The following is a 54,357-nucleotide window of genomic DNA, read 5'->3' as shown; positions in this document are numbered from 1 at the left end:
CCGCAATCGCGATTCGAGCCTTCTTCATCGCCTCGTGCGCGATGACGAGTTGATCGTTAATCTGGATAGCCTGCTCCCGCTCCATCTACCCCTCACGACGTTCTTGCGGCTTCATCCCTTCGCGTAGATATCCTTATACTTATCGCGCAAAATATTCTTCTGCACCTTGCCCATTGCGTTGCGCGGCAATTCGTCGACGACGAAGACGCGCTTCGGCATCTTGAACTTCGCCAGCCGCCCGTCGAGCGCCTTCAGCACCGAGGCCTCGCTGACATCGGCGCCCTTGCTGCAGACCAAAACGGCGGTGACGCCTTCGCCGAAATCGGCATGCGGCACGCCGATCACGGCTGACTCGATCACGCCGGGCATGGCGTCGATCTCGCTCTCGATCTCCTTCGGGTAGACATTGAAGCCGCCCGAGATCACGAGATCCTTGCCGCGGCCGAGGATGTGGACATAGCCCTTGTCGTCGATCTTGCCGAGATCGCCGGTGATGAAGAAGCCGTCGCCACGGAATTCGGCCTTGGTCTTCTCCGGCATGCGCCAGTAGCCCTGGAACACGTTCGGGCCCTTCACCTCGATCATGCCGATGGTCTCGCGCGCGAGCTCCTTGCCGCTCTCGGGATCGGTGACCCGCACCGAGACGCCGGGCAGCGCGAAGCCGACCGCGCCGGGCACACGGTCGCCGTCATAGGGGTTGCTCGTGTTCATGTTGGTCTCGGTCATGCCGTAGCGCTCGAGCACGGCATGCCCAGTGCGTGCCGACCATTCGCGATGGGTGTCGGCGAGCAGCGGCGCCGAGCCTGAGATGAACAGCCGCATGTGCCTGGTGGCGTCCTTGTTCAGGCCGGGATTCTGCAGCAGGCGGGTATAGAAGGTCGGCACGCCCATCATCACGGTGGCGCGGGCCATCAGCTTGATGATCACATCCGGATCGAACTTCGGCAGGAAGATCATCGAGGCGCGCGCGAACAGCGTCACGTTGCTGGCCACGAACAGGCCGTGGGTGTGATAGATCGGCAGCGCGTGGATCAGCACGTCCTTGTCGGTGAAGCGCCAGTAGTCGACCAGCGAGTACGAGTTCGAGGCCAGATTGTCGTGCGACAGCATCGCGCCCTTGGAGCGGCCGGTGGTGCCCGACGTGTAGAGGATCGCGGCGAGATCGTTATTACCGCGCGGCACCGTGGCGAATTCCGTCGCCGCCTTGTCGGCGGCCTCGGTCAGCGAACCCTTGCCGCTGGCACCGAGCGTCTCGACCTTGGCGCCCACCTTGGCTGCGATCGCCTTGATGCCGTCCTGCTTGGAAGGATCGCAGACCACCAGCGCCGGCTCGGCATCGGTGATGAAGTATTCGAGCTCGTTCAGCGTATAGGCGGTGTTCAGCGGCAGATAGACGCCGCCGGCGCGCACGGTGGCGAGATACAGCACCAGGGCCGAAACCGACTTCTCGGTCTGCGCCGCGACGCGGTCGCCCGGCTTGACGCCGCGCTCAACCAGCACGTTCGCCATCTGGCCTGCGCGCGCGATCAGATCGCCATAGGAGATGCGGCTGCCGTCGAGCTGCTCGATCGCGAGCCGGCCGGGGTCGTCGAGGCCGTCGAACAGGCGGGAAAACAGATTGGCGTTGGTGGTCGTGTTCATGCAAAGATTCCCCGAGGGGCAAGGGCCGGAAGATTTCGGCTGGATTAGCAAAAACGCCCTTCGGAAAGCAACGGAGACAGTTTGCATGACAAACAATGGGAAACGCGTGGCCTGGGTCACCGGCGGCGGCACCGGAATCGGCGAATCCGGGGCGGAATTCCTGGCTGCGGACGGCTGGACGGTGGTGGTCTCCGGCCGCCGCAGGGAAGAGCTCGACCGCGTGGTGGCCGGCATCACGAAAAACGGCGGCAAGGCCGAGGCGATCCCGCTTGATGTCAGCAACAAGGCCGACGTCAACAAGGCCGCCGAGGCGATCGTCGCCAAGCACGGCCGCATCGACCTCCTGGTCAACAGCGCCGGCATCAACGTGCCGAAGCGCAGCTGGGCCGACATGGAACTGGAAGGTTGGGACAAACTGGTCGAGATCAACCTCAACGGCGTGCTCTACTGCATGCGCGCGGTGCTGCCGACGATGCGCAAGCAGAAGGACGGCTGCATCATCAATGTCGCCTCCTGGGCCGGCCGCCACGTCTCGAAGATGCCGGGCCCGGCCTACACCACGACCAAGCACGCGGTGCTGGCGCTGACCCATTCCTTCAACATGGACGAATGCGTCAACGGCCTGCGCGCTTGCTGCCTGTCGCCGGGCGAGGTTGCGACCCCGATCCTGAAGCAGCGGCCGGTGGTGCCGAGCGAAGCCGAGCAGGCCAAGATGCTGCAGCCGGAGGATTGCGGCCGCACTATCGCCTTCGTCGCCAGCATGCCGGCACGGGTCTGCATGAATGAGATCCTGATCAGCCCGACCCACAACCGCGGATTTATTCAGACGCCGGCGAACCGGGATTAGAGTAGCTCTCACAACGGTCGTCCCGGCGAAAGCCGGGACCCATAACCACAGGGTCGGATTGTTGGGCGCGCTGTGGCTCCAGCGACGCCCGATAACGGCCATTCGTGGTTATGGGTCCCGGCTCGCGCTTCGCTTGGCCGGGACGACGGCGTGGATGGTTGTGCGATCTACGTCACTCGATGATCTCGTTCAATTCCTTGCCGGTATGCTCCGGCACGAACAGGAACACGCCGATCGCCATCGCGATCATCAGCACGGGGATGCAGAGGAACGACAGTGCGAACGAGCCGGTATGCTGCTGGAGCGCGATCGAGACGAAGGGGAACAGCACGAAGCCGACGAAATAGGCGATCGCCCAGACCACGCCGTTGGCGGCGCCGCGGATCCGGGTCGGGAAGATCTCCGCGGTCAGCGTCGTGCTCGGGCCCCAGAAGCCGAGGAAGCCGAGACACCAGGCGAGCCCGAACGCCCACAGCAGCACGCGGTCCTCGGAATAGACCCAGAGCGTCATGAAGATCGCGCCCTCGATCAGGGTGATGATGAAGGTGCGGCGGCGGCCGATCTTGTCGATCAGCCAGCCGACCAGACACAAGCCAAGGAAACCGCACAGCCCGTAGAACACGTAGAACAGGCTGTATTCGGCGGTCGACCAGTGCTTCTCGGTCGACAGGTATAGCGGCATCCAGGCGCCGACCGTGCCGTAGATGCAGGTCGAGGCGCAGGCGACGAACAGCGCGACAAGCGTGGCGGGCAGCACGTCGGGCATGAACACCTGGCGGATGCCGACCGACTTGGCCTTGCCGAACCAGGCGCTGTCCTCGGCGCTGACCGTGCCGCCGCGCGCCAGCGTCTCCGAGATGCGCCGCTTGCGGTCCTGCGCGCGCACCCAATAGGGCGATTCCGGGCAGGTGGAGCGGATATAGATCGCGAGCAGCGCGATCACGCCGGGCACCATCACGGCGATGCGCCAGCCGAAATTGGCGGCCACGAGCCCGGTGATCGCACCGGCGAGCGTGGCGCCGAGGCACCAGGCCGAGCGGGTGATGCTGATGACGCGGCCGCGGAGCCGGGCCGGCCAGGTCTCCGCCACCAGCATCGAGCCGAGCGACCATTCGCCGTTCAGTGCGAAGAACAACAGCGAGCGCGCGATCACGAACACCGCGAAGGTCGGCGACATCGCCGCGACCGGCATCAGGAGCGAGAACAGCGCGATATTGACGGCGAGCAGCGTGCGGCGACCGTAGCGGTCGGCGAGCCATGGCCAGAAGTAAAGCCCCGCGATGCCGATCAACAGCGCGATCTGCATGCCGGAGCGGTACTCCGGCAGGCTCAGCGAAAATTCCTTGATCACCATCGGCGAGATCAGCGCGAAGATCACGCCGTCCATGCCGTCGAAGCCCCAGCCGAGCGCGTTGGCGGTGGCGATGTGCCAATGCGTTTTCGTGATCTCGGTTGTGTCCGCAACCGCGCGGTAGTTGGCGTATTGCAGGTGCTTCTGCTCGAGCGGACCGATGTCGATGCTTGCATCGCTCACCGCAGGTGCGGCGTGGCCGTCAGCCGTGATGCTGCTCATGATGCCTCCCCGTGGCCGCTTTCTGCGAAGCCGTGCCGCAACCTCAAGCTGAACCAATCAGCTAGTGGCGGCAAGCAAATTGCTCGCGGCAGCGCACGCGTCCATTCCGCTGAATGGAATGCCTGGCGGGCTGCGCGAGGCGTCGCGCGTACGCAGCGCGCGCCGGCCGGTTTCAACAATCACAAAGAATTATTTCCGGAAACCGTCCGGAAAACCTGCCGTAGCTCGGCCAACGACGACGCATTCATCAATCAGCACGCGCCGTTGTTGCCCCTTCAACGCCGGCGAAGCCTCGCCGGTCGGCCTACTCATCGGGAGACGAAACCATGTCGAAGCGTATTGCCTATCTCACCGCCGCCGCCTTCAGCGCGCTCGCAATCACGGCCACTGTCGTGGCGCCGGTCCGCGCCGAGGAAAAGACCGTGATGGTCGGTGGCGCCGCGATGTTCCCGTCGAAGAACATCGTGCAGAACGCCGTCAATTCGAAGGATCACACCACGCTCGTCGCCGCGGTGAAGGCCGCGGGCCTGGTCAGCACGCTGGAAAGCAAGGGCCCGTTCACCGTGTTCGCGCCGACCAATGCCGCGTTCGGCAAGCTGCCGACCGGAACCGTCGACAACCTGGTCAAGCCCGAGAACAAGGCGACGCTGACCAAGATCCTCACCTACCATGTGGTGCCGGGCAAGCTCGAGGCCTCCGACCTCACCGACGGCAAGAAGCTGAAGACCGCCGAGGGCGAGGAACTGACCGTGAAGAAGCAGGACGGCAAGGTCTGGATCGTCGACGCCAAGGGCGGCAGCTCGATGGTGACGATCTCGAACGTCAACCAGTCGAACGGCGTCATCCATGTGGTCGACACCGTGCTGATGCCGGCGACGTAACACCTGGCGGCCTGATTTAGTCCCTCAAAGGACCGGCGACATAGCGAGCCGGCGCCTCGCCCCGGCTCGCATTTTTGTGACTATATCAAGTGGCGTATATCAAACTGATGGTGCGCGACCCCGTAACGGAACGCCGGTTCCGGGCGTATAATCCGGTAACGACCACGAGCAGAGACATCCCATGACGAGCCTTGCCGTCAGCGACCACCAGGCAGAGACCGCGGCGCCCGCGAAGGCGATCCAGCCGGTCTGGGTGCGCATGGTGCACTGGATCAACGCCTTCGCGATGATCCTGATGATCATGTCCGGCTGGCAGATCTACAACGCCTCGCCGCTGTTTGGCTTCACCTTCTCGCGGAGCATCACGCTCGGCGGCTGGCTCGGGGGTGCGCTGCTCTGGCACTTCGCGGCGATGTGGCTGTTGATGGTCAACGGCCTGGTCTATCTGGCGCTGGGTTTTGCCACCGGCCGCTTTCGCAAGAAGCTGCTGCCGATCACCCCTGGCGGCGTGATTGCCGACACCAAGGCGGCGCTGACCTTCAAGCTGTCGCATGACGATCTCAGCAAATACAATTCCGTGCAGAAATTGCTCTATGCCGGCATCATCATCGTCGGCGTCGTCATCGTGCTGTCCGGCCTGTCGATGTGGAAGCCGGTGCAGTTGCACTGGCTGGTGTCGCTGTTCGGCGGCTACGATTTCGCCCGCTATATTCACTTCACCTGCATGGCGCTGATCGTCGCCTTCCTGGTGATCCATGTCGCGCTCGCGCTGCTGGTGCCGAAGAGCCTGCGCGCCATGATCATCGGACGCTAGGGAGGTAGTCATGGGTCGTCTCCGCAAGCTCCTGATCCCCGGTGTCGACAAGAAGCTGCTCGTGCGCGATGCGGTGAAGACGATGCCGGAGCTGACGCGCCGCCGCTTCATCACGGCGGGCACCAGCCTCGGCGCGCTGACGCTGCTCACCGGCTGCGACGTGGTCGATTCGTCGTCGGCCGAGGAAATGCTGAAGCAGGTCTCGAAGTTCAACGACGCGGTGCAGGCCTGGATGTTCAATCCGGATGCGCTGGCGCCGACCTTTCCCGAGAGCATGATCACCAAGCCGTTCCCGTTCAACGCCTATTACGATCTCGACGACGCACCTGAGATTGCGGCAGCGGACTGGAAGCTCGAGGTGCGCGGGCTGGTCGACAACAAGAAGTCGTGGACGCTCGACGAATTGTACAAGCTGCCGCAGGTCAAGCAGGTGACGCGGCATATCTGCGTCGAGGGCTGGAGCGCGATCGGCAGCTGGACCGGCACGCCCTTGCGCGATTTCCTCAAGCTGGTCGGCGCCGACACCCGCGCCAAATATGTCTGGTTCCAGTGCGCCGACAAGGACGGCTACAACTCGCCGCTCGACATGCGCTCGGCGCTGCACCCGCAGACCCAGATGACGTTCAAATTCGCCGACGAGGTCCTGCCGCGCGCCTACGGCTTTCCGATGAAAATCCGGGTCCCGACCAAGCTCGGCTTCAAGAACCCGAAATACGTGCTCTCGATGGAAGTCACCAACGACTACAAGGGCGGCTACTGGGAAGACCAAGGCTACAATTCGTTCAGCGGGAGCTGACGCGAAGCGTCATTCCGGGATGGTCCGAAGGACCAGACCCGGAATCTCGAGATTCCGGGTTCGATGCTATTGCATCGCCCCGGAATGACTCAGGGAGTCACCTTCCTTTGAAACGCCGACAGCAGCGCGCCGAGCGCGAGCATCGCGGCCGAGACGTTCAACGCGAATGACAGGCTGCCGACCGCGTCGGTGATGGCGCCGACCACGATCGGTCCGAGCGTCTGGCCGATGCCGAAGGCGATGGTCATCGCCGCGATCGCGGTCGGCCAGGACTGCGGCGGGTAGTTGAAGCGCACGAAGGCGGTGGTCGAGCCAACCACGGCGAAGAAGGCGACGCCGAACACCAGCGCCGAGATCGCAAGCAGCAGCGGCGAATGCCCGAAGATCGGCAGGCTGGCGCCGAGCGCGTTGACGCCGAGGATGATGGTGGTGGCGAGCCCGCCGCGGTCGAGCGCCAGCACCCGCCCCCAGACCCAGGGCGTGACGAATGCGCTGACGCCGATCAGGCTCCAGAACGCGCTCTGTGCAGCCGCGCCGCCGCCGCCGTCGCGGACATAGGCGATCATGAAGGTCATGTAGGCGATGTAGCCGGCACCGAACAGGAAATAGGCGGCGAGGTAGATCAGGACCGGCATCACGGCGAATTGGGTCCGCACGATGCCGCCGGCGGCGGCGTTGGCGTGGAGCGGCGCCAGCATCAGCGGCACGGTCATGATCGCGGAAAGCAGCGTCATCGCCCACCACACGATCCACCACGAGCCGGCGCCAAAACCCTGCAGCACGAAGGGCGCGATCAATCCGGATGCGAGGATGCCGACGCCCGGCCCGGCATAGAACAGGCTGAGCAGGAAGTTCGCGCGTTCCGGTCGCGATTGCGCGATCGTCGCCGCGAGCGCGCCGCCGCCGACGAAGCCGATCGCGGCGGCGAAGCCCACCAGCAGGCGGGCAAAACTCAGCACCACGAAATTGCCCGAGAGGGCGCAAAGCGCCAGCGACAGCGCGCAGGCCAGCGTCGACCAGCGTACCGATGCGGCAAGCCCGAAGCGTTCAATCAGACGCGAGGCGAGCAGCGCGCCGGCCAGATAGCCGGCGGCATTGATCGTGTTCATGAAGCCGGCGGCCGAATAGGACCAGGCCAGCGAGTCGCGCATGTCGGGCAGCACCAGCGAATAGGCAAACCGGCCGATGCCGAGACCGACCGTCGGTGCGAGCGACAGAATAAGGATCAGCCGCGCGGGATGCGGGTAGGACGGGGCGGGGGCTCTCACAATTCACTCCGGCAATGCCCGCATTGTGACAGGCCGCGGCGGCGCTGCCCAGCGCCGATGCCCGCAACACTGTCTTGCGTATCAGGCAATCAGGCGATCAGGACCAGCGCGACGCCGATCACGGTCAGCAGGGTGCCGCCGACGATCCGCGCGGTGATCTCGACATGCTTGAGCATCATCGCGCTCATCACCACGGTGACCAGCGGATAGATCGCGGCAAGCGGCGCCACCAGCGTGATCGGGCCGTTGCGGACCGCGGCGAACAGGCTGAGCGCGCTGAGCCCATTGCTGATCCCGGTCAGCGCGAACCAGAATCGGCCCTCGCGCGGCGCCTGCACCATGAAGCTGCCCTTGCGGACCCGTTGCACGGTCAGCACCACCAGCGAGGACATGACATAGCCGACCAGGCAGGCCCATAGCGGGCTCGGCCAGATCGCAAGGCCGAGCTTGGCGATCGGCGGCACGATGCCGCGCACCAGCGCGCTCGCGAGCGGCAGCAGCAGGGCCCAGCTGCGCCAATGGCCGAGGTCGCGCGGCCTCGTCACGGTGATGATGGCGGCGCCCGCGACCGCGACGACGAGGCCGATGAGCTGCTGCGGCAGCAAGGGCTCGTGCAGCAGCACCACGGCGGCGGTGACCGCAAACAGCGGCGCCAGATTGCCCAAGGTCGAGGTGATGACCGGTCCCAGCGCCCGGTTCGACGCAAAGGTCAGGAGCGTCAGCGAGGCCGGGAAGAACAGCCCGATCGCCATGAAGATCGGCAGGGCGCGCCAGACCACCGGCTCGCCGTGCAGGATCAGCGGCGACAGCACCAGGAACAACAGGGTGAAAGAGGGCACGCTGATCGCGGCGCCCGACAGCGGCTCGACGGTGCGCAGGCCGAGCTGCGCCAGCACCACCCCGGCGCCGAGGAAAATCGCCGAGGCGAAGGCGTAGACGATGGCTGCGGTCATGAGGTCCGTCTTGTTGGCTTCTTGTTAGCTTCTTGGGGCGCGGGTTGCTCGTTGGGGCCATTCTGGGCCGATCCGGGGTGCCTTGCCAATCCGGCTCCGGCGTTTTAGCACTCCGGCCGGATTTCCCCCGCTCGTCATGCCCGGGCTCGACCCGGGCATCCATCCATCTTCAGAGAGGCCTTTCGAAGCGGGATGGATTGCCGGGTCATCTGTGCGAGGACGCGCTTCGCGCTTTTGCCCGGCAACGACAACAACGATTAGCTCGAGGTAACATCATGGCGACCCATAAACTGCTGCTTCTCCCCGGCGACGGCATCGGCCCCGAAGTGATGGCCGAGGTGCAACGCGTGATCGACTGGCTGAATGCGCAGGGCATTGCGAAGTTCGAGACCGAGCAGGGCCTGGTCGGTGGCTCCGCCTATGACGCCCACAAGGTGTCGATCTCCGAAGGCGACATGGCCAAGGCGACGGCGGCGGACGCCGTGATCTTCGGCGCGGTCGGCGGCCCGAAATGGGACAGCGTGCCCTATGAGGTCCGTCCCGAGGCCGGCCTGCTGCGGCTGCGCAAGGATCTCGGCCTGTTCGCCAATTTGCGCCCGGCGGTGTGCTACCCGGCGCTCGCCGAGGCCTCGAGCCTGAAGCGCGACGTGGTCGAGGGTCTCGACATCATGATCGTGCGCGAGCTCACCGGTGGCGTCTATTTCGGCGAACCGAAGACCATCACCGATCTCGGCAACGGCCAGAAGCGCGCGGTCGACACCCAGGTCTACGACACCTACGAGATCGAGCGCATCGGCCGCGTCGCCTTCGACCTGGCGCGCAAGCGCAAGAACAAGGTGACGTCGATGGAGAAGCGCAACGTCATGAAGTCGGGCGTGCTCTGGAACGAGGTCATGACCCAGGTCCATGCGCGCGAATACAAGGACGTCACGCTCGAGCACCAGCTCGCTGATTCCGGCGGCATGAACCTCGTCAAGGCGCCGAAGCAGTTCGACGTCATCGTGACAGACAATCTGTTCGGCGACATGCTGTCCGACATCGCGGCGATGCTGACCGGCTCGCTCGGCATGCTGCCGTCGGCCTCGCTCGGCGAAGTCGACTCGAAGACGAAGAAGCGGCGCTCGCTGTTCGAGCCGGTGCACGGCTCGGCGCCCGATATCGCAGGCCGAGGCCTCGCCAACCCGATCGCGATGATCTCGTCGTTCGGCATGGCGCTGCGCTATTCCTTCGACATGGGCGAGCTCGCCGACAAGGTCGATGCCGCGATCGCGGCCGTGCTCGCCAGCGGCCTGCGCACCGCCGACATCAAGTCGGAAGGCACCACGCCGGCCAGCACGAGCCAGATGGGCGAGGCGATCCTGAAGGAATTGCAGAAGCTGCACGCGTGATGGCGCGCGGCTGACACAAACACGATGTCGTCCCGGCGAAGGCCGGGACCCATACGCCGCGGCTTCTCAATCTGAAGCGACTGGCAGACGAGCGTCATAACCAACAGCAGTGGTTATGGGTCCCGGCCTTCGCCGGGACGACGCAGGACGTTGAACATCAGTAAGCTGGGCAAAGCGAAAGCGCGCCCACCCTACACTTTGATCCAAATAAAAATGCCCGGCCGGAGCCGGGCATTTTCGTGTCGGTGCTCGCCGAAATTCTCAGTACAGCGGGAAATTCCGCGGATAGCCGCCGAGATCGGCCGGCGTGCTGAGCGGCTGGCGATCGATCGGGCGATTGTTGTTCTCGCGTGCGAACGTGGGGTAGCCGATCTCCGGCGGATACGCGTAATCGTTAAACTTGCGATCGCCCGGCAGCACTTCGGTGCCGGCGTCGAGCCACGAGCGCGTGGTGACGTAAACGCGGGTGCGCGGACCCTGCTGATAGACGCGGTTCGGACCCTGCGCGCCGTAATAGCGGCGGCCGTCGCGGTCATACTGCTCCTGCTGCTTGCGCTTGGCCGGGCTCTGCGCGCTGGCCGCGGTCATGCCGAACGCAGTTGCGGTGACGGCAGCCGCGGCAAGCAACACCACGAGCTTGTTCGCGGCAGGGAATTTCAAGGTCATCGCATCCTCGTCATTACGGCCCCATCGGGGCTGGCGCGTCCGCCAAAATCACTCGGAACACATTGTAGCCATGGTGGGGAGGCCGTCACTAGGTCAATTGCGCCACACCGGCCGAGATAATGCGTGTCCAAGCGCAAAAGTTTCATGAAAACCAGTGCCTTGCCACGGTCTCGCCATCAAAGGGCGCCGCGCAGGCGCGGGTTCTCGCTGCCCATGACCCAGTCGGCCGACAGGGCCGGCGCGCCGGAGGTAACGTAGTCGGTGCGCTTGAGCTCGGCATGCGCGAACAGGGCGGCGAGCCGCGGATCGTTGCCCGCGGCCAGCAGGGTCAGGCGGTTCAGCATGCAGACGATCGCGGCGCGCCGGGCCGGCAGGCTGGTGCCCTGGCAGGTCCAGCCGGAGATCCGGAGGTCAGGCGCGTCGGCCTGCTTGAGGAAGCCGAGGCAGGCGCGGTCGCCGTCCTGCCGCGCCGGGCGCAGCAAGGTGACGTTGCCGAACTTGCTGTCGACGATGCCGGCCGCCTCGAGCTCGCGGACGCCGCTCGGGTCGAGCCGCCCGGCAATCTCGGTGACCGCAGGGCCCATGGCCTCGCCGCTGGGGCGGTAGATTTCCAGCTCGGCGACCGGTGCACCGTTGGCATCGGCCCAGCGGAAGACGTCCTTGCGGCCGCCTTCGGGGTGCCGGAAGATCTCATAAGTCTCTGTTTTGTCTCGCAGATCGAGCCGGCTCACGGCAAACGCCGGCGCCGTGCGGCCGGCCGGGCTCCAGCTCGCGGCGGCAGGTGCCGCCATCGCCGTTGCGTCGGGTAGCTGCTTCCATAGATAGTTGCCGAGGACGACGAACAGCGCGAGCACGGCGACATAGGCGAACAGCCGGGAGAGCGTGGCGTACACCTCGTCGACGAAGCTCGTCAGCGCTGACGGATTTCTCGTATGATGGGGCGCGGCCGGACCGGCCCGAAATAAACGCATCAAAACGCTCAAAAGCTACGCAACGTTGTCTTGACGGGGTTTCTCGCATAGAAGCGCTGCCTCTTCCCTTTCCGCAGCTGGCGGGGGAACGGGCATTTTTCGTCGGAGAGTGAACGATGGGTTACAAAGTCGCAGTGGTCGGAGCGACCGGCAATGTCGGGCGCGAAATGCTCAACATTCTCGACGAGCGCAAATTCCCCGCCGACGAGGTCGTCGTGCTGGCCTCGCGCCGCAGCGTCGGCATCGAGGTCTCCTATGGCGACCGCACGCTGAAGGTGAAGGCGCTCGAGCACTATGACTTCTCCGACATCGACATCTGCCTGATGTCGGCCGGCGGCTCGGTCTCCAAGGAATGGTCGCCCAAGATCGGCGCGGCCGGTGCGGTCGTGATCGACAATTCCTCGGCCTGGCGGATGGACCCTGACGTGCCGCTGATCGTGCCGGAGGTGAACGCGGATGCGGTCGCCGGCTTCACCAAGAAGAACATCATCGCCAACCCGAACTGCTCGACGGCGCAGCTCGTGGTCGCGCTGAAGCCACTGCACGACAAGGCGACGATCACGCGCGTCGTGGTCTCGACCTATCAATCGGTGTCGGGCGCCGGCAAGGACGCGATGGACGAATTGTTCTCGCAGACCAAGGCCGTCTACACCAATGACGAGCTAGTCAATAAGAAGTTTCCGAAGCGCATCGCCTTCAACATCATTCCGCAGATCGACGTCTTCATGGAAGACGGCTTCACCAAGGAAGAGTGGAAGATGATGGTGGAGACCAAGAAGATCCTCGATCCCAAGATCAAGCTGACCGCGACCTGCGTGCGCGTGCCGGTCTTCGTCAGTCACTCCGAAGCCGTGAACGTCGAGTTCGCCAACCCGATCACGGCGGACGAGGCGCGCAACATCCTGCGCAATGCGCCGGGCTGCCTCGTGATCGACAAGCACGAGCCGGGCGGCTACGTCACGCCCTATGAGGCCGCCGGCGAGGACGCCACCTATATCAGCCGCATCCGCGAGGATGCGACGGTGGAGAACGGCCTGTCGTTCTGGTGCGTGTCGGACAATCTGCGCAAGGGCGCGGCGCTGAACGCCGTGCAGATCGCCGAGGTCCTGATCAACCGCAAGCTGATCACCGCGAAGCAGAAAGCGGCCTAGCAGCGGAAATCGGGAAGCGCGTGCCATGGCGGAAGCGGAAGAACCGGCGACCTACCGGCCCAATCCGACGCTGAAGCGCGTCGAAAGAAGCTTCGAAAGCCTGCTCTTCAACAGCCGCTGGCTGATGGCGCCATTCTATTTCGGCCTCGTCATCAGCCTCGCGGCATTGCTGCTCAAGTTCTGCATGGAGCTGTGGCACTTCATCCTGCATGTGCCGCAGGCCAAGGAATCCGACATCATCCTTGGCGTGCTTGCCCTGATCGACATCTCGCTGACCGGCAATCTGATCCTGATCGTGGTGTTTTCCGGTTACGAGAATTTCGTCTCGAAGATCGATCCGGAAGGGCACCCGGATTGGCCGGACTGGATGACCAAGGTCGATTTCGGCGGCCTGAAGCAAAAGCTGCTGGCGTCGATCGTCGCGATCTCGGCCATTCAGGTGCTGAAGGCGTTCATGAACATCGATACCATCTTCGATCCCAGCAAGCTCGCCTGGCTCGTCGGCGTGCACCTGGTGTTCGTGGTCTCGGCCTTCATGCTCGCGATCTCCGACCGCTGGGGCAGCGGCCATCACGGCGGGGAGTAGCCTCTATCCGCCTGATTTCAGCTCGTCGCGGACGCTGATGAATTCCTTCGCGACCCGGTCGAGCACGAACAGCGAGCCTTCGGCGACGCCGAAATAGGCGCCGTGCAGCTGCATCTCGCCGCTCTCCACGCGCTCGCGCACGAACGGGAAGGTCATCAGGTTCTCCAGCGAGCGGAACACCGCGGCCTTCTCGATGCGGACGACGAAGTCCTGCATCGTCTCATGCTCGCGTTGTTCGACGACCTCGCCGGGCTTGATGAACATCTGCATCCATTTGCCGATGAAGTCGCCCGGCGTGAGCGGCTTGATCTTGTCGACGAAGGCGCGGATGCCGCCGCACTGGGCGTGGCCCAACACCACGATATTCTTCACCTTCAAAACGGTCACGGCATATTCCAGCGCGGCCGAGACGCCGTGGGCGTTGCTGTCGGGCTGATAGACCGGAACCAAATTGGCGATGTTGCGGACCACGAACAATTCGCCGGGACCGGCGTCGAAGATCACCTCCGGCGAGACGCGGGAGTCGCAGCAGCCGATCACCATGGTCTCGGGAAACTGGCCGCGCTCCGACAGGTCGCGGTAGCGCGACTGTTCGGTCGGCAGCCGCTGGGTCGCGAATGTCCGGTAGCCGTCGATCAACTGCTTCGGAAAGAATTTCATGGCCTCTGGCTAACCACATGCGGGTAACGGGAACAAGACTTTCGGCGTGTGGCCTGAGATGATACGGCAGCGTTGAAGAATGGTTCCGCCCGATGCCCAAACAATGGACACCGGCGGAGCCCAAGCCCCCAGGAGAGTGTCGATGACCCGTCCGCGCCGCAGCCTGTTGTTCATGCCGGGATCGAATGCACGGGCGCTGGAAAAGGCCCGGACGCTGGCGGCGGACGGCATCATCCTCGACCTGGAGGATTCCGTGGCTCCCGACGCCAAGGCCACGGCCCGGGAGCAGATCGCCAAGGCGGTCGCGGCCAGGGGCTTTGGCAAGCGCGAGGTCCTGATACGCATCAACGCGCTCGACACGCCCTGGTGGGTCGACGACATCGGCATGGCCGGCAAGGCGCAGCCGGACGGGATCCTGGTTCCCAAGATTTCGACCGTCGGCGATCTCAACGCCGTGGCCGATCGCCTCAGCGACATCAATGCGCCTGCCTCGATCCGGGTCTGGGCGATGATCGAGACCGCGCGCGCGGTGCTCGACGCCGACAAGCTGGCCGCGGCATCGAAGGATTCCGAAACCCGGCTCGCCGGCTTCGTGTTCGGGCCGAACGACATTGCGCGGGAGACCCGGATCCGGATGAAGCCGGGCCGCGCGGCGATGATCCCGATGATCACGCATTGCATCCTGGCGACCCGCGCGCACGGGCTCGAGATCCTCGACGGGCCCTACAGCGACATCAGCAATGTCGACGGCTTCGCCGAGGAATGCGCGCAGGGCCGCGATCTCGGCTTCGACGGCAAGACGCTGATCCATCCGAGCCACATCGATGCCTGCAACGCGATCTTCACGCCGCCGGAGGCCGAGGTGGCCGAGGCGCGCAAGATCATTGCCGCCTTCGAGAAGCCGGAGAACGCCTCGCGCGGCGCGATCCAGCTCGACGGCCGCATGGTCGAGCGCCTGCACGCCGAAATGGCCAAGCGCACCATCGCGATCGCCGATGCAATCGCCGCGATGGGGCATTAGCCCCCCTGTGGGAGAAGGTGGCGCGAAGCGCCGGATGAGGGGTTGTCTCCGCTAGCGAGATTTATCCGTGCGGAGAGAAACCCCTCACCCGCACTCGCTTCGCGAGCGCATCCTCTCCCACAAGGGGAGGGGGTAAGACCGCGCCTGTATCAGCTGCCAAACCTCTCCGACGCCCATGATATGCCATAGCCGCGGGGCGGTCACATAATTTCTGAATAATAGAAGAGTACCGCTGATTTGCCCGACGAGTCAAGCTGCCATGTCGAGCGCCGGCAGCCGCCGGCTACTTTGCATGGGGTTGTTTTCGATATTTTGGCGGTGCGCCCCTCCAGGGGAGGGTGATTATCGCGCTCCAAACCTCTCCGCCGCCCACGCGTAGAGGCTGCCGGGGATCGGCGCCTCCTTGCCGCGCCCCTTCGGCGAGATGTGCAGGCCGATGATCCCGGGATCGTTCAGGTACTTCGAAAAATCCGACGGTTCGAAGAACAGTCTCGGCTCGGCGTGCACGGCGTAGAATGATCGCTTCGGCAGCGCGTGCTGCAATTCGCCTGCGCGGCGCGCCAGCGCGGTGAGCGCCGCCGGGCCGTAGATCGCGACGCGGATGTCGGCGAGGCGGTTGGATTTGCCGCGCAGCCGGCGCATCGCAAAGGTCAGGCGGTGGCGCAGCGCCAGCCAGTCCGGGATCAACTCGTCCTGCTGCATCAGCGCCTCGAAGGCGCGCACGATCGGATCGTCGGGCGGCAGATACAGCACGGAGTTGCCGAGCTGCCGCGGCCGCTCCCAGGCAAAATAGGGCTTTGCCGGATCGAGCTCGACGCCCTTCAGCAGCAGCACGTCGGCGTCGAGCCAGAGGCCGGCGCGCTGCGCCATCAGCCGCATGCGGAAGAAGTCGCTGAACTGCAGCATGGTCCAGTCGCGCCACGAGCCGTCGGGCTCCGCCGGGCGCAGCTTCTCCGCGAACGAATGCGGCAGCACGGCCTCGGCTTCGGCATTGCCGATACCGTCCGGCAGGCCGGGAATCGGATCAAAGCTGTAGACGGTGACCTTGTGCCCCGCCGCCACCTGCGAGCGCAGGCAGGTCTGGCGCAGCGCGTCCATCGAGCCGTGCCAGAAGGTGACGATGTCAGGCAGCATGCGCGTCAGCTATCAGCGGGTTTGCGGCGAGCGAATTCGGCAAAGAAAAGCCCCGGCGCCTGACGGCACCGGGGCACGATGATGCGCTGAGCCTCAAGCCCAGGCGCGTTCCTTGAGCTTGGTCTCGTAGCTGTCGATCGACGCCTTCTTCTCCATCGTCAGGCCGATGTCGTCGAGGCCGTTGATCAGGCAGTGCTTGCGGAACGGGTCGATCTCGAACTTGACCTTGCCGCCGTCGGGACCGCGGATCTCCTGGTTGGGGAGGTCGATGGTCAGCGTCGCGTTGGCGCCGCGCTCGGCGTCGTCGAACAGCTTGTCGAGGTCCTCCTGCGACACGCGGATCGGCAGGATGCCGTTCTTGAAGCAGTTGTTGTAGAAGATGTCGCCGAACGAGGTCGAGATCACGCAGCGGATGCCGAAATCGAGCAGCGCCCAGGGTGCGTGCTCGCGGCTCGAGCCGCAGCCGAAATTGTCGCCGGCGACCAGCACCTTCGCGTTGCGATAGGCGGGCTGGTTGAGGACGAAATCCGGGTTCTCGCTGCCGTCATCCTTGTAGCGCTGCTCGGAGAAAAGCCCCTTGCCAAGGCCGGTGCGCTTGATGGTCTTGAGGTACTGCTTCGGAATGATCATGTCGGTGTCGACATTGATGATCTTCAGCGGCGCCGCGACGCCTTCCAGCGTGGTGAACTTGTCCATCGGTGCTCTTCCCGGGCAAAAAATAGCGGATATCGGCCGGATGTTTATCGCGAATGTGACAGCGGTAAAAGGGCCATTTCTGCAGGGCTAGCCCGCATCGGCCTCAATCGCCTCCATATCGGCGTCGGAGAGGCCGAAATGGTGCCCGATCTCATGGATCAGCACGTGGCGGACGATGTGGCCCAGGGTCTCGTCGTGCTCGGCCCAGTAATCCAGGATCGGCCGGCGGTACAGCCAGACCAGGTTGGGCAGCCGGGCCACGTCGCTATGGCTCTGCTGCGGCAGGCCGATGCCCTGAAACAGGCCGAGCAAGTCGAACTCGCTCTCGGCCTGCATCTCGTCGAGCACCTCGTCGGTCGGGAAATCGTCGACGCGGATGATCAGGCCCTCGCAGAGGGCCCGGAACGTCTTGGGCAGGCGCTCGAAAACCTCGTGCGCCATGGCCTCCATCTCGGCGAGCGAGGGGGCTTTTTCTGTGGTCCACATGACACTCCTTTAGCGCGAGTGCTGTCGGCGGCGCCAGCGCAGTTGACCTTGGCGGCGCAATGGGAGACCGTGCCGCCAACGAATGGGGCTCAAGAATCGAGCTTGGGTGGGCGTAATGAAACGGATCGTGGCGGCAGCGTCGTTGGCTGTAGCAGTCGGGCTCTCGCTCCCGGCGACGGAGGCGCAGGCACAGAGCGCGGCAGCTGAGGCGCGCGTCGGCGAGGCGGCACCGGTCGTGCGCGAGCGTGTCGTCGAGCGCCGCCGGCTGAAGCGTGTGCCGATCTACCGGTCCCGGCCCGATCATTGGGAACCCGATGTCATCCCGCGCTACAACCCCGGTCCGAACGCCGTGCGCGACTGCACCGCGACTTATGTGCAGGAGCACCGGCCGAGCGGTACCGTGATCACGCCGCGCATGAACTGCTTCTGGCGGCCGGGCTAGTTGCGCGCGTATGTCGGCGCGTCGCGCCGATCATCGCAACAGCCGCGATCACTCCCATCGATCCATGGACCGCGACCGCCATCACCAATTGCGTGAGATGGCTTGCAGTGCCCATGGCGCCGCCCGGTCCTTGCGAGGCGAGCGCGACATCGATTGAAATGATGGAACCGCCGAGCGCCAACCATTTGCGCGGGCCTTGTTGTGCCATTGGCGATGTCCTGCGAGAGGCACCTCACAACATGCGACCATAGTCTATGCCGGATTTACGCATCGACACGAAAAATCCTGCGGCTGTGTCGGAACCTGAAGCGCGCTCGCAGCATTCATGATCGTGGCGCAGTTATTCACTTCCCATTCACGTCGTCCGCATTCTGCTTGCGATCTGCGTCGCGGCAACGGGGGTCGATTCGAAAGCTCAGGCGTTTTCCAGCGGAGCCTGTCCCGCACGTGAAGCGGGATGGACGTCGGCTCGCGTGAGGAAAACGCGTCAAAGCAAGAACTGATCGTCCGTTGCAAGACGTGACTTAAAGGGATCAAGGAGACAATTCATGAAGGCGATGAAGGTTCTGGGACTGGCGGCCGTCGGTGCCGTGTTGGTGTTGGCGGCGCCGGCCGAGCGTGCAAGCGCGATGTCGCTCGCCACGCCGGGCACAGCCGCAACGGTTCAGGACAATGCGAACCAGACGACCACGCAGGTACGCTGGGGCGGGCGCGGCTGGCATCGTGGCTGGCATCGCGGACATCACCGCGGCTGGGGGCATCGTCGCCACTGGCGCCGTTAATCGCGCGGCGTATCAGCGCAGATGAGACACAGGCCCGTGAGCAGCGGGCCTGTTGTCGTTCTCAGCCATCAAACCGGCAGATTTGCCCACGCGAGATGATATCAATCGCAATCTGCAGGAGTTGATCATGATGAGATGGATCGGTGTTGCGGCTGTCGCTTGTGCATTCGCGTTGACAGCGCCGGCATCGGCAACCGCCGCGGCATCAGCCAAGCCGCAGGCCGCGGCACCGCAGCGGCAAGCAGGCAAGGCAACGGATATCAGCGCGCAGCGCCATCATCACCATTACCATCGTCGCCACTATCACTACGGCTACCGTCCTTATTACCGGCCGTACTACCGGCCCTATTCCCATTATCGGCCGTACGGCTCCTATTATTACGGCCGGCCCTATTACTATCGGCCGTACCCATATGCCACGCCGGCGCCATTCACCTTCGGCTTCGGGTTCGGCCCGTTCTGGTGATGCGCGTCGTCGCGCTGGGCGCGATCAGCGCTGCAACGAGAGAGCAGCTCCGATCGGAGCTGCCCCGCCCGCCTCAGGGCGCGAAGCCCTTCGCCAGCAGCACAACGCCCTGCGCACCCGCCTTGCGATCCTTCGAGATCTCGACATATTCGGGCGACTCCGACCAGGCGCGGAATGCGGCTTCGTCAGGGAACGACATCAGCACCAGCTTGTCGCGATCCCAGCTGCCCTCGAGCACCGCGGGCTGTTCGTCGGCCGACAGCAGGCGTCCGTCGAATTTCCTGAACACGTCGAAGAAGCGCGCCTGATACCGATCATAGGCGGCGCGATCGGTCATCTTGAGTTGCACGATCACATAGACAGTCACTGACGTTTCTCCCGGACGTTTCGTCGCAGCGTTTTGCGCGTTCATGGCGCATTCAGTCAGCGGTTTCTAGCGTCATGCCGGGAGCGACTGCAATGAACGCAATGAAGCCGGCTGCCATGCAGCGTGGTGCGCATTGCCGTTGTGGGAGGTTCAGAGATGAGGGAGAGCTATTTGCGGCGCGGATTGGTGCGCCGTCTCGGCGTTGCGGCGGCCGTGGTCCTCGCATTGTCGGTCGCCTCGCAGCAGCGCGCCGAAGCGCTGTCGCTGGCGAGCCCGGGCGCAGCGCCCGCAGCAAAATCTGCGGCCGATGCCATGACGACCCAGATCCGGCATGGCGGTGGCGGCGGCCGCGTCGGCGGAGGTTTTCATGGCGGCGGCTTCCGTAGTGGTGGATTCCACGGCGGCGGGTTCCGCGGCTTCCATGGTGGCGGCTTTCGCGCCGCACCGGCGTTCCGTGGCGGCTATCGCCATGGCGGCTTCCATCGCCATTATGGCGGTTATCACCGCTTCTATGGCGGCGGTTACCGCTACGGCTATCGGCCCTATTATCGCCGGCACTTCCATCACCGGCGCTTCTTCTACGGATCGTCCTACTATTACCCGGCCTACTATCATCACCGCCGTTGCCGGGTGGTCTGGACCTATTACGGACCGCGCCGGATCTGCCGGCCGTGGTGGCACCACCGCCACTACTGGCGGCCGTACCGGGTCTATTGGTAAAGTCTGAAATGACAGCGGGCGCCTCACGGCGCCCGTCTTGTTGGGTCACTCTCTTTGCGCGCCAGAGCCTGTTCGAGCGAAGTGGACGCCGGTTGGCGTGAAGAAACCGCGTCAAGAGAGATGCGTTAATCCCAGTTCTTCAGCTTCCAGGACTTTATCTTCCACGGCGTCAGGTTTTCCATCCGCCATTGCGTCCAGCGCTCCGGCGGCCAATGGCTGAGGCGCGAGGTTTCCTTCACCTCGGGAAGCGGATCGATGATGCGCGCTACTGCACGACGGCGCTTCTGGCGCGTCGCGTCGCTGATCATGTCGACGAATTCGGGTTTATCGGCCACGGCACGCGCTCCTTGCGAAGGCTCGTTTTCGCAAGGAGGCAGTGTGCGTGCGCCCCGTTAACGAGCCGTTTCCGAAACGACTCGAGCTTGAGACGAAACCCGCGCGTACCTTACCGCCAGTCGCGGACGTCGACGAAGTGTCCGGCGATCGCGGCGGCCGCGGCCATCGCGGGCGAGACCAGATGGGTGCGGCCCTTGAAGCCCTGGCGGCCCTCGAAGTTGCGGTTCGAGGTCGAGGCGCAGCGCTCTTCCGGCTTCAGCTTGTCCGGGTTCATCGCAAGGCACATCGAGCAGCCCGGCTCGCGCCAGTCGAAGCCGGCCGCAATGAAGATCTTGTCGAGGCCTTCGGCTTCCGCCTGCTCCTTCACGATGCCCGAGCCCGGCACGATCATCGCGTTGACGTTGGCGTTGACGGTCTTACCCTCGGCGATCTTCGCAGCGGCACGCAGATCCTCGATGCGGCCGTTGGTGCAGGAGCCGATGAAGACACGGTCGAGCTTGATGTCGGTGATCTTCGTGCCGGCGGACAGGCCCATATATTTCAGCGCGCGATGCTTGGAGATGCGCTTGGCCTCATCGGCGATCTTGTCGGGATCGGGCACGAAGCCGGTCACCGAGATGACGTCCTCAGGGCTCGTACCCCAGGTGACGATCGGCGGCAGCTTGGCCGCATCGAGCCGGATCTCGTGGTCGAAATGCGCGCCCTCGTCGGAGCGCAGCGTCTCCCAGTAGCGCATCGCGGCGTCCCAGGCGGCGCCCTTCGGGGCCTTCGGGCGGCCGCGCAGGAAGTCGAACGCCTTCTGGTCGGGCGCAACCAGGCCGGCGCGCGCGCCGCCTTCGATCGACATGTTGCAGACCGTCATGCGGCCTTCCATCGAGAGCGCACGGATCGCCTCGCCGGCATATTCCAGCACATAGCCGGTGCCGCCGGCGGTACCGATCTCGCCGATGATCGCCAGGATGATGTCCTTGCCGGTCACGCCTTCGGGCAATTTGCCGTCGACGATCGCGCGCATGTTCTTGGCCTTCTTCTGGATCAGCGTCTGCGTCGCCAGCACATGCTCGACCTCGGAGGTGCCGATGCCGTGCGCGAGCGCGCCGAACGCGCCATGCGTCGAGGTGTGGCTGTCACCGCAGACGATGGTGGTGCCGGGCAGCGTAAAACCCTGCTCCGGGCCGATGACGTGAACGATGCCCTGACGCTTGTCGAACTCGTTGTAATACTCGATGTCGAATTCCTTGGCGTTCTCCGCCATCACCCGCATCTGCTCGATGCTTTCAGGATCGGGGTTCGGCTTCGAGCGGTCGGTGGTCGGGATGTTGTGGTCGACGACGGCGAGTGTCTTCTCGGGCGCGTGCACCTTGCGGCCGGCGGCGCGCAGCCCTTCGAACGCCTGCGGCGAGGTCACCTCGTGCACCAGGTGGCGATCGATATAGAGCAGGCAGGTGCCGTCGTCGGCCTCGTGGACCAGATGGTCGTTCCAGATCTTGTCGTACAGCGTTGTCGGTTTGGACATGAGCTTCAGCTCCAGAAGAAATTCAGTGGTGGAATGGCATGAGCGCGTCTTAAGCGCGCGGACAGGCGAAAGCGTCCAGGCAGCGTTACGCTGCGCGTCTAAGCTCTGATGTTGCCGACGTCGCAAAGCGCCCGAAGAAGCGGCCGGGCAGCCGCGAGCGATCGTCGATCACGACGCGCTTGCAGGTCTGACTTGGGCAGCGCTGGCTTGCTTGATCCGGAACCATTCTAAATTTCTAACACAGGGCTCGCGCCCGCGACAATCGATCCATGCGCGGGCCTGCACGTCAGATAGGTATGCCGCAACAAAAAAGCGCGGGGCAGGCCCCGCGCTTTCGGTCACATCCGGTTGTCGTTTGACGCGTTTTCTTGACGCGAACCGGTCCCCACTTCGCTCGAAAACGCTACGAGGGAAAAATTACTCGCCGACGGCGGTCTGACGGTCCTGCTTCTCGACGATGCGGGCCGACTTGCCGCGCAGGTTGCGCAGGTAATAGAGCTTGGCGCGACGAACCTTGCCGCGACGCACGACCTTGATCGAGTCGATCATCGGCGACATCACCGGGAAGACGCGCTCGACGCCTTCGCCGTAGGAAATCTTGCGCACGGTGAAGCTCTCGTTGAGGCCCTGGCCGGAACGACCGATGCAAACGCCCTCATAGGCCTGCACGCGGGTGCGCTCGCCTTCGACCACCTTCACGTTGACGATGACGGTGTCGCCGGGTCCGAATTCCGGGATATCCTTGGTGGCGGCGAGCTTGTCGAACTGCTCTTTTTCGAGCTGCTGAATAAGGTTCATTGAAATCTCCATCGGCGGCGCGCCCAGCCTTTCGCGGGCTGCGCAAACGTCCATCTATCCTGCGCGGGTGCGGATTTGGCCGCCCGTATAAGGCAAAGCGCAGGGTTTGTCACCCGTCTGTCTTGTTTTTTGTCCTTCGCGGAGCGGCTTTTTGGCCGGCCTTGCGGGCCCAGAGATCGGGCCGCCGGGCCGCCGTCAGGGCCTCGGACTGGGCCAGCCGCCAGGCCGCGACCTTGGCGTGATCGCCGGAAATCAGGATTTCCGGGATTTGCCGGCCCTCGAACTCCTGCGGGCGGGTGTATTGGGGGTATTCCAGTAATCCCTCGGAAAAACTTTCCTCGGTTCCCGAGGCCTGCTTGCCCATCACCCCCGGCAACAGGCGGACGCAGGCGTCGATCAGGGCCATCGCGGCGATTTCGCCGCCGGACAGCACATAATCGCCGATCGAGACCTCCTCGAGGCCCCGCGCCTCGATCACCCGCTGGTCGATACCCTCGAAGCGGCCGCAGACGATCAGGGGGCCGGGCCCGGCCGCCAGCTCCGCGACTTTGGTCTGGGTCAATGGCCGACCCCGCGGGCTCATCAGCAGGCGCGGGCGGTCAGGCGCGATATCGGCCGCGTCGATCGCCGCCGCCAGCACATCGGCCCGCAGCACCATGCCCGGACCGCCGCCGGCCGGCGTGTCGTCGACGCTGCGGTGCTTGTCGATGGCCGAGGCCCGGATGTCGCGCGCTTCCAGCGCCCACAGTCCGCCAGCCAGCGCCTTGCCGGCGAGGCTCACGCCGAGCGGCCCCGGAAACATGTCCGGGAACAGGGTCAGCACGGTGGCGCGCCATGGTGTCGCCTGGGCTGGGGTGTCTTGCGATGTCATGGCCTCTGGTTACGGCACCACGGCCGTGAGGTCGAGGCTCTGCATCATCGCGGCCGCATCCACCGCGCGGCGGAAGTCGGCGAGCGCGAAGGTCGCGACGTTGATCTTGCGGAGGTTCAGCAGGCCTTCGGCGGCGAGGCCGGCGAGCTGGCCTGGTGCCGTGCGATCGTACATGAACTGCCCGACCACCTCCCAGTCATTGGCCAGCATCTCGCGGAACGAGAGTTCGAGCGGCACCTCGGCGCTGCCCATCAGCACCATCCGGCCGCCACGCCTGAGCGCGCGCAGAGAGGCCAGTGTGGTCGACGTGCTCTTGGCGGCGCCGAGCAAATCAAGCGCGACATCTGCGCTGCCGCCGGCGGCGCGGCGGATGACCGCAAGGTCGGCTGCGGCATCGCCGCTGACGACGGCGGGAATGACGCGTGGGCCGAACGCATCGCGCAATTGCTCGAGCGCGGCCTCTTTGCGTCCGACCGCAACGACGCGGCCTGCGCCCATCGCCACCGCGAGCATCACGCCGCCCGAGCCGAAATAGCCGGTGGCGCCGTTGACGATGATGGTCTGCCCGCCGCGCAGGCCGGAGCGCTGCAATCCGCCGAACGGCACGATCAGCTTTGCCAATCCGATCAGCTCGGCCGCCGGTTTGTCGTCGAGATTGGCGAGCGGCGTGACGCAGGCGGCCGGCCAGTGCGCGATCTCCGCGAACACACCGTCGCGCCAGCGCGTCTGCAAGGCGAGCGCCTCCGGCGTCGTCACCGTCGCGGTGAGGCCGATCAGGATCTGCGGCGGATCGCGATCCGGCACGTCGCCGCGCAGATGCGGGCTGAGGAACACGCGGTCGCCGCTTTGCACATGGGTGACGTTGTCGCCCGCGGCGACGACGCGTGCGATCGCATTGGTGCCCGGCACGAACGGCATCGGCGGCAGGCTGTAGGGCAGCGCGCCGGACAGAAGCCTGTTGGTGTAGGACAGCACCATGCCGGCCTCGATCCGCACCACGACGCCATCGGGCGTGGGCTTCGGCGTCGCGACATCCTCGAAGCGAAGATCATTGTGGGCGTGCAGCCGCCAGGCCTTGTGCGTGCTTGTCATTATCATCCTCCGTGGCACCATTGGTTAGGTAGCCCGGATGGAGCGAAGCGCAATCCGCTCCAACCTCCCCTTGAAATGGGGAGGTCGCTTTGCTCGCGAGAGCAAAGCGGGTGGGGATCAGCTCTGTCCGCTTGCAGCATCGCCCGCGGCTGACCCCCATCCCGACCTTCCCCCTTTCAGGGGGAAGGAGAAGATGGACGGTCGCCCGGGCTTAGGCACGTGATGCGTCACGCCGCCTTCGGATCGTCAGCGAGATGCCGCGCGAGCACGACCGCAAGCGGACAGATCGCCAGCGCCGTGAGCGCGGTCGCCGCCGTCGCGAGCGTCGGACCGAGCGCGTCGCCAAGCAGGCCGTAGATAACAGGCGCGATCGCGCCCGATCCGATCGTTCCGGTATAGAACAGCGCGAAGGCGCGCTCGGTCTGGTGCGCGGGGGTGAGCTCGGGCACAGTGCCATAGAGCACCGATGACGTGCCGTTGAGCATCACGCCGAGCAGCGGCAGCAGCACGATGGCCGGTGCGAGCGGCAGCGCCAGCACCGCGACGATCAGCGCCGCCGTGCCGCCTTCGGTGATCAGCACGGTGCGCAGCGTGCCGACCCGCTCGCCGAGCCAGCCGCAGGTGAATTTTCCCGCGGCGCCGCCGATGAAGACCAGCGCCAGCGCAAGGCCGTTGGTCGGCAGCGAGGCGCCCTTGTCGCGCAGCAGGAACGGCAGGAAGGTGAGGAAGCCCATCCTGACCGCGGTGTCGAGAATTCCGATCGCGAGCAGCCAATGAAAGCCGCGGCCTGTGCTGGCGCCGCGCGATGCTGATGCCGCCTTGTGCTCGGCGCCCTTGCCGACCGACGGCATCCAGAGCGCAATGCAGACCGCGACGAGCAGGCCTGCAAGAGCGAGCACGAGCAGCGTGTGCCGCCACGACATGATCACCAGCAGGATCGAGGTCAGCGCCGGGATCGCCGCCTTGCCGAGATCGCCCGAGAAATTGTAGATGCCGAGCGGCCCGCGCGCCGCCGTGCCATAGGCACGCGACACCGCTGATGAAGCGATCGGATGCTGCGTGCTCGAACCCGCGCCGGAGAGCGCGAGCGCGAGGCCGAGACCAATGACACCGCCGGAGAATCCGGCAAACGCGTAGCCGAGCGCCGACAGCGCCGTGCCCGCGATCAGGATGACCTTGCCGTCGATCCGCTCCGCGATGCGTCCGACCGGAATCTGCAGCCCGGCCATGGCGCCGGCATATAGCCCGCGCAGCAGCGCCAGCAGGCCGTAGCTCAGCGCGAATTCGGCCTGCCAGACCGGCAGCAGCACGTAGATGACGTCGGTGTAGCCGTCGTGGAGGGCGTGGTTGAGCCCGGTCACGGTCAGGGTGCGGGTTGATCGGGCCCGGTCGGGCCGCGTCGTGCCGGTTTCAGCCGACACGCTCATTGCCGCCCTCCAGTGCAAGAAAATCTAAAGTTTGGACGGGCGAGCATCAGGAGTGGACCTCAAAAAAGAAAGCTATGTAAGTAGCTTGTATGGCAGTATGCGCCGCCAAAGCTGTTGTCACAAATCAGTAATAATCGGATCATGCGTTAGAAAATCTTGTATTGAGGGATCAATGTTCGTCCCACGTCGCAGCCTGCCACCGCTCAATGCGGTCCGCGCCTTCGAGGCCGCCGCACGGCTCGGCAGCTTCAAGGAGGCCGCCGCCGAGCTCAGCGTGACCCATGGCGCGGTCAGTCAGCAGATCCGCCTGCTCGAGGAATGGCTGGGCGCGCCGTCGTTGTTTCGGCGATCGGTGCGGCGCGTGGTGCTGACGCCGTCAGGCGCGGCATTGCTGGCGGAGTTCGCGCCCGCGCTCGACCGGATTTCGGCCGCCGTGCAGCAGCATCGCGAGCGGCGCGGCGATGCAGCGGTCGCGGTGCTGCGCGTCAATGCGCTCGCGACCTTCAGCCTGCGCTGGCTATTACCGCGGATGAGCCGGTTTCGCGCCGAGCATCCGGATATCGAGGTACGCCTGAGCACGTCGAACGATCCGGTGGATGCGTTGTCTGAATCATTCGACGTCGTGATCCGCGGTGGCCCCGACACCTTCCACGGCTTCTCGTCGCGCTTCCTGGTGTCGGAGCGCAGATTGCCGGTGTGCAGTCCGTCGCTATTGGCGCAGCTGCCGCTCAATGAGATCGCGGACCTCTCCAGGCACACGCTGCTGCATGTCACGTCGATGCCGCGGCTGTGGCGCGACTGGCTCACCGAGGCCGGGCAATCCGCGCTGGAGCCGGCGGCCGCGCTGACCTTCGATCACTTCTATCTGACGATCCAGGCCGCGCTCGATGGGCTCGGCGTTGCGATGGGACCGACCGCGCTGATCGCGGACGATCTCGCGGCCGGGCGTCTGGTGACGCCGTTTCCGGATGTTAGCCTGCCGGCGCGGAGCTACTTCGCGTATTTTCCGGCGGGCCGCAGCAACGATCCGCACAGCGCGGTGTTCTGCGACTGGCTCGAGCAGCAGGGCCGGATGACGGGCTGAAGATTTTATCTGATCAGGCCGCCGACGGATCGTCGCCGTCGATTTCCTTGGGCAGGTCGATCACCACGCGGCCGCCGTCGAGATCGACAGTCGGCACCACGGCATTGGTGAACGGCAGCAGCATCGTCGCGCCCTGCGGCGGGGCGATCTCGATGATGTCGCCGGCGCCGAAATTATGGATCGCGATCACCTTGCCGAGCGGCTGCTCTGATGTCGTCACCGCGGCGAGCCCGATCAAATCGGTGTGGTAGTATTCGCCGTCGTCGGTGTCCGGCAGCCGGTCGCGCGGAACGTAGAGCTCGAGGCCGTTGAGCCGTTCGGCATCATCGCGGCTGGCGACGCCCTTCAGCGTCACCACCAGATGGTCCTTGGCCTCGCGCGCATGCGTGACCTCGAACTGGCGCGTGCCGTCCTTGGTCATCAGCGGGCCGTAGTCCTTCACGGCCAGCGGATCTTCGGTAAAGGTCCAAAGCCTGACGGCGCCGCGCACGCCATGCGCAGCGCCGATTCGGGCGACACAGACGAGGGACGGCATCAGCGGGCCTTATCCTTCGAGACGCGGCGAAGACGCCGCTCCTCAGGATGAGGTGAGAGACCCTCGTGCTGAGGAGCACGGCGAATGCCGTGCGTCTCGAAGCACGAGGCCGAGGTCATCGTCTTGGTACCTTACGCCTTGGCGGCGGCTTCGGCCTGCGCCTTGCGCTCCTTGCGCGGCACGGCCTTTTCCGGGTTGTTGCGCGCGGTGCGTTTCACGACGCCGGCGGCGTCGAGGAAGCGGGTCACGCGATCCGACGGCTGCGCGCCCTTGGCGAGCCAGGCCTTCACCTTGTCCATGTCGAGCTTCAGGCGCGACTCGTTGTCCTTCGGCAGCAGCGGGTTGAAGTGGCCGAGACGCTCGATGAAGCGGCCATCGCGCGGGAAGCGCGAGTCGGCAACGACGACGTGATAGACCGGACGCTTCTTGGTGCCTGCGCGAGCGAGGCGGATAACAACGGACATTCAGTTCTCCTTCAGTGTTGGTTCAAAGTCTGTGTTGGTCAGTTACGCCGTCATTGCGAGGAGCGAAGCGACGAAGCAATCCATGTCTCCGCGCGCGGTGAGATGGATTGCTTCGCTGCGCTCGCAATGACGAAAGAGGGTCATTTCTTCTTGCCCGGGAAACCACCGAGGCCCGGCAGCATCGGCTTGCCGGAAAGGCCGGTCAGGCCCGGCACATTCGGCAGGCCGCCGCGTAGGCCGGCCGGCAAATCCTTCGGCAGATTGGGCAGACCGCCGCCGGCGCCGCCCTGCATCTTCTCGGCCAGCGCCTTCATCTCCTCGGCCGAGGGCGGCTTCATGCCGCCGCCGAAGCCCATCGCCTGCGCGATGCCGGCGAGCGGGCCGCGCTTGCCGCTTCCCATGGCCTTCATCATGTCGGCCATGTTCCGATGCATCTTCAAGAGCTTGTTGACGTGCTCGACGCTCTGGCCGGCACCCGCCGCGATGCGCTTCTTGCGGCTCGCCTTCAGGATGTCCGGGTTCTTGCGCTCCTGCCGCGTCATCGAGTCGATGATCGCGACCTGGCGCTTCAAGATCTTGTCGTCGATGCCGGCCGCCGCGATCTGGTTCTTCATCTTGGAGATGCCGGGCATCATGCCCATCAGGCCGCCGATGCCGCCCATATTGGCCATCTGCTGCAGCTGTTCGCGCATGTCGTTGAGGTCGAACTGACCCTTGCGCATCCGCTCGGCGGTGCGCGCGGCCTTCTCGGCGTCGATATTGGCGGCGGCCTTCTCGACCAGCGAGACCACGTCGCCCATGCCGAGGATGCGGCCGGCGATGCGGCTCGGATGGAAGTCTTCCAGCGCGTCGGTCTTTTCGCCGGTGCCGATCAGCTTGATCGGCTTGCCGGTGACGGCGCGCATCGACAGCGCCGCGCCGCCGCGGCCGTCGCCGTCGACGCGCGTCAGCACGATGCCGGTGAGGCCGACGCGTTCGTCGAACGAGCGCGCGAGGTTGACCGCGTCCTGGCCGGTGAGGCTATCCGCGACCAGCAGCACTTCGTGCGGGTTGGCGGCGGCTTTGATCTCGGCCGCCTCCTTCATCATGTCTTCGTCGAGCGTGGTGCGGCCGGCGGTGTCGAGCAGCACGACGTCGTAGCCGCCGAGCTTGCCGGCCTCTAGCGCGCGCTTCGCGATCTGCGGCGGCATCTGGCCGGCGACGATCGGCAGCGTCGGAATGTCGAGGTCGCGGCCGAGCACCGCGAGCTGTTCCATCGCCGCCGGGCGGTAGACGTCGAGCGAGGCCATCAGCACCTTGCGCTTGTCGCGCTGGACCATGCGGCGCGCGAGCTTTGCGGTGGTGGTGGTCTTACCGGAGCCTTGCAAACCGACCATCATGATCGGCACCGGCGGCACGGAGTTGATATCGATGGTCTGGCCGTCGGAACCGAGCGTGGCGACGAGTTCGTCATGGACGATCTTCACCACCATCTGGCCCGGCGTCACCGACTTGACGACGGTGGCGCCGATCGCCTGCTCGCGGACCCGGTCGATGAAGCTGCGGACCACCTCGAGCGCGACGTCGGCCTCGAGCAGCGCGCGGCGCACCTCGCGCATCGCGGCATCGACGTCCTTTTCGGTCAGCGCACCGCGCCCCGTCAGACGATCGAGAATGCCACCAAGCCGTTCCGACAGATTGTCGAACAATGCCGTTGTCCTTCGTTGCGCCCGTGAGCGCGGTCACCCGTTTCTCGTCATACCCCGCGAAAGCGGGGTATCCAGTACGCCGCGGCCTCCCGGTTCAATCCGAGGTACCTCTGGGATACTGGATCACCCGCTTTCGCGGTGATGACCAGATAATTTGCCTCGGCACCGTGCCAAGACGATGGTCCAAACGCTTTCGCGCCCGAGGGCGCATCGCGCTGTCGGGCGTTGGCCTCTGGCCTCCAGGACCAGTCGGCGGGTCGAAAAGACGGAGCTTTCCGAGAAAGTGGCCGCGTTAAACGCTGCCGGGGCGGCAAAGTCAAGGAAAGTTTCGCTGAAATCCGCTCAGTCTGGACAGTAAGGTACTGAAATCACGTCGATTTGCTGCCTTGGTTCCGAATTCGCCGCTGCCACCCATATAACCGGAGCCTGCCTCCTATTCCGGAACCCGCGTGCTGATCACCCGCCGCCGCTTTCTTGCAACCTTGACCGGAGCCGCCGCTGCGATCGGCGTGCCCTCGATCTGGATGATCTACATGAAAACCTACGACGGCCCCGTCTCCGATCATTTCGACGGCCTGCACTTCTTCGATCCGGACGGCTCGCCGCCGAAATCGCTTGGTGAGGTGCTGCGCTGGCAGTTCGGGGGCGGCCGGCAGCGCGCGGTCTGGCCGGAATGGGCGCCGAGCCCCCATGCCGATACGCCGCCGCCCCGCGTCGAGGGCGACAAGGTGCGGTTCTGCTTCGTCGGCCATGCCAGCTGGCTGATCCAGACCGCGGGCCTCAACATCCTGTTCGATCCGGTCTGGTCGATGCGTGCCTCACCGTTCAGTTTCGCCGGGCCGAAGCGGCACAACGATCCCGGCATCGCATTCGAGAAACTGCCCAGGATCGATGTCGTGCTGGTGTCGCACGGCCACTACGACCATCTCGACGTCGCGACGCTGTCGAGACTTGCAGGGGCATTTGGTCCTCGCGTGATCACGCCGCTCGGCAACGACGTCACGATGCGTACGTCCGATGCCGCGATCAAAGCCGAGGCGTTCGACTGGCATCAGCGCGTCGAGCTCGGCAATGGCCTTGCCGCGACGCTGGTTCCGACGCGGCACTGGTCGGCGCGCGGGCTGTTCGATCGCAACAAGGCGCTGTGGGCGAGTTTTGTTTTGGAGACGCCGGCCGGCAAGCTCTACATCGTCGGCGATTCCGGCTATGGCGACGGCGGGCATTTCCGCCGGGTGGCCGAGGCGCATGGCCCGTTCCGGCTCGCGATCCTGCCGATCGGCGCCTATGAGCCGCGCTGGTTCATGCGCGACCAGCACATGAATCCGGAGGATGCGGTGAAGGCGCTGGCCGATTGCGGCGCGGCGCAAGCGCTGGCGCATCACCACGGCACATTCCAGCTGACCGACGAGGCAATCGACGCGCCCGCGATCGCGCTTGGCGAAGCGCTCGACGCAGCGAGCGTGCCGCGCGAGAAATTCGCCGTGTTGAAGCCGGGTCAGGTGTTCGAGATTTAGCGTCGTCCCGGCGAAGGCCGGGACCCATTACCACCGAGTCTGGTTGTGAACGGAAGCGCGGCCCCAGCGTCGCGCAACAATCGATATTTGGGGTTATGGGTCCCGGCCTTCGCCGGGACGACAATAATGAGTAGCCCGGATGAAGCGCAGCGAAATCCGGGAAAGACTATCCGCGAAGAAGCTGGCCCCGGATTTCGCTACGCTCCATCCGGGCTACGCCTGCGGCACTACTTCTCCTTGATCGCCCAGGAGACGCTGACATTGACCGTCAGCGTTTCCTCGCCTTGCGCCACCGGCGTCGGCGCGGCGAAGCCGGCCGTGGCCATCTTGGGACGGAACACCGGTACCGGCGCCGAGCCGACCTCCGCGATATTCACGGGTGCGCCGAGCGTGACGCCGGCGGCCTTGGCGTAGATCTCCGCCTTGCGGCGGGCGTCGGCAATCGCCTTCTCGCGGGCGTCGTCGAGCAGCTTCGAGGCCTGCGACACCGAGAAATTGAGCCCGCCGATATCGTTGGCGCCGGCGCCGACCAGCGCGTCGATGACGCTGGCGACCTTGCTCACATCGTGCAGCCTGATCGTGACGCGATTGCTCGCGTGGTAACCGACGATGCTGGGCGGGGCGTTCGGCGACGACGGCCCACGATTGGCGAATTGCGGCTGCAGCGACAGCCGCGAGGTCTGAAAGTCCTTCTCCGCGATCCCGGCACCCTTCAGCGCGGCCAGCACCTTGCCCATCGTCACATTGTTGGCTTCGGCGGCTTCGCGTGCGGTCTTGGCGTCGGTGGTGACGCCGGCGTCGAGCTGCGCCTGGTCGGGCGGCGCCGACACGGTCGCCTCGCCGGTGACCGAAATCGCCGGCGGAAAGTCGTCATTGGCCAGTACGGGCGCAGCCAGCAGCGTGGTCGCGATCAGGGTGGCGGCGAGGGGGAGGCCAAGGGAGAGGCGATGGGTCATCTGGCTCACTTCAGGGGTACGTAGACGTTGATCACAAGCTTGTCCTCCGCGGTCTTCAGCGGATCGGTGATGTATTCCTCGATAAAGGTGTCCTTGGCTTCGAGCTTCTTGTCGTCGAGGTGATTGGTGATCGCCTCATAGGTGTTGTCCATGTTGTCGTAGGAACCGCGATGGACGAACTTCAGCGCCTTGCCGTCAGGCGAATTGCCCATGCTCATGTTCTTGCCGAGGTTCTTGACGTCCTGATCGACCGGGATCTCGGCGATGAAGGTGAAGCCGGTGTCGTCGGTCGAGGTGTAGACGATCATCGGATTGCCCGCTGCCTTGACGCCGTCCTTGTCGAGCAGCGCGGTGAGCTGCTTGAACGCCTCGATCAGGGCGTCGAAGGCGGAATCCCAATTGGCCGTGCCCTTCAGCATCACGACCTTCTTCGGCTCCAGCGTGAACGGCTCGCCGAAGGGATCGGCGGTCTGCACCGGGGCGGCCGGCGCCGGCGTCGGGGTCTGCGCTGCGGCCGGGCTGTCGGCCGGCGACTTGGTCTCGGCCGGCGGGGGCACCGGCGTCGCCGATGGTGCAGGCGCCGGGGTCGGGCTTGGGCTCACTGCGGGAGCGGGCGAGGCTGACGGCGACTGGGCAGGGGCCGGGCTTGCCAGTGCGATCGCGGCCAAGGGCAGCATCGCGACAAGGGCCGCGCGGAGCGTGTTGATACGGTTCATTGGTTATTCTCCATCCCCTTCCTCAAACGGCCGCTCGATCTGTCCCGGCGCGCGGTCCGCGAGGTGCGATATTCCTAACACGCAAGTTCTGCATTCGTCCCATGACAGATGTGTCATGGGGCTATTCAGGCTGGCTAACGGGCCATCACTCGCCATATAACCGGGCAGAATTTGGGAAAATCGATGAGCGCGCTCGCCAATCACGCATTCGCCAAGATGAACGGCATCGGCAACGAGATCGTCGTCGTCGACCTGCGCGATTCAGAGGCACAAGGTCGGGCACAAGGTCGGGCGCAGGTTTCGGCGGCGGAGGCGCGCGCCGTGGCTTCGCCGGCCGGCGTGCCCTATGACCAGCTGATGGTGCTGCAGCCGCCGCGGCTCGACGGCACCGAAGCGTTCATCTCGATCTACAACAATGACGGCTCCGAGGCGGGCGCCTGCGGCAACGGCATGCGCTGCGTGGTGCGGCGGATCTTCGAGAAGACCGGCCAGACATCAGCGACGTTCCAGACCCGCGCCGGCCTGCTCAATTGCTGGCAGGGGCCGGCGCCCGATCTCTACACCGTCGACATGGGCGCGCCGAAGTTCGGCTGGCAGGACATTCCGCTGGCTGAGGAATTTCGCGACACCCGGTACATCGAGCTCCAGGTCGGGCCGATCGACAATCCGGTGCTGCATTCGCCCTCGGTGGTCTCGATGGGCAATCCGCATGCGATCTTCTGGGTCGATGACGTCAATGCCTACGACCTCGAGCGTTTCGGCCCGCTGCTGGAAAACCATCCGATCTTCCCGGAGCGCGCCAACATCACGCTGGCCCATATCGTCGATCGCGACCACATCACGATCCGCACCTGGGAGCGCGGCGCCGGCCTCACCAAAGCGTGCGGCTCGGCGGCCTGCGCGACGGCGGTCGCGGCGGCGCGGCTGAAGCGTGCCAATCGCAGCGTCGAGATCACGCTGCCCGGCGGCAAGCTCGGCATCGAATGGCGCGAGCGCGACGATCACGTGCTGATGACCGGCACCGCCGATTTCGAATATGAGGGCCGCTTCGATCCGGCGCTGTTCGCCAGCGTCGCCTGATCGGGCGTGAGATCGGTTATGGGCGTCGATGTCGTCACCTTTGGCTGCCGCCTCAATTCATTTGAATCCGAGGTGATCAGGCGCGAGGCGGAGCAGGCCGGGCTTTCCAACACCATCGTCATCAACAGTTGCGCCGTCACCAACGAGGCGGTGGCGCAGGCGCGGCAGTCGATCCGCAAGTTGAAACGCCAACGCCCGCATGCGCGCATCGTCGTCACCGGTTGTGCGGCGCAGACGCAAAGCCAGATGTTCGCCGAGATGGCCGAGGTCGATCGCGTCGTCGGCAATGACGAGAAGATGCGCGGCGACGCGTGGCGCGCGACACGTTCAGCATTCGAGGCGCCGTTCGGCATCGATGCGAGCGAAAAGGTCGCGGTCGCCGACATCATGGCGGTGACCGAGATGGCGCCGCATCTGCTCGACGGCTTCGAGCGCGGCCTGCCGCGCGTATTCGTGCAGGTGCAGAACGGCTGCGATCATCGCTGCACCTTCTGCATTATTCCCTACGGCCGCGGCAATTCGCGCTCGGTGCCGATGGGCGCGGTGGTCGATCAGGTCCGCGCGCTGGTCGAGCGCGGCCATGCCGAGATCGTGCTGACAGGCGTCGATCTCACGAGTTATGGCGCCGACCTGCCGGGCGCGCCGAAACTCGGCCAGTTGACCCGTCAGATCCTGCGCCATGTGCCCGCGCTGAAGCGGCTGCGCATCTCGTCGATCGATTCGATCGAGGCGGATCGCGACCTGCTCGATGTCATCGCCGACGATGCGCGGCTGATGCCGCATCTGCATCTGTCGTTGCAGTCCGGCGACGACATGATCCTGAAGCGGATGAAGCGCCGGCATTCACGCCGGGACGCGATCGATTTCTGCGCGCAGGTCCGCCGGCTGCGGCCGGACATCGCTCTCGGCGCCGACATCATCGCGGGCTTCCCGACCGAGACCGAAGAGATGTTCGCGCGCTCGCTCGACCTGGTCGAGGAATGCGATCTCACCTTCCTGCATGTGTTTCCCTATTCGCGCCGTCCGGGCACGCCGGCCTCGCGGATGCCGCAGGTCGAGGGCGGCGCGATCAAGGAGCGCGCCAGGCGGCTGCGCACGGCAGGCGAAGCCGCGCTGCTGCGCCGGCTTGATGCGGAAGTCGGCGCGACGCGCGAGGTGCTGATCGAGAGCGGCACGCAGGGCCGCACCGAGCACTTCCTGCCGGTCGCGATCGAGAGAGATGTGCCGGGCATGGTGCGCGCGATGACTATCCGCGGCCATGACGGTGCGCGGCTCATTGCATCGGGCCGCTGAGAAAGTTCGCTCCCATTGTCGTCCCGGCGCAGGCCGGGACCCATTACCCCAAATCTCAATTGTTGCGCGACGCGGGGCCGCGATCTCGCACAGCCACCCAAGGCGGTGGTTATGGGTCCTGGCTTTCGCCAGGACGACGAATGTGGGGAGCCGCGCATGGCGCCTCCGGAGCAGCGGATCACCTGCATTTCGCATGTGATGATACTGAACGAGCTATTTGACAGGTTGAATCTCTACATGCGCATCGCGCATGACGCACTCAGTGCGTGCGCGCGCCCGGCCTTGCCGGCTGCGACGCGCGAACCTGCCAGAACCGTAGCAGGCGATCGGCGTTTTCGCGGGTCAATTTGGTGAACTGGCTCCTCGCATGGGCGAGCTCGACCGGTCCCATGGAGCCGGTGGTATAGCGACATTCCATCACCGCGGCGGTGGTCTCCCAACTCAGGCCTGCCGCCCGGCACGGCACCAGCAGGCCTTCGCTGCGCAGGCTTTGCATCAGGGAACGGATCACCTCGATGTTAGACCGCGCAAGATCCGCCAGCGCAACAATGGTCTCTTCATATTTGCGCTGCCTGGCGAAACCGAGCAGCGAAGTTTCGTTGAGCTCGCCGTCATCCTTCAGCTTCGCGACATGGCGCTTGGCCGCGGTGAAGTCGCGGACCTGCGACATATCGCGCTCGACGCCGGCGGCGACCGCCGCGATCGCGTGCCGGATCTCTTCGAACAGATAGGGCGGGGCGCGTTCCAGCAGACGGCCGCGAACCTCTTCCGTTGCGCGGCGCAGGAGCTGAAGTCGGAGCTCCGACGGCAGGTCCGCGCGAATGCCGGTCTCGACCGCAAGCACCGGATCGTGCTCGGCCTGTGCAAGGATGACGGCAAATCCGCCGGGCGATACTTTGGCGCCGGGATTGCTGACCAGGCGGTGGCTCACGCTCGCAAAGCGACGCGCCAGGAGCGCGTCAGTGACGACCTCCTTCAGCCACCAGCGGCCGGCGACAGCGAGCAGATGCTGCTCGCTCTTGGTCCGTGCGATCTCGACCAGGTCGTCCGCGCTGAGCCGCGACGATTCCTGCAGGATCGGCCGCGCGATCCTGATCTCGTCATTGCCGGCGAGACGGCGAATGATCGCGGGCGGTGCCTGGGCGACCGGTGCGAGCTGCTCGCTGATGTCGGTGAGCGCCATCCGGGCGCTGATGTCGGCGAGCGCGCGCAACTCGATGGTCTTCACCAGACGCTCGAGCACGTTGTCGAACAGCTCGATCTGTTCGCTGTTGAACTTGCCGGCGGATGCGAGGAAAAGGCTGGTGACGCGCCTTGCCGTGGCCAGGCATTTATCGGCGGAGCCGGCGCGTATCGCAGCCTCGACCTCGTCGACAATTGCCTGCCCATCATTCAGCATTGCTCGTCCTGAGCCGTCGCGGCGCGCTTTTTCTAAGCCGCCTGCAGGACTATCCGATCGGCCTGAATGTTCCGTAAAGGATAATTGTCCGTAAAATCACGGAGGCTACTGCCCGTTCCAGCCGCAGGCCTTGAGCCGCTCCCGCATGTGTTCGGGCGCCGGCGCGACCACATGCACCGGGTCCTTGTTCCTGGAGATCGGGATGCCGATCTCCCGGGAATGCAGATGCAAGGTCGGCTCGCCGAAGCGCGGACCGTTGCCGTAGATATTGTCGCCGACGATCGGCCAGCCCATCGCCGCCGAATGCACCCGCAGCTGATGGGTGCGGCCGGTGACCGGCTCCATCGCGAGCCAGGTGAGGCCGTCGCCACGCCCCAGCACCTTCCAGTTGGTGATCGCCTTCTGGCCATCCGGGTCCGGCTTCTGCCACCAGCCGCGCTCGGCATTGAGCCGGCCGAGCGGGATGTCGATGGTGCCTTCATCCTCGGCAGGGCCGCCCTCGACCACGGTCCAATAGGTCTTCGAGATCTTGCTGTGCTTGAACAACAGCCCGAGCGAGGCGGTCGCCTTGCGGTGGCGGCCCAGGACGAGGCAGCCTGACGTGTCCTTGTCGAGCCGATGCGCCAGCACCGGGGGCCGCGGCAGGCCGAACCGCAGCGCGTCGAACGAGGCCTCCAGATTGGGCCCGCCCTTCGGGCCGCGATGCACCGGCAGGCCGGCCGGCTTGTCGATCACCAGCATCAGCCCGTCGCGGTGGAGCACGCGGCCCAGGATTTCTTCCGCGGTCAATTGGGGAACATCGATCAATTCGTCGAGACTTTCGTTTATGGGCCGAAACGGCTAACACGTCCGCGCCATGAACGATACCACTGCGGGAACTCCAAAACAGAGCTGGTGGCAGCGGCTGAAAGGCGGCCTGAAGCGGACCTCGAGTTCGATCGGGACCGCGGTCGCCGACCTCGTCACCAAGCGCAAGCTCGATTCGGCCATGCTCGATGACATCGAGGATGTGCTGCTGCGCGCCGATCTTGGTACCGATGTCGCGGTCCGCATTGCCGAGGCTGTCGGCAAAGGGCGCTACGACAAGGCGATCTCGGCCGACGAGGTCAAGGACGTGGTCGCGACCGAGGTCGAGAAGGTGCTGTCGCCGGTGGCGAAGCCGCTCGAGATCGATGCCGGAAAAAAGCCGTTCGTCATCCTGGTGGTCGGCGTCAACGGCTCCGGCAAGACCACGACGATCGGCAAGCTGGCGGCGAAATTTTCCGCAGAGGGCCGCAAGGTCATGCTGGCCGCCGGCGACACCTTCCGTGCCGCGGCAATCGAGCAGCTCAAGGTCTGGGGCGAGCGCACCAAGTCGCCGGTGATCGCTGGCGCCCAGGGGTCGGATTCGGCGAGCCTTGCCTTCAGCGCGCTGACCGCGGCGAAGGAGCAGGCGCGCGACGTGCTGCTGATCGACACTGCCGGCCGCCTGCAGAACAAATCCGAGCTGATGAACGAGCTCGAAAAGGTCGTGCGCGTCATCAGGAAGGTCGATGCGTCGGCGCCGCACGCGGTGCTGCTCGTGCTCGACGCCACGGTGGGACAAAATGCGTTGTCGCAAGTCGAGGCGTTTCATCGTACGGCAGGCGTCACCGGGCTCGTGATGACCAAGCTTGACGGTACGGCGCGCGGCGGCATCCTTGTCGCGCTGTCGGAGAAGCACAAGCTGCCGGTGCATTTCATCGGCGTCGGCGAAGGCGTCGAGGACCTCGCGCCCTTCACGGCGAAGGATTTTGCCAAGGCAATTGCTGGAATCGAGGCATGACCCCGAAAAGTGGACACCGGTTTTCGGATCGGGTCATGCCTCAAATCAAAGTAGAGAGTTGATGGACAAGACCCAGCCGCATCCGCTGTTCAAGCTGGCGACCGAACTCGGGCCGCTGCTCGTGTTCTTTATCGCCAACGCGAAGTACCATCTGTTCGTCGCGACCGGCGCGTTCATGGTGGCGATCGTGGCCGCAATGATCGCATCCTATGTGGTGACCAGGCACGTGCCGATCATGGCGCTGGTGACCGGCGCGATCGTCCTTGTGTTCGGCACCCTGACGCTGGTGCTGCACGACGAGACCTTCATCAAGCTCAAGCCGACCATCATCTATGGCCTGTTCGCGGCCGTGCTCGGCGGCGGGCTCTTCTTCGGCCGCTCCTTCATCGCCATCATGTTCGACCAGGTGTTCAACCTGACGCCGCAGGGCTGGCGCATCCTCACCATGCGCTGGGCGCTGTTCTTCGCCGGCATGGCGGTTCTCAACGAGCTCGTGTGGCGCACGCAGACCACGGATTTCTGGGTGAACTTCAAGGTGTTCGGGGTGACGCCGCTGACCATGATCTTCGCCATCGCCCAGATGCCGCTGACCAAGCGCTATCACCTCGAGCCGGTCTCGCTGGAGGCGAGCGAGGCCGACGCGGGCGACGTGCGGAAGGGGTGATCAGCACTCTGCTCCCTCGGCCCGCTCTTGCGGGGAGAGGGTTGGGGTGAGGTGTCTCTCCACGGATAGGCTCGGAGTTTGTGACAAACACCGTCCAAAGCCCCTCACCCGAAATTCCCGCTTCGCGCGAATTTCGACCTCTCGCCGTAAAGAACGGGGAGAGGTGAGGGCCGAGAAGCCGCTGTGGCTAACTGCCCGCCGCGAGCGCCTTCTCGATCTCGGCCTTGAGCACGCTGTTGACGTTGTCCGGGGTCACCGGGCCGACCAGCTTGTAGACGATGGTGCCCTCGCGCCCGACCAGGAAGGTTTCGGGCACGCCATAGACGCCCCATTCGATCGAGGCGCGGCCGTTGCCGTCGACGCCGACGATGCCGAACGGATTGCCGTAGCGGCCGAGGAAGCGCCGGGCATTCTCGGGCGAATCCTTGTAGTTGATGCCGATGATCTGGAAGCGCTTGTCCTTGCCGAGCTCGGTCAGCAGCGGCGCCTCGTCGTGACACGGCACGCACCACGACGCCCAGACATTGACGACCGAGACCTTGCCCTTGAAGGCGGCGGGATCGAGACCGGGGACAGGCGCGCCGTCCCGCACCAGGCCGTCGAGCGCGGGCAGGGCGGTCTGCGGCGCCGGCCGGCCGATCAGCGCCGACGGGATTTTCGAGGGATCGCCGCCAAAGAGCCGCAGCAGGAACAGTCCGGCGAGGCCGAGGAAGATCAGCAGCGGCAGCACCACCAGCAGGCGGCGGGCTTGCGGCGGGCCGTTGGTCGCCTGATCGCTCATCTGATGTCCGCCGCACTGCGGCCGGAGCGGCGCGTCACGCCGCTGGCCTCGATCTCCCTGAGACGCGACTGTTGCCGGCGATGGTCGGCGATGATCCAGACGATCAACAGCAGCACGACCGCCGCGACCAGCGCGTAGGACGTCACGATGAAGGAGGCGTAGGGACCAAGCGCCATCGTGTCACGCCGCTCCAATTTCGTTTGACGCGCTTTGATCGCGCGAACCAGTCGTGAACGAGACGCGGCTGGCCTGCATCATCTGCAGGCTGCGCACGCGCCGGCGCAGGATCTCGTTGCGCATCGCCGCCAGGTGCAAGGTGATGAAGAGCAGCGAGAACGCGATCGCCATCACTAGCAGCGGCCACAGGAAGGCCTTGTCGAGGGTCGATCCGCCCATCCGGAGCACGGAGGCCGGCTGGTGCAGCGTGTTCCACCAGTCGACCGAGAATTTGATGATCGGGATATTGATCGCCCCGACCAGGGTCAGCACCGCCGCCGCTCTTGCCGCGCGCGACGGGTCCTCCACTGCGCGCCACAGCGCCATCAGGCCGAGATACATCAGGAACAGGATCAAGACCGAGGTCAGGCGCGCATCCCATTCCCAATAGGTGCCCCACATCGGCCGGCCCCACAGCGAGCCGGTGACGAGCGCAAGGAAGGTGAAGGCGGCGCCGATCGGCGCGGCGGCCTTCGCGGCGACGTCGGCGAGCGGATGCCGCCACACGAGCGTGCCGAGCGCGGCCACGCTCATGACGCCCCAGACGAACATCGACAGCCACGCATTTGGAACGTGGATGAACATGATCTTTACCGTGGCGCCCTGCTGGTAGTCGTCGGGCGCCATCGCCGACTGGTAGAGCCCGATCGCGAGCAGGATCGCGGTCACGCCGGCGAGCCACGGCAGGATGCGCGCGGTCAGCGCCAGAAACTTGGTCGGATTGGCGAGGTCGGTCAGCGTCATGGCACCCTGATAATCGTCCGATGTGTCGCAGGCAATTGGCCGATTTCCTCTCGGCGAGATTTGATCGGGTCCGATTTGATCTGGACCAGTCAGTCCAGCCCGTGCCGCAGGCTCGCGGCGGCGGCAAAGGGGCCGATCACGAGGCTGGCAAGCGACAGCGCGCAGAGGATCGAGAACGGTGTTCCAAAGGGCAGGGGCCCCGATATCGCGGCCTGCGAGGCCGCCACGCCGAAGATCAGCACCGGGATCGACAGCGGCAGCACCAGCACCGCGAGCAATAGCCCGCCGCGATGCAGCGTCACCGCCAGGGCCGCGCCGATCATGCCGGTGAAGGTCAGCGCCGGTGTTCCCGCCAGCAGCGTCGCGGCAACCGCAAGCGTCGCGGTGCCGTCGAGATTGAGCAGCAGGCCGAGCACCGGGGTTGCGACGATCAGCGGCAGGCCCGCCGCGATCCAGTGCGCCAGTGCCTTGGCCGCGCAGGCGAGTTCCAGCGGCGTCCGGCTCATCACGATGAGGTCGAGCGAGCCGTCCTCGTGGTCGGCCGTGAACAGCCGGTCGAGCGTGAGCAGGCTCGCCAGCAACGCGCCGAGCCAGAGGATGGCGGGGCCGAGCCGCGACAGCAGCGCCAGATCCGGCCCGACCGCAAAAGGCATCAGCACGGTGACGGTGAGGAAGAACAGCACGCCGATCAGCGCGCCGCCGCCGACGCGCAGCGCGATGCGGATGTCGCGCCGGATCAAGGCGCCAAGCGCGCTCATGCCGCGCCTCCCATCCGCAGATCGCGCGCATCGATGCCGAGCGGAAGGTGCGTCGCTGCGACGATCAGGCCGCCCAGTGCGAGATGGTCGCGCATCAGCCCGACGAACAGCGCCTGTCCGGCCGCATCGAGCGCCGATGTCGGCTCGTCCAGCAGCCACACCGGCCGCCGCACCGAGAGCAGGCGCGCGATCGACAGGCGGCGGCGCTGGCCGGCGGAGAGGTAGGCCGCCGGCAGATGCGCGGCGTGGTCGAGCGCCACCGCAGCAAGGCAGTCGTCGGCGTCCTGTGTCTCGCCGCCGAGGAATTCCCGCCAGAAGGACAGATTCTCCGCAACGCTGAGCGCCGGCTTCAGGGCGTCGCGATGGCCGAGATAGTGGGCCTGCTCCGGCAGGCTGAGCTCGGCGTCGCCGCCTTCGAGCGCGACCGAGCCCTCGGCGGGAACCAATAGCCCGGCGAGGACGCGCAGCAGCGAGGTCTTGCCGGCGCCGTTGGGGCCCGTGATGGCGAGCGCCTCGCCGGCTGTGGCCGACAGGTCGAGGCCGGAAAACACCTCGCGTCCGCCGCGCACGCATTTCAGATTTCGTCCCGAGAGCCGCATGGTTCGTCTTGTCACAGCCCTCTGAAATCTTTCGCTACCGCGTGAGAATTTTTGGGTCGCGCAACGCTGTCGCACGCTTGTCGGTGTGGCGGTGCTTCTAGAAAGGTTCTATAAGCCCGGAACTTGATGCAGCACACACAATCGGCGGCCGCAACCCACCCCAGGCCATCCCTTGGCCAGTGCCGATCGCCGGTGTTTAGTTACCCTTGCCGGGTATAACTGAGAATTGGGATTCCTCGCATGACCTCGCTCGACAGCTTCAAATGCCGCAAGACCCTGAAGGTCGGCGGCAAGTCCTACGTCTATTACAGCCTGCCCCAGGCAGAGAAGAACGGACTGAAGGGGATTTCGAAGCTGCCGTATTCGATGAAGGTTCTGCTGGAGAACCTGCTGCGCAACGAGGACGGCCGCACCGTCAAGAAGGAAGACATCGTCGCGGTGTCGAAGTGGCTGAAGAAGCGCCAGCTCGAGCACGAAATCGCGTTCCGCCCGGCGCGCGTCTTGATGCAGGATTTCACCGGCGTCCCGGCCGTGGTCGACCTCGCCGCGATGCGCAACGCGATGCAGAACCTCGGCGGCGATGCCGAGAAGATCAACCCGCTGGTGCCGGTCGATCTCGTCATCGACCACTCGGTGATCGTCAACTTCTTCGGTGACAACAAGGCGTTCGCGAAGAACGTCACCGAGGAATACAAGCAGAACCAGGAGCGCTACGAGTTCCTGAAGTGGGGCCAGAAGGCGTTCTCGAACTTCTCGGTGGTGCCGCCCGGCACCGGCATCTGCCACCAGGTCAATCTCGAATATCTCGCGCAGACGGTGTGGACCAAGAAGGAGAAGATGACGGTCGGCCGGAAGACCGGCACCTTCGAGGTCGCCTATCCCGACTCGCTGGTCGGCACCGACTCGCACACCACGATGGTCAACGGCCTCGCCGTGCTCGGCTGGGGCGTCGGCGGCATCGAGGCGGAGGCCTGCATGCTCGGCCAGCCGCTGTCGATGCTGCTGCCTGAGGTGGTCGGCTTCAAGCTCAAGGGCCAGCTCAAGGAAGGCGTCACCGCGACCGACCTCGTGCTGACCGTCACCCAGATGCTGCGCAAGCTCGGCGTGGTCGGCAAGTTCGTCGAGTTCTTCGGCCCGGGCCTCGACTATCTCTCGGTCGCGGACAAGGCGACCATCGGCAACATGGCGCCCGAATACGGCGCGACCTGCGGCTTCTTCCCGGTCGATGCCGCGACCATCGATTACCTGAAGACCTCGGGCCGCAAGGCCGATCGCGTCAAGCTGGTGCAGGCCTATGCCAAGGCGCAGGGCCTGTTCCGCACCGCCAAGTCGGCCGATCCGGTGTTCACCACCACGCTGACGCTCGACCTCGGCGACGTCGTGCCGTCGATGGCCGGGCCGAAGCGTCCCGAAGGCCGCATCGCGCTGCCGGCGGTGTCGACCGGTTTCGCGACCGCGCTGGTCGGCGAATACAAGAAGCCCGAGGGCGAGCAGAAGCGTTATGCGGTCGAGGGCCGCGACTTCGATCTCGGCCATGGCGACGTCGTGATCGCGGCGATCACCTCCTGCACCAACACCTCCAATCCGAGCGTGCTGATCGGCGCCGGCCTCTTGGCGCGCAAGGCCGCCGCCAAGGGCCTCAAGGCCAAGCCGTGGGTGAAGACCTCGCTCGCGCCGGGCAGCCAGGTGGTGGCGGAGTATCTCGCCAATTCCGGCCTGCAGGCCGATCTCGACAAGGTCGGCTTCAACCTCGTCGGCTTCGGCTGTACGACCTGCATCGGCAATTCCGGCCCGCTGCCGGAAGATATCTCGAAGTCGATCAACGAAAACGGCATCGTCGCCGCCGCCGTGCTGTCGGGCAACCGCAACTTCGAAGGCCGCGTCTCGCCCGACGTGCAGGCGAACTACCTCGCCTCGCCGCCGCTCGTCGTCGCGCATGCGCTCGCCGGCACCGTGACCAAGGATCTCGCGGTTGAGCCGCTTGGCATCGGCAAGGACGGCAAGCCGGTGTTCCTCAAGGACATCTGGCCGACCGCCAAGGAGATCAATGCCTTCATGAAGAAGTACGTCACCGCGACGATCTTCAAGAAGAAGTACGCCGACGTGTTCAAGGGCGATACCAACTGGCGCAAGATCAAGACCACGGAAAGCGAGACCTATCGCTGGAACATGAGCTCGACCTATGTGCAGAACCCGCCCTATTTCGAGGGCATGAAGAAGCAGCCGGAGCCGATCGTCGACGTGGTCGATGCACGGATCCTCGCGATGTTCGGCGACAAGATCACCACCGACCACATCTCGCCGGCCGGTTCGATCAAGCTGACCTCGCCCGCCGGCAAGTTCCTCAGCGAGCACCAGGTGCGCCCCGCCGACTTCAACCAGTACGGCACACGGCGCGGCAACCATGAAGTGATGATGCGTGGCACCTTCGCCAACATCCGCATCAAGAACTTCATGCTGAAGGGCGCCGACGGCAATATTCCGGAAGGCGGTTTGACCAAGCACTGGCCCGACGGCGAGCAGATGTCGATCTACGACGCCGCGATGAAGTACCAGGCGGAAGGCGTGCCGCTGGTGGTGTTCGCCGGCGCCGAATACGGCAACGGCTCGTCGCGCGACTGGGCCGCGAAGGGCACCCGTCTGCTCGGCGTGCGCGCGGTGATCTGCCAGAGCTTCGAGCGTATCCATCGCTCCAACCTGGTCGGCATGGGTGTGCTTCCGCTCACCTTCCAGGACGGCACGTCGTGGTCCTCGCTCGGCCTCAAGGGCGACGAAAAGGTCACGATCCGCGGGTTGCAGGGCGATTTGAAGCCCCGCCAGACGCTGACGGCCGAAATCGTCTCCGCCGACGGCGGCAAGAAGGATGTGCCGCTGCTCTGCCGCATCGATACGCTGGACGAGCTCGACTACTATCGCAACGGCGGCATCCTGCATTATGTGCTGCGCAAACTCGCGGCCTAACGCGGATTTGTGATCGGTGCCTCACCGCTTAGTGAGTAGCGACTAAAAAGAAGGCGGCCTATGAAAAGGCCGCTTTCTCGCGTTTTGGGGCACGCAAGTTCAGGGACAGACTTCATGCTCCGTACAATTACGGATGGAAATCATCACGACTGGTTCGCAGTATGACAGCGATGATGGCCTATAATTCTATCTCGCGATGGTCCAGCGCCCTTGGTATCTGCGCAATCGTCGCGATCATCCGCCCCGCCCACGCCGATCCGCGTGCCGTCGTCGAACTCTTCACCTCGCAGGGATGCTCGTCCTGTCCGCCCGCGGACAAGATCATCGGTGACCTCGCGAAGGACCCCAACGTCATCGCGCTGAGCATGCCGATCGACTATTGGGACTATCTCGGCTGGAAGGACACGCTGGCCGACTCCCGTTTCAGCGCGCGCCAGAAGGCCTATTCGCATGTGCGCGGCGATCGCGACGTCTACACGCCGCAGGCCGTGATCAACGGCTCCGCGCATGTGATCGGCAGCGACCGCGCCAGTATCGAGGACGCCATCAAGAGCACCGAAAGGAGCGGTAGCGTGATGTCGGTGCCGGTGACGATGACGCTGACCGGCAAGCAGATCAACGTGTCGGTCGCCGCGTCGAAGTCGCCCGCAGTGTCGCGCGGCGAGGTCTGGATCTGCTCGATCTCGAAGTCGGTGCCGATCTCGATCGCGCGCGGCGAGAACCGCGGCCGCGAGATCACCTACCACAACGTGGTGCGCAATCTCCTCAAGGTCGGGGACTGGAACGGTTCGTCCGGGAGCTGGACCGTGCCGCTGGAGAACATCACGCGTGACGGTGTCGATGCTGCGGCGGTGTACGTCCAGGACGGCAACCGCGACAAGCCGGGCCCGATGCTCGGCGCTGCCTTCACCTCGCTTCACTAGAGCCTTGCTGCGGTAAGGCGCGATGCGCCGGCTTCCGCCCGTGGCGCGGCCGTTGGACCGCACGCATGTTGTCGTGCAGCCGCGCATGGCGACGAACCTGCATTCAGTGATTTGCCGAAAGGAAAGCGCCGGGGTTTTGCGCGCGTCTCGCTTGCGCAGGTCCCAAAAACAAAAAGGACCAACTTTCGTTGGCCCAGTGTTGGGATTTAACTCCCCTGCGAACAGGCCCGATCCCGACGGCCCCGGGGGGCTGGGGGCTGAGGAATCCGGAACCGAAAGGACCGGGCCAACGCAGGATTTCCTTTTCGCAGGGCAGCGGGGCGGGCGATGGGCGGAAGTGGGGCAGCAATATGATTCCGCTAACGTTCCCGTGACTCTGCGGTTTTCCGGACAATCCGCCGCGCGCGGCCGTGGTTAGGGCCCGGTTGCATTGCGATTGGCCCCTTGCGGGCACGCTCGCTTAGCGCGATCATGTCACTCTCGTGACGATCCCGAAGAGGGGCCTTCGGAACCCGATCGTCGCCGAGGTGACAGGAGGCGCTCGATGAGTTTGATCTCGGAGGACACCGATCCGAGCGGGAGTCGTGCCGCGGCGCGCACCGCCGCCGCGACCCCTCAGCCCAACCGCGTGACTTTCAATCGACTTGAACTCAACCGCATTCTCAATCTCTACGGCCGCATGGTCGCCGACGGCGAGTGGCGCGATTATGCGATCGACTTCCTGAAGGACCGAGCCGTGTTCTCGGTGTTCCGGCGCGCGTCGGAAGTGCCGATCTACCGGATCGAGAAGGACCCCCGGCTTGCGCGCAAGCAGGGCATGTACAGCGTGATTTCCGCGACCGGCCTGATCCTGCGCCGCGGCCATGAACTGGAACGCGTGCTGTTCGTGATCGACCGCAAGCTGTCGCTGGTGTAGGGATTTCTCGTAGCCCGGATGAGCGAAGCGACATCCGGGAGGATCTCACCACCCGGGTACAGCTTCCCCGGATATCGCTTCGCTCATCCGGGCTACAAATCCGCTAATCCGCCGGCGCAGTTGTGCGGCCCTCGCGCGGCCTCGCCACTATTTTTGCCTCGCGCAAACGAAAAGCTTGTAGCCCGGATGGAGCCAACGGGTCGTGCGAACGCGCGCCCGATGACAGGCTTCGCGAAATCCGGGACGGCCGAAGCCATGGATGAACTTGCCCCGGATTGCGCTGCGCTTCATCCGGGCTACGCCACATCCTGCTCCGCGCAAAAGAAAAAGCCCCGGCCGGATAGCCGGGGCTTGGATTGCAAGGCTGGATCGATCGGCTCGCTGGAGGCGCTTAGTCGCGCTGGCCGAGCAGCTGCAGGAGCAGCGTGAACAGGTTGATGAAGTTCAGGTAGAGCGACAGCGCACCAGTGATTGCCGCACGCTCTGCCATCACGCCACCCTGCGAGGCGTAGCCGTAGATGTAGTCGTTCTTCAGCCGCTGGGTGTCCCAGGCGGTGAGGCCCGCGAACACCAGCACGCCGACCACCGACACGATGAACTGCAGCGCCGAGCTCGCCAGGAACAGGTTGACCAGGCTCGCGATGATGATGCCGATCAGACCCATGAACAGGAACGAGCCCATGCCGCTCATGTCACGCTTGGTGGTGTAGCCGTAGAGGCTCAGCGCACCGAACGTCGCCGCGGTGATGAAGAACACGCGCACGATCGAGGTGTGCGTGTACACCAGGAAGATCGACGACAGCGACAGACCCATCAGCGCCGAGAACACCCAGAACAGGAGTTGGGCGGTCGCGGGCTGCAGGCGGTTGATGCCGGCCGAGATGACGAACACCATCGCCAGAGGGGCGAGGATGAACAGCCACTTCAGCGGGCTCACGAACATCGCATAGCCGAACTGCGTCAGATAGGCGTTGCCGAACTTGGCGACGGCGGCGGACTGGTCAGTGGTCACCGCACCCATGTAGACGCCGAGCGCGGCAAGGCCGGTGATGGCCAGGCCTATGCTCATGTAGTTGTAGATGCGCAGCATGTAGGCGCGCAGACCGGCGTCGACGGCCGCAGCGTCAATGCGCCCGGCGGCCCGGCCGAAAGGAGAAGCGTAGTTGCGGTCTAGGTCCGACATGGTCGAATTCCCGTGGTTGGTCCCGGTGGAGCGCAAGGGATTTGCGGCGCCGGTCGTAAATCTATCTCAGATGGCTCGGTTTGCGGAACATTAATTCCGTGTCATTCAAACCGACTATCCGACCCGATTGGTATGTGGGAAATTAACACATCCGACGCAAGCTTCCACGCGCGGCCGAATGTCGCTCTACCCTAGCGTTACAGGCAAAAACGGCGCTCGCGCCGCTACATTTTGTCACAAATTCCGCAACACTGAGGCCGGCTTCTGGTTTAGCGCGAGCAGCGTCCCGGCGAGCCCCAGTCCGACCGTGACGACCAGCGCGGCGACCACGACCAGCGCGGCGCTGCCGGCCTGCCAGACAAAACTCAGCGTCATCAGCCGCGTCACGATCAGCCAGGCCGCGATCGAGCCGGCGATCACCCCGAACACGGCGGCTGCAAAACCGATCATCAGATACTCCAGCGCGTAGGCGCCGAGCAATCGCACCCGCGTGGCGCCGAGCGTCTTGAGAATCACGGCGTCATAGACGCGGTGGCGGTGTCCGGCGGCGAGCGCGCCGCCGAGCACCAGGATCGCCGAGATCAGCGTCACGGCGCTGGCGCCGCGGATCGCCAGCACCAGATTGCTGACGACGCTGCCGACCGTCTCCAGCGCCTCGCGGACCCGCACGCTGGTCACCATCGGGAACGCGTCGGCGACCTGCTTGATGATGCGCGCATCGTCGGCGGAATCGGCGTGTGGTTCCGTCAGGGTCGCGACATGGCTGTGCGGCGCGCCCTTGAAGGCATTCGGCGAGAACACCAGCACGAAATTGATGCCGAGGCCCTGCCAGTCGATGTTGCGCAGGTTGGCGATCTTCGCCGGCACGTCGCGGCCGAGCACGTTGACGACGATCTCGTCGCCGATCTTCAGGGACAGGCCGTCGGCGATCTTCTTCTCCATCGAGACCAGCGGGGGGCCGCTGTAGTCCGGTCCCCACCATTCGCCCTCGACGATCTTCGAGCCCTTGGGGATTTCGCCGGTATAGGTCAGGCCGCGGTCGCTCTGCAGCACCCATTCCGAATCGACGGACGGCTTGAGCTGGTCGGCCTTGACGCCGCGCGCGGCCACGATGCGCCCGCGCAGCATCGGCACGTCCTCGACGGTCGAGCCGGCGGCGATCTTGGCCAGGAAGGCATTGAAGCGGTCGGCTTCGGTGGAGGGGATGTCGATGAAGAAGAACGACGGCGCCCGCTCGGGCAGGGCGGCGAGGAATTGCCGGCGCAGATTGCCGTCGATCTGGGTGATGGTGACGAGCACCGCGAGCCCCAGCCCCAGCGACAGCACCACCGACGGCGTCAGCGCGCCCGGCCGGTGGATGTTGGCGATCGCGAGCCGCAGCATGGTCATGCGGCTGCGCGGCAGCCGCCGCGCCACCGCCATCAGGAGCTCGGCGATTCCGCGCAGCAGCAGGAACACCGCGATCGACGAGGCGACGAACACGGCGGCGACCCGCTTGTCATAGGCAAGCCCGATCGCGACGCCGATCAGGAGCGCGATCACCACGGCCATCAGCGCCAGATAGCTCCAGCGCGGGCGATGCCACTCGCTGGCGACGGTCTCGCGGAACAGCGCGGCGACCGGCACGTCATGCACGCGGCCGAGCGGCCACAGCCCGAACGCCAGCGCGGTGAGCTGGCCGTAGATGAAGGACAGCGCGAGCTCGTCGGGATGCAGCGCGGGCACCACCGGCAGCGGCAGCAGCTTGCCGAACAGGCCGACGATGACGAAGGGCAGCGCGGCGCCGAGCACGAGCCCGATCACCGAGCCGATCCCGGCCAGCACCACCACCTGCGTGCAGTAGATCGTGAAGACGTCGCGGCCGGTGGCGCCGAGCGCCTTGAACGAGGCGATGACGTCGCGGCGCCGGTCGATATGGCTCTTCACCGCGTTGGCGACGCCGACACCGCCGACCAGCAGCGCCGCGAGGCCGACCAGGGTCAGGAACTGGGTGAAGCGGCTGATCGTGCGTTCGAGCTGCGGCGAGGCATTGCTGCGGCTGCGGACCTCCCAGCCGGCCTCCGGCGCGGCGCTGCGTGCACCGTCGATCAGCGCGGTGGTGGCGCGATCGTCGTTGGCGCCGTCAGGCAGTTTCACCCGGTAGATCCAGCGCACCAGGCTGCCCGGTTGCAGCAGGTCGGTGGCGTGCAGGCTGGCTTCGCTGATCAGGAAGCGCGGACCGAGGCCGACGCCGCCGGCGAGCTTGTCGGGCTCGGCCACCACCACGCTGCGGATCTGGTAAGTCGCACTGCCGATGGTGACGCGGTCGCCGAGCTTCAGGTCGAGCCGCGCCAGTAACGTCGAATCGGCGGCCGCGCCATAGGCGCCGTCGCGTTCGGCGAGCAGATCGGCGACCGGCATGTTCGGCTCGAGCGTCAGCTCGCCGAGCATCGGATATTTGCCGTCGACCGCCTTGAGCTCGACCAGGGCCAGCTTGCCGTCATTGCTGCGCGCCATCGCACGGAGCGTGGCCGCGATCGAAACCTCGCCGCGCGTGCGCAGATAGGCGACCTCGCCGGGCTTGGCCTCGCGCGAGATCAGCGAGAACGCGGCGTCGCCGCCGAGCAGCGTGCGTCCCTCGCGCGACAGGCCGTCGCCAAGGCTGGCGGCGACCGAGCCGACGCCGGCAATCGCCATCACGCCGAGCGCGATGCAGGCGATGAACACGTAGAAGCCGCGCAGGCCGCCGCGCAATTCGCGCAGCGCGTAACGGAAGGCAAGCGACGACGCGCGGCCCTGCAGCGCGACTTCTGACGCAATGCTCATGTGGTGGCAAAGCTCATGTAGTTGATTGTCCGTCGATGCGGCCGGAGCGCAGCCGCACGACGCGGTCGCAGCGCTGCGCGAGCGCGAGATCGTGCGTCACCAGCACCAGCGTCATGCCGCGCTCGGCGTGCTTGGTGAACAGCAGGTCGACGATCTGCTTGCCCGTCGTCTCGTCGAGATTCCCGGTCGGCTCGTCGGCAACGAGGATCGCGGGATCGGGCGCGAGCGCGCGCGCGATCGCGACGCGCTGCTGCTCGCCGCCGGAGAGTTGCGTCGGATAGTGATGCAAGCGCTCGCCGAGCCCGACCGATTGCAGCTCCTGCGCGGCGCGCGCGGCCGCATCGGGATTGCCGGCGAGTTCGAGCGGCACCGCGACATTCTCCAGCGCCGTCATGGTCGGGATCAGATGGAACGACTGGAAGACGATGCCGACCTGGCGGCCGCGGAAGCGCGCCAGCGCATCTTCATCGAGGGCATTGAACGAGGTGCCGTTGACGACCACTTCTCCACTGTCAGGACGTTCGAGCCCCGCCATCACCATCAGCAAGGTCGACTTGCCCGAGCCCGACGGGCCGATCAGGCCGATGGCCTCACCCGCCGCCACACGAAGGCTGATATCTTTGAGGATATGGACCCGTGCCGCGCCGGTGCCGAGCGAGAGATTGACGTTCCTGACGGCAATGGTGTCCGGCTCGACGTCGGTCAGTGAAGAGGATTCGATGAGACTGTCCATGGTTCGGTCATATGGCACTTCCGCGGCTGCGGTCGAGGGCCGGTTGAGAATCTTCGTGCACATACTCGTGTTGCTTATGGGCTTGATGACGGCGGCCAGCGCGCAGACGCCAGGACCGGAGAACGGCCCGGAGAAAGGCCCGGCGAAGCCGATCAAGATGGTGGTACTGGGCGATTCCCTGAGCGCCGGGTACGGCCTCCCGGGCCCGGCGGCGTTCCCGATCCGGCTGCAAAAGGCGTTGGAAGCCAAGGGGATAAAGGTCGAGATGAGCAATGCCGGGGTGTCCGGCGACACCGCCTCCGGCGGCCGCGAGCGGCTCGACTGGTCGGTGCCTGATGGAACCGATGCCGTGATCGTCGAGCTCGGCGCCAACGATGCCTTGCGCGGCATCGATCCCGCCGTCACGCGTGCCGCGCTCTCCGACATCATCACAAAGTTGCAGGCGCGCAAGATCGCCGTGCTCTTGTGCGGCATGCTCGCGCCACCGAACTATGGCAGTGAGTATGCAGCGAAGTTCAACGCAATCTATCCGGATCTCTCGAAGTCCCTTGGCGTGCGGCTCTATCCGTTCTTCCTCGATGGCGTTGCTGCCGATGCCAAGCTCAACCAGGCTGACGGCATGCATCCGAAGGCGGAAGGTGTGGACATCATCGTGAAGAATATCCTGCCCACGGTGGAGGCATTTCTCGGCGCAATATCAGGGCAACGCAGCTGAAACGCAGGCAGCGAGCCGGGTTGTGTCCGTAGGTTTACGAGCTGTTAACGGGTCATGCTTCGCAGAGTCACATATCTCGGGTACAAATAGGCATCGGTGATTCGTCACCGGGCTGTTACAGGGTGCGGGCTCCCAAAACCCGCGCCAAGCATCGAGGATTAATGCGATGCCGCGTCTGTTCACTGGACTGGAAATTCCGGCCGAGATCGGCCAGACACTTTCCAATTTGCGTGGCGGCCTTCCCGGCGCACGCTGGATCGATCCCGAAAATTATCACGTCACTCTGCGCTTCATCGGCGACATCGATGGCCTCTGGGCCAACGAGATCGCGACGATGCTGTTTCGGGTGAACCGAAAACCGTTCGAGGTCAAATTGCAGGGCCTGTCGAGCTTCGGCGGACGCAAGCCGCGCGCGGTGGTTGCCGCCGTCGAGCCGAGCCGGCCGCTGATCGAACTGCAGGCCGAGCTCGAGCGGATGATGCAGCGGATGGGGCTCGATCCCGAGGGCAGGAAATTCACGCCCCATGTCACGCTGGCGCGTCTGCATGACGCGTCGAGCCAGGACGTCGCGGATTATCTGTCGGTGCGCGGCTACTTCCCGAGCCGCAGCTTCATGGCGGACCGCTTCGTGCTGTTCTCGTCGCGCGCGTCGACAGGCGGCGGCCCCTATGTGGTCGAGGATTCCTACGCGCTCTGCGCGTGAGCCTCTTCACCTCGCCCCGCTTGCGGGGAGAGGTCGGATCGCATCGAAGATGCGATCCGGGTGAGGGGGTACAGGTCCGTCGATAGAGCGCGTCGGGTGGTGAGAGCCCCTCACCCCAGCCCTCTCCCCGCAAGAGCGGGGCGAGGGAGAGGAAAGTGCATACCCACCGGCACAATTCACGACTTGCAATTTGCCGCGCACTAGGGCCGTAAGGTGGGCTCATGCTGTCCACCTCGCCCAGTTCCTTTCTCGAGCACTACAAGTCCCTGGTCGCCTCCGGCGCGATCGAGGCCGATCCCGCGCAAGCCCGCGCCGCCGAGGCGTTCGGCGCGTTGGATGAGCGGCTCGCGAGCTACAAGCCGCAGCGGAAGCAGGGCCTGTTCGGGCGGCTGTTCGGCGGCGACAAGGACGACAAGCCGCCGCGCGGGCTCTACGTCCACGGCGAGGTCGGTCGCGGCAAGACCATGCTGATGGATCTGTTCTTCCAGCAGAGCCCGGTCGAGCACAAGCGCCGCGCGCACTTCCACGAATTCATGGCCGAGGCGCACGAGCGCATCTACGGCTACCGCCAGCAGATCGCGCGCGGCGAGATCGTGGACGGCGACGTGATCGCACTCACCGCGCAGGCGATCTTCGACGAAGCCTGGCTGCTCTGCTTCGACGAATTTCACGTCACCGACATTGCGGATGCGATGATCCTCGGCCGGCTGTTCGCAAAGCTGTTCGATCTCGGCACCGTGGTGGTCGCGACGTCGAACGTTGCGCCTGACGATC

58 protein-coding genes (2 of these 58 only partly in view) are annotated in these 54,357 nt (G+C 65.2%); 24 read left to right on the top strand and 34 right to left on the bottom strand.

What is annotated here, in order from left to right:
* Together IF803_RS12745 and IF803_RS12740 are read right to left on the bottom strand one after the other, a co-directional pair.
* On the bottom strand, positions 1–85 hold the beginning of the coding sequence (locus IF803_RS12745; protein WP_461192352.1) for a hypothetical protein. Its footprint begins 95 nt before the window's first position; the window shows 85 of its 180 coding nt (coding positions 1–85); its start codon is at positions 83–85; its stop codon lies off the left edge, out of view.
* Between the two features lie 26 nt (positions 86–111).
* On the bottom strand, positions 112–1,641 hold the full coding sequence (locus IF803_RS12740) for a malonate--CoA ligase (RefSeq protein WP_461192351.1): 1,530 nt from the start codon (positions 1,639–1,641) through the stop codon (positions 112–114).
* Positions 1,642–1,726: 85 nt separating this feature from the next.
* Between IF803_RS12740 and IF803_RS12735 the strand changes: the two genes are divergently transcribed.
* Entirely contained in the window at positions 1,727–2,488 is a 762-nt protein-coding gene (locus IF803_RS12735) for an SDR family oxidoreductase (RefSeq protein WP_461192350.1), read from the top strand.
* Positions 2,489–2,660: 172 nt separating this feature from the next.
* On the opposite strand, the gene IF803_RS12730 is transcribed toward IF803_RS12735, so the two are convergent.
* Positions 2,661–4,061, bottom strand: coding sequence for an MFS transporter (locus tag IF803_RS12730; protein WP_461192349.1), 1,401 nt, complete (start codon positions 4,059–4,061; stop codon positions 2,661–2,663).
* A gap of 326 nt (positions 4,062–4,387) precedes the next feature.
* Between IF803_RS12730 and IF803_RS12725 the strand changes: the two genes are divergently transcribed.
* The 3 genes from IF803_RS12725 to IF803_RS12715 all read left to right on the top strand — a co-directional run bounded on the left by IF803_RS12725 (position 4,388) and on the right by IF803_RS12715 (position 6,552).
* The gene (locus IF803_RS12725) at positions 4,388–4,942 is read left to right on the top strand and encodes a fasciclin domain-containing protein (protein ID WP_304498088.1); all 555 of its coding nucleotides are present in this window, start codon (positions 4,388–4,390) and stop codon (positions 4,940–4,942) included.
* Positions 4,943–5,123: 181 nt separating this feature from the next.
* Positions 5,124–5,756: a cytochrome b/b6 domain-containing protein gene (locus tag IF803_RS12720; RefSeq protein ID WP_461192348.1), complete on the top strand. Its 633-nt coding sequence runs from the start codon at positions 5,124–5,126 to the stop codon at positions 5,754–5,756.
* A 10-nt stretch (positions 5,757–5,766) separates the two neighbouring features.
* Positions 5,767–6,552: a molybdopterin-binding protein gene (locus IF803_RS12715; RefSeq protein WP_461192347.1), complete on the top strand. Its 786-nt coding sequence runs from the start codon at positions 5,767–5,769 to the stop codon at positions 6,550–6,552.
* 89 nt (positions 6,553–6,641) lie between these two features.
* On the opposite strand, the gene IF803_RS12710 is transcribed toward IF803_RS12715, so the two are convergent.
* Both IF803_RS12710 and IF803_RS12705 read right to left on the bottom strand, forming a co-directional pair.
* Complete coding sequence (locus tag IF803_RS12710; RefSeq protein ID WP_461192346.1) at positions 6,642–7,820, bottom strand: YbfB/YjiJ family MFS transporter; 1,179 nt, start codon at positions 7,818–7,820, stop codon at positions 6,642–6,644.
* An 89-nt stretch (positions 7,821–7,909) separates the two neighbouring features.
* Complete coding sequence (locus tag IF803_RS12705) at positions 7,910–8,773, bottom strand: EamA family transporter (protein ID WP_431016160.1); 864 nt, start codon at positions 8,771–8,773, stop codon at positions 7,910–7,912.
* Positions 8,774–9,048: 275 nt separating this feature from the next.
* Between IF803_RS12705 and leuB the strand changes: the two genes are divergently transcribed.
* The gene (gene leuB, locus IF803_RS12700) at positions 9,049–10,161 is read left to right on the top strand and encodes a 3-isopropylmalate dehydrogenase (RefSeq protein WP_304498093.1); all 1,113 of its coding nucleotides are present in this window, start codon (positions 9,049–9,051) and stop codon (positions 10,159–10,161) included.
* Between the two features lie 261 nt (positions 10,162–10,422).
* On the opposite strand, the gene IF803_RS12695 is transcribed toward leuB, so the two are convergent.
* Positions 10,423–10,827: a hypothetical protein gene (locus tag IF803_RS12695; protein ID WP_016847645.1), complete on the bottom strand. Its 405-nt coding sequence runs from the start codon at positions 10,825–10,827 to the stop codon at positions 10,423–10,425.
* A gap of 176 nt (positions 10,828–11,003) precedes the next feature.
* Positions 11,004–11,798, bottom strand: coding sequence for a hypothetical protein (locus IF803_RS12690; RefSeq protein WP_461192345.1), 795 nt, complete (start codon positions 11,796–11,798; stop codon positions 11,004–11,006).
* 116 nt (positions 11,799–11,914) lie between these two features.
* Between IF803_RS12690 and IF803_RS12685 the strand changes: the two genes are divergently transcribed.
* Positions 11,915–12,949 carry an aspartate-semialdehyde dehydrogenase gene (locus IF803_RS12685; RefSeq protein WP_304498095.1) on the top strand — a complete coding sequence of 345 codons (1,035 nt, stop codon included), beginning with the start codon at positions 11,915–11,917 and terminating at the stop codon, positions 12,947–12,949.
* Between the two features lie 25 nt (positions 12,950–12,974).
* A complete protein-coding gene (locus IF803_RS12680) occupies positions 12,975–13,535 on the top strand; it encodes a TIGR00645 family protein (RefSeq protein WP_028340854.1) in 561 nt (186 codons plus the stop codon).
* Positions 13,536–13,538: 3 nt separating this feature from the next.
* On the opposite strand, the gene IF803_RS12675 is transcribed toward IF803_RS12680, so the two are convergent.
* On the bottom strand, positions 13,539–14,195 hold the full coding sequence (locus IF803_RS12675; RefSeq protein ID WP_028340853.1) for a carbonic anhydrase: 657 nt from the start codon (positions 14,193–14,195) through the stop codon (positions 13,539–13,541).
* 142 nt (positions 14,196–14,337) lie between these two features.
* On the opposite strand from IF803_RS12675, the gene IF803_RS12670 reads away from it, so the two are divergent.
* The gene (locus IF803_RS12670; RefSeq protein ID WP_461192344.1) at positions 14,338–15,216 is read left to right on the top strand and encodes an HpcH/HpaI aldolase/citrate lyase family protein; all 879 of its coding nucleotides are present in this window, start codon (positions 14,338–14,340) and stop codon (positions 15,214–15,216) included.
* Between the two features lie 342 nt (positions 15,217–15,558).
* Here IF803_RS12670 and IF803_RS12665 read toward each other — a convergent pair whose 3' ends face one another.
* The 3 genes from IF803_RS12665 to IF803_RS12655 all read right to left on the bottom strand — a co-directional run bounded on the left by IF803_RS12665 (position 15,559) and on the right by IF803_RS12655 (position 17,532).
* Positions 15,559–16,350: a glycosyltransferase family 32 protein gene (locus tag IF803_RS12665; protein ID WP_461192343.1), complete on the bottom strand. Its 792-nt coding sequence runs from the start codon at positions 16,348–16,350 to the stop codon at positions 15,559–15,561.
* A gap of 93 nt (positions 16,351–16,443) precedes the next feature.
* Positions 16,444–17,046, bottom strand: coding sequence for a 3-isopropylmalate dehydratase small subunit (gene leuD, locus IF803_RS12660; RefSeq protein WP_016847636.1), 603 nt, complete (start codon positions 17,044–17,046; stop codon positions 16,444–16,446).
* Between the two features lie 87 nt (positions 17,047–17,133).
* A complete protein-coding gene (locus IF803_RS12655) occupies positions 17,134–17,532 on the bottom strand; it encodes a metallopeptidase family protein (RefSeq protein WP_016847635.1) in 399 nt (132 codons plus the stop codon).
* Positions 17,533–17,647: 115 nt separating this feature from the next.
* On the opposite strand from IF803_RS12655, the gene IF803_RS12650 reads away from it, so the two are divergent.
* A complete protein-coding gene (locus tag IF803_RS12650) occupies positions 17,648–17,974 on the top strand; it encodes a hypothetical protein (RefSeq protein ID WP_304498100.1) in 327 nt (108 codons plus the stop codon).
* Here IF803_RS12650 and IF803_RS12645 read toward each other — a convergent pair.
* Positions 17,937–18,182: a hypothetical protein gene (locus IF803_RS12645; RefSeq protein ID WP_461192342.1), complete on the bottom strand. Its 246-nt coding sequence runs from the start codon at positions 18,180–18,182 to the stop codon at positions 17,937–17,939. The two genes, IF803_RS12650 and IF803_RS12645, sit on opposite strands and share 38 nt — an antisense overlap.
* 340 nt (positions 18,183–18,522) lie before the next feature.
* Between IF803_RS12645 and IF803_RS12640 the strand changes: the two genes are divergently transcribed.
* Both IF803_RS12640 and IF803_RS12635 read left to right on the top strand, forming a co-directional pair.
* A complete protein-coding gene (locus IF803_RS12640; protein WP_016847632.1) occupies positions 18,523–18,756 on the top strand; it encodes a Slp family lipoprotein in 234 nt (77 codons plus the stop codon).
* 127 nt (positions 18,757–18,883) lie between these two features.
* Entirely contained in the window at positions 18,884–19,222 is a 339-nt protein-coding gene (locus tag IF803_RS12635) for a hypothetical protein (RefSeq protein ID WP_461192341.1), read from the top strand.
* Positions 19,223–19,295: 73 nt separating this feature from the next.
* Here IF803_RS12635 and IF803_RS12630 read toward each other — a convergent pair whose 3' ends face one another.
* Entirely contained in the window at positions 19,296–19,589 is a 294-nt protein-coding gene (locus tag IF803_RS12630; RefSeq protein WP_461192340.1) for a DUF1330 domain-containing protein, read from the bottom strand.
* Positions 19,590–19,745: 156 nt separating this feature from the next.
* Here IF803_RS12630 and IF803_RS12625 point away from each other — a divergent pair, with 156 nt between their 5' ends.
* Positions 19,746–20,309 (top strand): hypothetical protein, encoded by a 564-nt coding sequence (locus IF803_RS12625; RefSeq protein ID WP_461192339.1) that lies wholly within the window; start codon positions 19,746–19,748, stop codon positions 20,307–20,309.
* Between the two features lie 125 nt (positions 20,310–20,434).
* On the opposite strand, the gene IF803_RS12620 is transcribed toward IF803_RS12625, so the two are convergent.
* From IF803_RS12620 to IF803_RS12595, 6 genes are all read right to left on the bottom strand, one after another.
* The gene (locus tag IF803_RS12620) at positions 20,435–20,644 is read right to left on the bottom strand and encodes a hypothetical protein (protein ID WP_016847629.1); all 210 of its coding nucleotides are present in this window, start codon (positions 20,642–20,644) and stop codon (positions 20,435–20,437) included.
* Positions 20,645–20,754: 110 nt separating this feature from the next.
* Positions 20,755–22,161: a 3-isopropylmalate dehydratase large subunit gene (leuC, locus tag IF803_RS12615; RefSeq protein ID WP_461192338.1), complete on the bottom strand. Its 1,407-nt coding sequence runs from the start codon at positions 22,159–22,161 to the stop codon at positions 20,755–20,757.
* A gap of 417 nt (positions 22,162–22,578) precedes the next feature.
* Positions 22,579–22,959, bottom strand: a complete 381-nt coding sequence (gene rplS / locus IF803_RS12610) for a 50S ribosomal protein L19 (protein WP_018269387.1) — start codon at positions 22,957–22,959, stop codon at positions 22,579–22,581.
* Positions 22,960–23,068: 109 nt separating this feature from the next.
* On the bottom strand, positions 23,069–23,830 hold the full coding sequence (trmD, locus tag IF803_RS12605; protein WP_461192337.1) for a tRNA (guanosine(37)-N1)-methyltransferase TrmD: 762 nt from the start codon (positions 23,828–23,830) through the stop codon (positions 23,069–23,071).
* Positions 23,831–23,839: 9 nt separating this feature from the next.
* Positions 23,840–24,922 (bottom strand): zinc-binding dehydrogenase, encoded by a 1,083-nt coding sequence (locus IF803_RS12600; RefSeq protein WP_461192336.1) that lies wholly within the window; start codon positions 24,920–24,922, stop codon positions 23,840–23,842.
* Positions 24,923–25,149: 227 nt separating this feature from the next.
* Positions 25,150–26,349, bottom strand: a complete 1,200-nt coding sequence (locus IF803_RS12595) for an MFS transporter (protein WP_461192335.1) — start codon at positions 26,347–26,349, stop codon at positions 25,150–25,152.
* Positions 26,350–26,521: 172 nt separating this feature from the next.
* On the opposite strand from IF803_RS12595, the gene gcvA reads away from it, so the two are divergent.
* A complete protein-coding gene (gene gcvA, locus IF803_RS12590; RefSeq protein ID WP_461192334.1) occupies positions 26,522–27,433 on the top strand; it encodes a transcriptional regulator GcvA in 912 nt (303 codons plus the stop codon).
* Positions 27,434–27,446: 13 nt separating this feature from the next.
* Here gcvA and rimM read toward each other — a convergent pair whose 3' ends face one another.
* The 3 genes from rimM to ffh all read right to left on the bottom strand — a co-directional run bounded on the left by rimM (position 27,447) and on the right by ffh (position 30,120).
* A complete protein-coding gene (gene rimM / locus IF803_RS12585) occupies positions 27,447–27,968 on the bottom strand; it encodes a ribosome maturation factor RimM (protein WP_461192333.1) in 522 nt (173 codons plus the stop codon).
* A 131-nt stretch (positions 27,969–28,099) separates the two neighbouring features.
* Entirely contained in the window at positions 28,100–28,432 is a 333-nt protein-coding gene (gene rpsP / locus IF803_RS12580; protein ID WP_028340838.1) for a 30S ribosomal protein S16, read from the bottom strand.
* Between the two features lie 140 nt (positions 28,433–28,572).
* Complete coding sequence (gene ffh, locus IF803_RS12575; protein WP_461192332.1) at positions 28,573–30,120, bottom strand: signal recognition particle protein; 1,548 nt, start codon at positions 30,118–30,120, stop codon at positions 28,573–28,575.
* A 449-nt stretch (positions 30,121–30,569) separates the two neighbouring features.
* Here ffh and IF803_RS12570 point away from each other — a divergent pair, with 449 nt between their 5' ends.
* On the top strand, positions 30,570–31,634 hold the full coding sequence (locus IF803_RS12570) for an MBL fold metallo-hydrolase (protein ID WP_461192331.1): 1,065 nt from the start codon (positions 30,570–30,572) through the stop codon (positions 31,632–31,634).
* Positions 31,635–31,861: 227 nt separating this feature from the next.
* Here the strand turns inward: IF803_RS12570 and IF803_RS12565 are convergent, their stop codons facing one another.
* Both IF803_RS12565 and IF803_RS12560 read right to left on the bottom strand, forming a co-directional pair.
* Positions 31,862–32,590, bottom strand: a complete 729-nt coding sequence (locus IF803_RS12565; protein WP_304498111.1) for an SIMPL domain-containing protein — start codon at positions 32,588–32,590, stop codon at positions 31,862–31,864.
* A 5-nt stretch (positions 32,591–32,595) separates the two neighbouring features.
* Complete coding sequence (locus IF803_RS12560) at positions 32,596–33,306, bottom strand: GyrI-like domain-containing protein (RefSeq protein WP_461192330.1); 711 nt, start codon at positions 33,304–33,306, stop codon at positions 32,596–32,598.
* A gap of 183 nt (positions 33,307–33,489) precedes the next feature.
* On the opposite strand from IF803_RS12560, the gene dapF reads away from it, so the two are divergent.
* Together dapF and mtaB are read left to right on the top strand one after the other, a co-directional pair.
* Positions 33,490–34,386 carry a diaminopimelate epimerase gene (dapF, locus tag IF803_RS12555; protein WP_461192329.1) on the top strand — a complete coding sequence of 299 codons (897 nt, stop codon included), beginning with the start codon at positions 33,490–33,492 and terminating at the stop codon, positions 34,384–34,386.
* Between the two features lie 18 nt (positions 34,387–34,404).
* The gene (gene mtaB, locus IF803_RS12550; RefSeq protein ID WP_461192328.1) at positions 34,405–35,679 is read left to right on the top strand and encodes a tRNA (N(6)-L-threonylcarbamoyladenosine(37)-C(2))-methylthiotransferase MtaB; all 1,275 of its coding nucleotides are present in this window, start codon (positions 34,405–34,407) and stop codon (positions 35,677–35,679) included.
* A 259-nt stretch (positions 35,680–35,938) separates the two neighbouring features.
* Here mtaB and IF803_RS12545 read toward each other — a convergent pair whose 3' ends face one another.
* Positions 35,939–37,078, bottom strand: a complete 1,140-nt coding sequence (locus IF803_RS12545) for a DUF2336 domain-containing protein (RefSeq protein ID WP_461192327.1) — start codon at positions 37,076–37,078, stop codon at positions 35,939–35,941.
* 105 nt (positions 37,079–37,183) lie between these two features.
* Positions 37,184–37,885 (bottom strand): RluA family pseudouridine synthase, encoded by a 702-nt coding sequence (locus IF803_RS12540; RefSeq protein WP_461192326.1) that lies wholly within the window; start codon positions 37,883–37,885, stop codon positions 37,184–37,186.
* A 49-nt stretch (positions 37,886–37,934) separates the two neighbouring features.
* Between IF803_RS12540 and ftsY the strand changes: the two genes are divergently transcribed.
* Together ftsY and IF803_RS12530 are read left to right on the top strand one after the other, a co-directional pair.
* Entirely contained in the window at positions 37,935–38,882 is a 948-nt protein-coding gene (gene ftsY / locus IF803_RS12535; protein WP_304498116.1) for a signal recognition particle-docking protein FtsY, read from the top strand.
* Between the two features lie 61 nt (positions 38,883–38,943).
* A complete protein-coding gene (locus IF803_RS12530) occupies positions 38,944–39,546 on the top strand; it encodes a septation protein A (protein ID WP_304498117.1) in 603 nt (200 codons plus the stop codon).
* A gap of 187 nt (positions 39,547–39,733) precedes the next feature.
* Here the strand turns inward: IF803_RS12530 and IF803_RS12525 are convergent, their stop codons facing one another.
* The 5 genes from IF803_RS12525 to ccmA form a co-directional block, all read right to left on the bottom strand.
* Entirely contained in the window at positions 39,734–40,327 is a 594-nt protein-coding gene (locus IF803_RS12525; RefSeq protein ID WP_304498118.1) for a DsbE family thiol:disulfide interchange protein, read from the bottom strand.
* A complete protein-coding gene (gene ccmD / locus IF803_RS12520; protein WP_461192325.1) occupies positions 40,324–40,503 on the bottom strand; it encodes a heme exporter protein CcmD in 180 nt (59 codons plus the stop codon). Before ccmD ends, IF803_RS12525 begins: the two co-directional genes overlap by 4 nt.
* A gap of 4 nt (positions 40,504–40,507) precedes the next feature.
* Positions 40,508–41,287: a heme ABC transporter permease gene (locus IF803_RS12515; RefSeq protein WP_411782905.1), complete on the bottom strand. Its 780-nt coding sequence runs from the start codon at positions 41,285–41,287 to the stop codon at positions 40,508–40,510.
* Positions 41,288–41,376: 89 nt separating this feature from the next.
* A complete protein-coding gene (ccmB, locus tag IF803_RS12510) occupies positions 41,377–42,045 on the bottom strand; it encodes a heme exporter protein CcmB (RefSeq protein ID WP_018269392.1) in 669 nt (222 codons plus the stop codon).
* On the bottom strand, positions 42,042–42,644 hold the full coding sequence (gene ccmA, locus IF803_RS12505; protein WP_461192324.1) for a heme ABC exporter ATP-binding protein CcmA: 603 nt from the start codon (positions 42,642–42,644) through the stop codon (positions 42,042–42,044). The genes ccmB and ccmA overlap by 4 nt, the downstream gene beginning before the upstream one ends.
* A 240-nt stretch (positions 42,645–42,884) precedes the next feature.
* Here ccmA and acnA point away from each other — a divergent pair, with 240 nt between their 5' ends.
* The 3 genes from acnA (at position 42,885) to IF803_RS12490 (ending at position 47,444) form a co-directional block, all read left to right on the top strand.
* Positions 42,885–45,605 carry an aconitate hydratase AcnA gene (gene acnA / locus IF803_RS12500; protein WP_461192323.1) on the top strand — a complete coding sequence of 907 codons (2,721 nt, stop codon included), beginning with the start codon at positions 42,885–42,887 and terminating at the stop codon, positions 45,603–45,605.
* Between the two features lie 161 nt (positions 45,606–45,766).
* Positions 45,767–46,528, top strand: coding sequence for a DUF1223 domain-containing protein (locus IF803_RS12495; protein ID WP_461192322.1), 762 nt, complete (start codon positions 45,767–45,769; stop codon positions 46,526–46,528).
* A gap of 544 nt (positions 46,529–47,072) precedes the next feature.
* On the top strand, positions 47,073–47,444 hold the full coding sequence (locus IF803_RS12490) for a DUF2794 domain-containing protein (RefSeq protein WP_028340822.1): 372 nt from the start codon (positions 47,073–47,075) through the stop codon (positions 47,442–47,444).
* 391 nt (positions 47,445–47,835) lie between these two features.
* Here IF803_RS12490 and IF803_RS12485 read toward each other — a convergent pair whose 3' ends face one another.
* The 3 genes from IF803_RS12485 to IF803_RS12475 all read right to left on the bottom strand — a co-directional run bounded on the left by IF803_RS12485 (position 47,836) and on the right by IF803_RS12475 (position 52,165).
* Positions 47,836–48,627 (bottom strand): Bax inhibitor-1/YccA family protein, encoded by a 792-nt coding sequence (locus IF803_RS12485; RefSeq protein WP_021078796.1) that lies wholly within the window; start codon positions 48,625–48,627, stop codon positions 47,836–47,838.
* A 234-nt stretch (positions 48,628–48,861) separates the two neighbouring features.
* Complete coding sequence (locus tag IF803_RS12480) at positions 48,862–51,432, bottom strand: ABC transporter permease (protein ID WP_461192321.1); 2,571 nt, start codon at positions 51,430–51,432, stop codon at positions 48,862–48,864.
* Positions 51,433–51,445: 13 nt separating this feature from the next.
* Complete coding sequence (locus IF803_RS12475) at positions 51,446–52,165, bottom strand: ABC transporter ATP-binding protein (RefSeq protein ID WP_028336302.1); 720 nt, start codon at positions 52,163–52,165, stop codon at positions 51,446–51,448.
* 55 nt (positions 52,166–52,220) lie between these two features.
* Here IF803_RS12475 and IF803_RS12470 point away from each other — a divergent pair, with 55 nt between their 5' ends.
* The 3 genes from IF803_RS12470 to zapE form a co-directional block, all read left to right on the top strand.
* On the top strand, positions 52,221–52,880 hold the full coding sequence (locus tag IF803_RS12470; protein ID WP_461192360.1) for an arylesterase: 660 nt from the start codon (positions 52,221–52,223) through the stop codon (positions 52,878–52,880).
* 166 nt (positions 52,881–53,046) lie between these two features.
* Positions 53,047–53,583, top strand: coding sequence for an RNA 2',3'-cyclic phosphodiesterase (gene thpR, locus IF803_RS12465; protein WP_092121595.1), 537 nt, complete (start codon positions 53,047–53,049; stop codon positions 53,581–53,583).
* A 221-nt stretch (positions 53,584–53,804) separates the two neighbouring features.
* On the top strand, positions 53,805–54,357 hold the 5' portion of the coding sequence (zapE, locus tag IF803_RS12460) for a cell division protein ZapE (protein ID WP_461192320.1). The gene runs 635 nt beyond the window's last position; only the first 553 of its 1,188 coding nucleotides appear in the window; it begins with the start codon at positions 53,805–53,807; the stop codon falls past the right edge of the window.

Source organism: Bradyrhizobium sp. UFLA06-06, from assembly GCF_054820065.1.
This window is presented reverse-complemented; position numbering and strand designations above follow the sequence as displayed.

Coding starts and splice junctions, on each gene's coding strand:
- IF803_RS12715 (WP_461192347.1), top strand. CDS start 5,767: ATGGGTCGTCTCCGCAAGCTCCTGATCCCCGGTGTCGACAAGAAGCTG.
- IF803_RS12650 (WP_304498100.1), top strand. CDS start 17,648: ATGAAACGGATCGTGGCGGCAGCGTCGTTGGCTGTAGCAGTCGGGCTC.
- rpsP (WP_028340838.1), bottom strand. CDS start 28,432: ATGTCCGTTGTTATCCGCCTCGCTCGCGCAGGCACCAAGAAGCGTCCG.
- leuD (WP_016847636.1), bottom strand. CDS start 17,046: ATGGACAAGTTCACCACGCTGGAAGGCGTCGCGGCGCCGCTGAAGATC.
- trmD (WP_461192337.1), bottom strand. CDS start 23,830: ATGACATCGCAAGACACCCCAGCCCAGGCGACACCATGGCGCGCCACC.
- IF803_RS12525 (WP_304498118.1), bottom strand. CDS start 40,327: ATGAGCGATCAGGCGACCAACGGCCCGCCGCAAGCCCGCCGCCTGCTG.
- IF803_RS12545 (WP_461192327.1), bottom strand. CDS start 37,078: ATGCTGAATGATGGGCAGGCAATTGTCGACGAGGTCGAGGCTGCGATA.
- IF803_RS12645 (WP_461192342.1), bottom strand. CDS start 18,182: ATGGCACAACAAGGCCCGCGCAAATGGTTGGCGCTCGGCGGTTCCATC.
- IF803_RS12655 (WP_016847635.1), bottom strand. CDS start 17,532: ATGTGGACCACAGAAAAAGCCCCCTCGCTCGCCGAGATGGAGGCCATG.
- IF803_RS12670 (WP_461192344.1), top strand. CDS start 14,338: ATGACCCGTCCGCGCCGCAGCCTGTTGTTCATGCCGGGATCGAATGCA.
- acnA (WP_461192323.1), top strand. CDS start 42,885: ATGACCTCGCTCGACAGCTTCAAATGCCGCAAGACCCTGAAGGTCGGC.
- IF803_RS12635 (WP_461192341.1), top strand. CDS start 18,884: ATGATGAGATGGATCGGTGTTGCGGCTGTCGCTTGTGCATTCGCGTTG.
- IF803_RS12480 (WP_461192321.1), bottom strand. CDS start 51,432: ATGAGCATTGCGTCAGAAGTCGCGCTGCAGGGCCGCGCGTCGTCGCTT.
- IF803_RS12530 (WP_304498117.1), top strand. CDS start 38,944: ATGGACAAGACCCAGCCGCATCCGCTGTTCAAGCTGGCGACCGAACTC.
- IF803_RS12730 (WP_461192349.1), bottom strand. CDS start 4,061: ATGAGCAGCATCACGGCTGACGGCCACGCCGCACCTGCGGTGAGCGAT.
- IF803_RS12665 (WP_461192343.1), bottom strand. CDS start 16,350: ATGCTGCCTGACATCGTCACCTTCTGGCACGGCTCGATGGACGCGCTG.
- IF803_RS12705 (WP_431016160.1), bottom strand. CDS start 8,773: ATGACCGCAGCCATCGTCTACGCCTTCGCCTCGGCGATTTTCCTCGGC.
- ftsY (WP_304498116.1), top strand. CDS start 37,935: ATGAACGATACCACTGCGGGAACTCCAAAACAGAGCTGGTGGCAGCGG.
- IF803_RS12740 (WP_461192351.1), bottom strand. CDS start 1,641: ATGAACACGACCACCAACGCCAATCTGTTTTCCCGCCTGTTCGACGGC.
- IF803_RS12690 (WP_461192345.1), bottom strand. CDS start 11,798: ATGCGTTTATTTCGGGCCGGTCCGGCCGCGCCCCATCATACGAGAAAT.
- leuC (WP_461192338.1), bottom strand. CDS start 22,161: ATGTCCAAACCGACAACGCTGTACGACAAGATCTGGAACGACCATCTG.
- IF803_RS12560 (WP_461192330.1), bottom strand. CDS start 33,306: ATGAACCGTATCAACACGCTCCGCGCGGCCCTTGTCGCGATGCTGCCC.
- IF803_RS12600 (WP_461192336.1), bottom strand. CDS start 24,922: ATGACAAGCACGCACAAGGCCTGGCGGCTGCACGCCCACAATGATCTT.
- IF803_RS12685 (WP_304498095.1), top strand. CDS start 11,915: ATGGGTTACAAAGTCGCAGTGGTCGGAGCGACCGGCAATGTCGGGCGC.
- IF803_RS12595 (WP_461192335.1), bottom strand. CDS start 26,349: ATGAGCGTGTCGGCTGAAACCGGCACGACGCGGCCCGACCGGGCCCGA.
- rplS (WP_018269387.1), bottom strand. CDS start 22,959: ATGAACCTTATTCAGCAGCTCGAAAAAGAGCAGTTCGACAAGCTCGCC.
- ccmA (WP_461192324.1), bottom strand. CDS start 42,644: ATGCGGCTCTCGGGACGAAATCTGAAATGCGTGCGCGGCGGACGCGAG.
- IF803_RS12725 (WP_304498088.1), top strand. CDS start 4,388: ATGTCGAAGCGTATTGCCTATCTCACCGCCGCCGCCTTCAGCGCGCTC.
- rimM (WP_461192333.1), bottom strand. CDS start 27,968: ATGCCGTCCCTCGTCTGTGTCGCCCGAATCGGCGCTGCGCATGGCGTG.
- IF803_RS12565 (WP_304498111.1), bottom strand. CDS start 32,590: ATGACCCATCGCCTCTCCCTTGGCCTCCCCCTCGCCGCCACCCTGATC.
- IF803_RS12640 (WP_016847632.1), top strand. CDS start 18,523: ATGAAGGCGATGAAGGTTCTGGGACTGGCGGCCGTCGGTGCCGTGTTG.
- IF803_RS12625 (WP_461192339.1), top strand. CDS start 19,746: ATGAGGGAGAGCTATTTGCGGCGCGGATTGGTGCGCCGTCTCGGCGTT.
- thpR (WP_092121595.1), top strand. CDS start 53,047: ATGCCGCGTCTGTTCACTGGACTGGAAATTCCGGCCGAGATCGGCCAG.
- ccmD (WP_461192325.1), bottom strand. CDS start 40,503: ATGGCGCTTGGTCCCTACGCCTCCTTCATCGTGACGTCCTACGCGCTG.
- IF803_RS12735 (WP_461192350.1), top strand. CDS start 1,727: ATGACAAACAATGGGAAACGCGTGGCCTGGGTCACCGGCGGCGGCACC.
- IF803_RS12515 (WP_411782905.1), bottom strand. CDS start 41,287: ATGACGCTGACCGACCTCGCCAATCCGACCAAGTTTCTGGCGCTGACC.
- gcvA (WP_461192334.1), top strand. CDS start 26,522: ATGTTCGTCCCACGTCGCAGCCTGCCACCGCTCAATGCGGTCCGCGCC.
- IF803_RS12495 (WP_461192322.1), top strand. CDS start 45,767: ATGACAGCGATGATGGCCTATAATTCTATCTCGCGATGGTCCAGCGCC.
- ccmB (WP_018269392.1), bottom strand. CDS start 42,045: ATGAGCGCGCTTGGCGCCTTGATCCGGCGCGACATCCGCATCGCGCTG.
- IF803_RS12720 (WP_461192348.1), top strand. CDS start 5,124: ATGACGAGCCTTGCCGTCAGCGACCACCAGGCAGAGACCGCGGCGCCC.
- IF803_RS12490 (WP_028340822.1), top strand. CDS start 47,073: ATGAGTTTGATCTCGGAGGACACCGATCCGAGCGGGAGTCGTGCCGCG.
- IF803_RS12675 (WP_028340853.1), bottom strand. CDS start 14,195: ATGAAATTCTTTCCGAAGCAGTTGATCGACGGCTACCGGACATTCGCG.
- IF803_RS12485 (WP_021078796.1), bottom strand. CDS start 48,627: ATGTCGGACCTAGACCGCAACTACGCTTCTCCTTTCGGCCGGGCCGCC.
- IF803_RS12475 (WP_028336302.1), bottom strand. CDS start 52,165: ATGGACAGTCTCATCGAATCCTCTTCACTGACCGACGTCGAGCCGGAC.
- IF803_RS12695 (WP_016847645.1), bottom strand. CDS start 10,827: ATGACCTTGAAATTCCCTGCCGCGAACAAGCTCGTGGTGTTGCTTGCC.
- IF803_RS12680 (WP_028340854.1), top strand. CDS start 12,975: ATGGCGGAAGCGGAAGAACCGGCGACCTACCGGCCCAATCCGACGCTG.
- mtaB (WP_461192328.1), top strand. CDS start 34,405: ATGGGCGTCGATGTCGTCACCTTTGGCTGCCGCCTCAATTCATTTGAA.
- leuB (WP_304498093.1), top strand. CDS start 9,049: ATGGCGACCCATAAACTGCTGCTTCTCCCCGGCGACGGCATCGGCCCC.
- dapF (WP_461192329.1), top strand. CDS start 33,490: ATGAGCGCGCTCGCCAATCACGCATTCGCCAAGATGAACGGCATCGGC.